The following is a 55,432-nucleotide window of genomic DNA, read 5'->3' as shown; positions in this document are numbered from 1 at the left end:
TTCCACACACGGACTTTGGTGTCTGCCCGGGAGAAATCCGGCTGAAACCTCCGGTGGCGTTCGAGGACAAAGTCCAAAAATGCCTGTGTCCGTGGAGGCTAACCGGAAAGGAACTAAGAATGGCTCTGCCTGATTTCAGCATGCGCCAGCTTTTGGAAGCTGGCATTCACTTCGGCCACCAGACCCACCGCTGGAACCCGAAAATGGCGCCCTACATCTATGGCGCCCGTAACAACATCCACATCATCGACCTCTCGCAGACTGTGCCTTTGCTGCACCAGGCGCTGAAGCAGGTTTCCGACACTGTCGCCAAGGGCGGCCGCGTGCTGTTCGTCGGCACCAAGCGCCAGGCGTCCGACATCGTCGCCGATGCGGCACAGCGTTCGGCCCAGTATTACGTCAATTCACGTTGGCTCGGCGGCATGCTGACCAACTGGAAGACGATCTCGAACTCGATCCAGCGCCTGCGCAAGCTCGACGAGATGCTGGCCGGCGAGGCCCAGGGCCTCACCAAGAAGGAGCGCCTCAACCTCGACCGCGAGCGCGAGAAGCTCGACAAGGCGCTGGGCGGCATCAAGGACATGGGCTCGACGCCCGACCTGATGTTCGTCATCGACACCAACAAGGAAGCGATCGCAATCCTCGAGGCCAAGCGCCTCGGCATCCCGGTCGTCGCCATCATCGATTCGAACTGCGACCCGGACAAGATCGACTTCCCGATCCCCGGCAATGACGACGCTGCCCGCGCCATCCAGCTCTATTGCGACCTGATCGCCAAGGCTGCGATCGACGGCATCGCCCGCCAGCAGGGTGCACTCGGCGTCGACATCGGCGCTTCGGTCGAAGCTCCGGTCGAACCGGCTCTCGATCCGGCTCCGGCATCGGAAGCCCCCGAAGCTTAACAATCGAAGGCCGGTTGCGGCCTTCATCTTTCTCATATTTTGGCACGCTAAACAGACGCATCATCGAGGTTCGATGGTGCGTCGGTGCATTTAAAACAAAGAGGCGACAATGAGCATTTCGGCTGCACAGGTCAAAGAACTCCGCGACTTGACCGGCGCGGGCATGATGGATTGCAAGGCGGCGTTGAACGAAACCAACGGCAACATGGAAGAGGCCATCGACTGGCTGCGCAAGAAGGGCATTTCCAAGGCTGACAAGAAGGCCGGCCGCACCGCGGCTGAGGGCCTGATCGGCGTCGATTCCGGCCCGCGCGAAGCTGCCGTCGTCGAAGTCAATTCCGAGACCGACTTCGTTGCTCGCAATGCTGCATTCCAGGAGATCGTTGCCAATGTGGCCAAGGTCGCGCTCGCCTATGGCGGCAAGACCGACGCGGTTGCAGCGGCCAAGTATCCGGGTTCGGACAAGTCGGTCACCGACACCATCAAGGACGCCGTCGGCACCATCGGCGAGAACCTGGGCTTCCGCCGTTCGGCCAAGCTCACCGTTCCGCATGGCGCCGTCGCCACCTACGTCCACAACGCGGTTGCCGATGGCCTTGGCAAGCTCGGCGTGCTGGTCGCGATCGAGACCACGGGCAACGAGCATGCGGCCAATGCGTTTGCGCGTCAGGTCGCGATGCATGTCGCCGCCACCAGCCCGATGGCGCTGACCACCGAAGAACTCGATCCGGCGGCAATCGAGCGCGAGAAGGCGATCTTCTCCGATCAGGCACGCCAGTCCGGCAAGCCGGAAGCGATCATCGAGAAGATGGTCGAAGGCCGTCTGCGCAAGTTCTACGAGGAAGTCGTCCTCCTGAAGCAGGCCTTCGTGCTCAATCCCGACATCACCGTCGAGAAGGCGCTGAAGGATGCCGAGAAGGACATCGGCGCCCCTGCCAAGATCACCGCCTATCTGCGCTTTGCGCTGGGCGAAGGCATCGAGAAGGAAGAGACCGATTTCGCGGCGGAAGTCGCGGCGGCGGTCAAGAAGTAAGCTGCCGCGGCGGCTGTCCTTCTGACGAATTTTATCGGCCGGGTGTCCGCAGGGATGCCCGGCCGATTTCTTGTGCGGTGTCGATGAAAGCCCTGAGCTTCGGCGCCATCGACGCCCGGCGGGGAAAATAGAGGAACAGCCCAGGCTCGTCGATCGCGGCTTCGCGCAGCACCTCGACCAGCCGGCCGGCCTGGATGTCGGCTCGCACCAGCGGCTCGAACAGGTAGGCCAGCCCGATGCCGGCCAGCGCCATGTCGCGCGCCGACAGCGGATCGGTGACGACGACGCTGCCACGCGTTTCGACGCCGATATCATTGCCCTGGTCGGACAGATCCCAGCGATAGAGCGCGCGCGATCGCAACAGACGATAGCCGATGCAGTTGTGGCTGGAGAGATCAGCCGGCGTTCGCGGCTTTCCGTGGCGGCCAACATAGGCGGGGGAGGCGACGATGATCGTTCGGAACGGCTCGGTCAGCCGTACCGTCACCATATCCTCGGCAATCATCTCGCCCAGCCTTATGCCGGCGTCGAAGCCTTCGCCGACAATGTCGCTCAGGCGCTCGTCGGTGAACACCTCCACCGTCACTTCGGGATAGCGCTCGGCCATTGCCGACAGGATGGGCATCAAGGCGAGCGGCAACGCCAGGCGCGGCACATTGATCTTGAGCAGGCCGCTCGCCCTGCCTTTCACCGAGCGAATCCGCTCGATCCGATCCGCGATATCCTCCAGGGCAGGCTCCGCTGCCGCCACAAGCGCCTCACCGGCCTCGGTCAAGGCAACGCTGCGCGTGGTGCGGGCAAACAGCGGCTGGCCGATCCGCTCTTCGACAAGGCGCACCGCGTGGCTGACCGCCGAAGGGCTCATGCCAAGTTCCGCGGCGGCGGACGCAAAGCCGCCGCGTCGCGCCACGGCGACGATGACGGGAAGATGGCTGAGCAGGTCGCGATCCATTCATGCATGATATCGCATAGTCTGTGCAGATAATGCAATCTTCTCGACGCCGGCGGGCTGGCCCACATTGTCGCCAACAGATCGGCGGCGGCCGATGCGTAAAGGAAAAGAGACATGAATGCATTGAAGTACGCTACCTTCGCGGCGGGTATTGCGCTGGCGCCGGTCGACGCCGGCGGAGCCGAGCCATCGCGCGAAATGACGCTCGCCGATGAGCGCGCGGTTATCCGTATCGCCGATGCCATCGATCGTGCCGTCGATGCACAGGATTGGCGGCTGGCCCGCAGCTATTTCGCCGACCGTGTCACCGTCGACTTCAGCAGCCTGAGCGGACAGCCCTCGGCCACCGTCGCCTCGGACGATCTGATCGGGACCTGGGCAGCGAATCTCAGGGGCAGCAAGACCAGCCTGCATCTTCGTACCAACCACCAGGTCGCCATCGACGGCGACGCCGCGACCGTGTCCTCCAATGGCTATGCCTGGAACCGGATGGAAGGCAATGGCGACCCGCTCTGGGAAGTCTGGGGCACTTACGAACACCACCTGACCCGTTCGGGCGCGGGTTGGATGGTGGACGGCTTCACATTCCGCATGACGCATGAGCGCGGCAATCCGTGGGTCAAGGCGACCCCCGGACAGGATCGGCATTGAACAGGATCGGAACGACATCATGACCATGTCCTACTACACCCTTGGCAACAGCGGGCTACGAGTCACCCGCCTGGCACTCGGGACCATGACCTTCGGCACCGAATGGGGCTGGGGTGCCGACAAGGAGACGGCGCGCGCTCTGGTCGATGCCTATGTCGAGGCAGGCGGGAATTTCTTCGACACCGCCGACGCCTATACCGGCGGCACCTCCGAGACCTGGCTTGGCGAGTTCATCGCCGAGCGCGGCCTGCGCGACAAGGCGGTGATCAGCACCAAGTTCAGCATGAATCTGGAGCAGGGCAATCCGAATGCCGGCGGCAATGGCCGCAAGAACATCATCCGCGCCGTCGAAAGCTCGCTGAAGCGGCTCGGTACCGACTATATCGATCTCTATATCCTGCATGCCTGGGACAGGCTGACGTCGCCGGAAGAGGTGATGCGGACGCTTGACGATCTGGTGCGCGCCGGAAAGATCCGCCATGTCGGCCTCTCCGACGTCCCCGCCTGGTACGCGAGCAGGGCGCAATCCGTCGCCGAGCAACGCGGCTATGAACCGGTTTCGGCGCTGCAGCTCGAATATTCGCTGGCCGAGCGCAACATCGAGCATGAATTCGTGCCGTTCGGCACGCGCTACGGCGCCGGCATCATGGCCTGGAGCCCGCTGGCAAGCGGCCTTCTGAGTGGCAAATATCGTTCAGATACAATCAATAAGGCCGGCGGCAGGCTGGAGACGATGCGCGGCTCGAGCAATCCGGGCTTTCAGAAATTCAACGACCGCAACTGGGCAATCGTTGCCGAACTGGAAAAGGTTGCCGGCGAGCTTGGCCGCGGCATGGCCCAGATCGCCTTGAACTGGGCGGCGACAAGGCCAGGTGTCGCCTCGGTGATCATCGGTGCGACCAGGCTGGATCAGCTCAAGGACAATCTCGGCGCGCTCGATTTCGAGATTCCGCGAGAGCTTCTGGTACGGCTCGACGCAGTCAGCCGGCCAGTCACGCCGTTTCCATATTCGTTCTTCGGACCGGAAATCCAGGGCGGCCTCACCGGGGGTCAGGCGGTCGGCGGCAAGCCGATGGGCTACTTCCCGGACCTGCTGATAGAGGGCGCTTTCGCCGGCGTCAGCTAATGATTGGCTGAGCGTCTCGATCTCGAATTTCCGGCTCGGGCGCCGCGTGACATCGCGGCGCCCTTCGTGTATCGGAACACGGCATCGCGCCATGTTTCGGGGCGGCGCCTGCGCGAGGGTAGCCACCCGGAACGCGTCACACGCAAAATGACGAGGACCAGATGACGGTGAAGCCCCTCTACCGACGTGTCTTGTTGAAAGCGTCGGGCGAAGCGTTGATGGGCGAACAGCATTTCGGCATCGACGTTTCGGTGGTGGATCGCATCGCCGCCGATATCGCCGAAGCCCGCGCACTGGGCATCGAGGTTGGCGTCGTCATCGGCGGCGGCAACATCTTTCGCGGCGTGGCCGTCGCCTCCAAGGGCGGTGACCGCGTCACCGGCGACCACATGGGCATGCTTGCCACGGTCATCAATTCACTGGCGCTGCGCACGTCATTGAACAAGATCGGCGTCGACGCCGTGGTGCTTTCTGCGATTGCCATGCCCGAACTCTGCGAGAGTTTCTCACAGCGCCAGGCAACCGCCTACATGAACCAGGGCAAGGTGGTGATCTTTGCCGGCGGCACCGGCAATCCGTTCTTCACCACTGATTCGGCGGCTGCACTTCGTGCGGCCGAAATCGGCGCCGACGCGCTGTTCAAGGGCACTCAGGTCGACGGTGTCTACTCGGCCGACCCGAAGAAGGACCCGGATGCGACGCGTTTCGAGCGCATCAGCCATGGTGAAGTCATAAAACGCGGCCTCTCCATCATGGATACGGCTGCGATTGCACTTGCGCGCGAAAACAACATTCCGATAATCGTCTATTCGATCCACGAAAAAGGTGGGTTTGGCGATATTCTAAGGGGCGGCGGCCGCTGCACGGTCGTCGCGGACGATTGATCCTGGGGCCTGGTCCCGAAAAAGGGATGACGGTTTTCGAAAATCAGGCTCGAACACGGGGCCTTGCCCCAAAGCAGTGAACCCGCGCTAGACGGGTCGAGGAGATTAAGATGAGTGGTGTGTACGACGATCTCAAGCGGCGCATGGACGGGGCAATCGCCGCGTTCAAACATGATCTGGCTTCGCTGCGGACCGGTCGCGCCTCCAGCAATCTGCTCGACGCGATCCAGGTGCAGGCCTATGGCACCACCATGCCAATCAACCAGGTCGCCAACGTCTCGGTGCCGGAACCGCGCATGATTTCGGTGTCGGTCTGGGACAAGTCGATGGTCGGCGCGGTCGACCGCGCCATCCGCGAATCCAATCTGGGCTTCAACCCGATCGTCGACGGCACCAATCTCAGGATTCCGCTGCCCGAGCTCAACGAACAGCGCCGCAAGGAACTGGTCAAGATCTCGCATGGCTACGCCGAGAACGCCCGCGTCGCCGCTCGCCACGTGCGCCGCGATGGCATGGACTTCCTGAAGAAGGCGGAAAAGGACGGCGACATCAGCGAGGACGATCAGCGCAAGCGTTCCGAACAGGTCCAGAAACTTACCGACGAAACGATCAGCACCATCGACCACCTGCTTTCCGATAAGGAAGCTGAAATCATGCAGGTTTAGGGTTTTGGCCATCGGCTGACCCGAAAGCGAGAACATGGCAACGCCCGCGCATGTCGCGATCATCATGGACGGAAACGGACGCTGGGCCAAAGCGCGCGGCATGCCTCGTCTTGCTGGCCATCGGGCCGGTGTCGAAGCGCTGCGCAAGACGGTGCGCGCCGCACCCGGGCTCGGCATCTCCTTCCTGACTGTCTATGCCTTCTCGTCGGAGAACTGGTCGCGGCCGAAGTCCGAGGTCAGCGACCTGATGGGCCTGCTGAAACTGTTCATCCGCCGTGATCTCGCCGATTTGCACCAGAGCGGTGTGCGGGTCAGAATCATCGGTGACAGGGCAGGGCTGCAATCCGACATCAGGGGGCTGCTCGACGAGGCCGAATCGCTGACCGCCGCAAATGAAGCGCTGACCCTGGTGATCGCCTTCAACTATGGCGGACGCGACGAGATCGTGCGGACGGCGCGCAAGCTTGCCGCAGCCGTGGCCCGTGGCGAACTCGACAGCGAGGCGATATCCGCCGAAAGCTTTGCCGGCGCACTCGACACGCAAGGCATCCCCGACCCGGAACTGGTCATCCGCACCAGTGGTGAGCTGCGGCTGTCGAACTTCCTCCTGTGGCAGGCTGCCTATAGCGAGCTCGTCTTCCTGCCTTGCTACTGGCCCGACTTCAGCCGCGAGCATCTTGCCGAGGCCCTGCGCGAATTTGCCAGCCGCGAACGCCGATTCGGCGGACTTGGCTCGCAGGACGTTGCCTCGCGACCGGCCGCAGGATGAGCAATCTCCAGCTTCGCGTCATTTCGGCAGTCGTGCTTGCCATCATTACCCTTAGCTTGACCTGGTTTGGGGGGCTGCCGTTCCGGTTGCTGTGTGCCGTGATGGCGGCGGTGATTTTCTATGAATGGACACGCATGTCGCGCCCGGCCGAGGCCACGGGCCTGGGTTTCCTGCCGGAAGCGCTGCTGGTTGTTTTCATTGGGGCCTTGATTGCCGGCCTTGCCGCATCGTGGCTGCTGCCGCTTGTCGTGGTGGCGGTTGCCGCAGTGGCGATTGCCGCCTCGGTTCGCAAGACCGGACGATGGGACGCGGCCGGTCTTGCCTATGCCAGTGTTTCCGGCCTGTCGCTTGCCCTGTTGCGCGACGGGGATCGTTCAGGCCTCGTCGCCATCCTGTTCCTGTTCGCGGTCGTCTGGGCCACCGATATCTTTGCCTATTTCGTTGGCCGTACGGTCGGCGGCCCAAAACTGGCGCCGTCGATCTCTCCCGGCAAGACACGCAGCGGCGCGCTCGGCGGCGCTGTCGGCGGAGTTGTGGCCGGGCTCATCCTGGCCGCGGTTGCCGGCGTCGGCAATCTGGCGTTGCTCGGCCTTGTGGCGCTCGTGCTGTCGATTGTCGCCCAGGCTGGCGACCTGTTTGAATCCTGGATCAAGCGCCGCCACGGTCGCAAGGATTCGGGTGCGCTCATCCCCGGCCACGGCGGCGTCATGGACCGTGTCGACGGGCTTGTCGCGGCGGCTTTCGCCCTATACGTCATCGGCTGGATTTCGGCGACCGCCGATCATCCGGCGCAGGGGCTGTTTCCGGTTTGAGAGGCGTCATTTCTGGGCTCGATGCGCGCCGCGCCTTGGATTCGCCTGGATTGATGCCACAGTCACGGCGCTATCCGCGCCGCGGAAGAATTTGAGGGTTTATCTTGAACGAGATTCTTCACGCGCTTTTCAGCACACAAGGCTTCGTCCTTGGCACGCTCGTGCCGTTCCTCTTTGTGCTGACCGTGGTCGTGTTCGTCCATGAAATGGGCCACTACCTCATCGGGCGCTGGTGTGGCATCGGGGTCAAGGCCTTCTCGATCGGCTTCGGCCCGGAGCTTTTCGGCTTCAGCGACAGCCACGGCACGCGCTGGAAACTGTGCGCGATACCGCTTGGCGGCTATGTCAAATTCGTCGGCGACATGAACGCCACATCGAGTCAGCCGACTTCGGAAGAGATCGAGACGCTGACCGAGGAGGAACGCAAGGTCGCTTTTCACACGCAGCCGATCTGGAAGCGCGCGGCGACGGTCGTCGCCGGGCCGCTGTTCAATTTCCTGCTGACGATCGTCGTCTTCACCGTGTTGTTTTCCGCCTATGGCCGCTATGTCGCCGAGCCGATGGTCGCCGAGGTGACGGCTGACAGCCCGGCGGCGAAAGCCGGCATCCTGCCCGGTGACCGATTCGTCAGCGTCGACGGCAGCAAGGTCGAAACCTTTGGTGACGTCCAGCGTCTGGTTTCCGGCCGTGCCGGCGACGCCATCACCTTCGTCATGCTGCGCGACGGCAAGGAGGTCACGGTGACCGCGGCGCCGCGGCTGATGGAACAGGAAGACGCGCTCGGCAACAAGGTCAAGGTTGCCGTGATCGGCGTCGTCAACAACAAGGAACTCGGCCAGCCCCGCCTCGTCACCTACACGCCCGTCGGGGCGGTTGCCGCGGCAGTCGAGGAGACTGGGCATGTCATTCAGCGCACTGGTCAGTTCCTGCAGCGTTTCGTTGTCGGGCGTGAGGATAAATGTCAGCTGGGCGGCCCGGTGAAGATCGCCGACATGGCCGGCAAGGCAGCGAAACTTGGGTTCGAATGGCTCGTGCAACTGATTGCACTGCTGTCTGTCGGCATCGGGTTTCTGAACCTTTTGCCGATTCCCCCCCTCGACGGCGGCCATCTCTTGTTCTACGGGGTGGAGGCCGTCATTCGCCGTCCGGTGTCGGATCGGATGATGGAAATGGCCTATCGGGCCGGGTTGCTTCTGGTGCTGTGCTTCATGGGTTTCGTTTTCTGGAACGATCTGTTTGGATGCTGAAATCATGAAGAAATTTGGCTTTGGCATGGACGTTGTTGAGACGCCGTTTACCATGCCCCGGAATATGAGTGACGCGAAAGCCACGCCGCAAGGTTAAGTAAATTCAAATTAACCAGAAGCCTTGCGTGTAGGGAAAATCCGGTTAATACGGTAGGAGAAATTACCGCACGTCCGGTTTTCTCGCCGTGGGGACTACGAGAAAAGGTTATTAAGCCCGATGAAGGCAGCATCCAAGTTTCTGAGCGCCGCGTCCGCGGTGACCCTGTCTGCGGCCCTTGTGGTGCCAGGCGCGCTCGCAGTGCAGTTCGTTGCCACATCGGCGGCCGAAGCCGCTGTCGTCAGCAGAGTAGAAGTGAGCGGCAACCAGCGTATCGACGCTGAAACCATCCGCAATTACATCACCATCAAGCCGGGCAAAGCTTTCTCCAGCTCCGATATCGACAGCGCGGTCAAGGCGCTGTTCGGCACCGGCCTGTTCTCGGATGTGCAGATCAATCAGGTCGGCTCGACACTGGTGGTCAAGGTTGCCGAATACCAGGTCGTGAACCAGGTGCTGTTCCAGAACAACAAGAAGCTCAAGGACAACGCGCTTGAGATGGCGGTGCAGTTGAAGCCGCGCGGAACGTTTTCGCAGGCGACGCTCGACTCCGACGTCGAAGCGGTCAAGGCTGCCTACAGGCGCATCGGTCGCGACGATGTGACCGTGACCACGCAGGTCATGCAGCTTGGCGATAACCGCGTGAACGTCGTCTTCAACATCAGTGAAGGCGATCGCACTCAGATCGCGGCGATCAATTTCGTCGGCAACAGCGCCTATTCCAGCCGCCGCCTGTCGGATGTGATCAACACCAAGCGTTCGTCCTGGGTTTCGTTCATTCTGCGCGACGACGTCTATGACGACGACAAGCTGCGCGCCGACCAGGAGCTGCTGCGCCGCTTCTATTACAATCACGGCTATGCCGATTTCCAGGTCGTGTCCGCCGTCGGCGAACTCGACAGTGCGACGAACAAGTACACGGTCACCATCACCGTCCAAGAAGGCGACCGCTACACGTTCGGCGATGTCAGCGTCGAAAGCACCATCCCGGAAGTCGACTCGAAGTCTCTGGAATCGGTGGTCGAGACCCGCAAGGGCGACGTCTACAATGCCAAGGACGTCGAGGACACCATCATCGCGCTGACCGAGAAGGTGGCCGGTTCCGGCTATGCCTTCGCGCAGGTGACGCCGCGCGGCGACCGCAATTTCGAGAACCACACCATTTCGGTGGTCTACACCATCGACCAGGGCACCAAAGCCTATATCGAACGCATCGAGATCCGCGGCAACGACCGCACGCGTGATTATGTCATTCGCCGCGAGTTCGACGTCAGCGAAGGTGACGCCTTCAATCAAGTTCTCATCCAGCGCGCGAAGAAGCGCCTGGAAAACCTGAATTACTTTGAAAAAGTCGATATCTCGACCGTTCCAGGCTCGCAGCCTGACCAAGTCGTGCTGGTGGTCGACGTTGTCGAAAAATCGACCGGCGAATTCTCGGTCGGCGCCGGCTACTCGACCGGTGGAGACACGGCGGGTCCGTCCATCGAAGGATCGATCACCGAGCGCAACTTCCTAGGCCGCGGCCAATTTATCAAGCTGTCGGCAGGCGGCGGCAAGAATTCGCGCGACTACAGCCTGTCCTTCACCGAACCCTATTTCCTCGGACGGCGCATCGCCGCCGGCTTCGATATCTTCCAACAGACCCGGAATTACGATCACTACGATAGCGAGACCACGGGTGCGACGGTGCGCTTCGGCCTGCCGATCACCAACAGCATCTCGACGCAGTTGGCGTACAACATCGCCCGGGAAAAGTACGAGTACGACGACGGTTGCGATGACAATGGAGACGGCGTGCTGGGCGACTGCGATGTTTCGCAGGCGATCGTTCAAGGTATCGAGGAAAGCCCCTGGATCAAGTCGTCGGTCAGCCTGGGGCTGGTCTACAACACCATCGACGACATGAAGAACCCGCACGAAGGCATCTATGCCACAACGACGGCCGAATTTGCCGGCCTCGGTGGCGACGCCAAGTATGTGAAGCTGACTGGGCGCGGCAGCATCTATCAGACGCTTTCAGAGCAGTTCGATCTGGTTGGCCTCCTCTCGGCTGGCGCGGGTCATGTCGAGGGTTACGGCGGCGACGGCGGTTTGCGTATCTTCGATCAGTTCCAGAGCACCGACCGCATGATCCGTGGTTTCGAATATGGCGGCATTGGCCCTGTGGACAGTGTTACGGGTGACCATCTCGGCGGCACGACTTATTTTAATGCCTCGGCCGAAGCCCAGTTCCCGCTGCCAGTCATTCCGGAGAGCTTCGGGCTGCGCGGCGCGGTGTTCGCGGACGCAGCAACGCTCTATGGCACCAAGATCGAGAATGCGGCTGTCACCCAGACGTCGACTGACCTGAAGCTGCGCGCCTCGGTCGGCCTCGGCTTGATGTGGGCATCGCCGTTCGGTCCGATCCGTATCGACTATGCGATCCCGGTCAAGAAGGAAGCGACCGACAACGTGCAGGAGTTCAATTTCGGCATATCGACCCGCTTCTGATCGACGGCCAACGATGCTCCCGGATTTTTCAGGTCCGGGAGAGATGTTCCGACCTAGCTGGATATAGCTTCTGGAATGACCGATCCGGTGTTCTTCGCGCCATCACGCCGGTATACGGCGGGCGAAGTCGCGAATCTGACCGGCTCGGTGCTTGTCGATTCCGGCCAATCCCATATCTCGATCGAAGCGCTCGCGCCGGCCAATGAGGGCGGCGAGAATGCGCTCGTTTTCGTCGATGGCAAACGCAATTCCGCGCTGATGCTGTCGCTGCGGGCGGCCGCGGTCCTGTGTCCGGCGGAATTCGCCAGCAAGGCGCCGGCCGGCATCGCGGTACTCATTCATCCGCGTCCGCAACAGGCCTTCGCGCTGGTCGGCCGTCTGCTGTTCCCGACGGCCGCGACACCGGGACCAATGACCAGTGAAACCGGTGTCTCGCCGCATGCTCATATCGATCCGACCGCGCATGTCGAGGCAGGTGCTGTCATCGAGGCAGGTGCCGTCATCGGGCCGGGTGCTTCGATCGGCGGCGGTACGGTCATCGCGCCCAACGCTGTCATCGGACAATCCTGCCAGATCGGCCGCGACGGCTATGTCGGTCCAGGCGCCAGCATCCAGTATGCCTTGATCGGCAACCGCGTCATCATCCATGGAGGCGCCAGGATCGGCCAGGATGGTTTTGGCTTCGTCGGCGGCGCCAAGGGACCCGAACGCGTGCCGCAGGTCGGCCGTGTCGTTATCCAGGACGATGTCGAGATCGGCTCCAACACCACCGTCGATCGCGGCGCCATGTCCGATACGATCATAGGCCAGGGCACCAAGATCGACAATCTCGTACAGATCGCCCATAACGTCCGCATCGGCCGCAATTGCATAATAGCCGGGCTTTCGGGTATCTCGGGTTCCGTGATCGTGGGTGACAATGTCACCATGGGCGGCGGCGTCGGGCTTGCGGATCACCTGACCATCGGGTCTGGGGCCAAGCTCGCCGCCAGAAGTGGGTTTATGAGCAATGTCCCTGCAGGCGAGATCTGGGGTGGTTATCCGGCACAGCCGATGGCGGAAGCCATGCGGGAGATAGCCATGCTGCGCAAGCTCGCCAGGACCCGCAAACAGGGCGAGGGAGGCAATGGCTGACATGATCGCTTCGACTACGCTGGAAGCGGTCGACATTATGGGGCTCATGAAGCTCCTGCCGCACCGCTATCCGTTCCTGATGATCGATCGCATCGTCGACATCGATGGCGACGAGTCCGCCGTCGGCATCAAGAACGTGACCATAAACGAGCCGCATTTTCAGGGCCATTTCCCCGAGCAGCCGGTGATGCCGGGAGTGCTCATCGTCGAGGCGATGGCGCAGACGGCCGGCGCCATCTGCATCCGCAGCCTGCGCACTGAAAAGCCGTCATTGGTCTATTTCCTGACCATCGACAATGCCAAATTCCGCAAACCGGTCGTTCCCGGCGACCAGTTGAGGATCCATGTCAAGAAAATCAAGAAACGCGGCAACCTGCTGAAGTTCGCTTGTGAAGCCATGGTCGACGGCGCCAAGGCGGCCGAGGCCGAGATTTCAGCCATGATGGTCACCAGCGACTGACGATCGAATGCTTATGAAAATCAAGACATCCATTCATGCTTCCGCTGTCGTGGAGGAGGGCGCCCAAATCGGTCAAGGCGTGCGCATTGGGCCGTTTTGTCATGTCGGCGCCGATGCGGTGATCGGCGACGGCGTCGAACTGGTCAGCCATGTCTCGGTGATGGGCGCGACCACCATCGGTGCCTCGACCAAGGTCTACCCGATGGCAATACTGGGCGGGCCGCCGCAGAACACCAAGCACAAGGGCGGCCGCACCACTTTGGTCATCGGCACGAACTGCACGATCCGCGAAGGCGTGACCATGCATCTCGGCACCGATTCCAGCCGCGGGGAGACGACGATCGGCGACAATGGCAATTTCCTTGCCTACGCCCACATCGCCCATGATTGCGTCGTCGGCGACAATGCGACGTTCGCCAACGGAGCGACGCTGGGCGGCCACTGCGAGGTCGGCAACAACGTCTATATTGGCGGACTGACGGCGGTTCATCAGTTTGTCCGTGTCGGCGACAATGCCTTTCTGGGCGGCTGCTCAGCGATCGTGGGCGATGTCATTCCCTATGCCATCGCGGTTGGCAATCGCGCCAGTCTGCGCGGCCTCAACATCATTGGCCTGAAGCGTTCTGGCCTGCCGAGGTCCGAAATCCATGTGCTGCGCAAGGCTTACAAGATGATCTTCGATCGCTCTCGCACCGTTGGCGAGAACATCGAATTCGCCAAGGCCGAATTCGCGTCGTCGCCGACCGCCATGAAGATCGTCGATTTCATCACCAGTCGCGGCAAGCGGCATTATGCGGTGCCGTCGCTCAAGGGCGGCGATGGCGACGATGTCGATGACGAAGGCTGAGACCGCGGCAGCCGGTCTTGATCTCCCATCGGGCGCCAGGGTCGGCATCATCGCCGGCGGCGGCAGCCTGCCGGTCGAAGTCGCGGCCGGTGCGGCGCAACGAGGCCATCCTCCCTTTGTCATCCTGATGGAAGGCGAGGTGGACCGCATGGCGGAGCTCTCCCGGTATGAGCATGAAAGCCTCGCTCTGGAAGGTATCGGCTCGCTGATACCCTTGTTGAGGCGGCACCGGATTACCCACCTGGTGCTTGCGGGCGAGATCAAGCGCAGGCCACGATTGCTTGCGCTGCGGCCCAGTCTCAGCCTGCTCGCGGTGATTCCCCTGGTGGTCATGGCGCTGGCGCGTGGCGACGATGGCTTGCTGAAGGTGGTGGCACGAGGTCTCGAAGCACGAGGCATAAAGATCGTCGGCGCCCACGAGATCGTGCCAGACCTCGTCGCCGCCGAGGGTGTCCTGACCAAGGCCTCGCCACGCAAATCGGACTGGCTCGACATCGAGGCAGGCCTTGCAGCGGCAAAGGCGATTGGGGCGCTGGATATTGGCCAGGCGGCGATCGCAGTCGGTGGCCGCACTATTGCACTCGAAGGCATCGAGGGAACAGCCGGACTGCTTGATCGCGCGAAGCTGTTGCGTGGCCACGGCCGTATCGCGGGCAAGACCCGCGGCGTGCTGGTCAAATGCGCCAAGCCTGGCCAGGAACTGCGTGCGGATCTTCCTTCCATCGGTCCGCAGACGATCGAGGCGGTACATGCGGCCGGGCTTGCCGGCATTGCCGTCGAGGCGGGACGTTCGCTGGTTCTCGAAGGCCCTGAAACCGTCGCGCGCGCCAACGCCCTCGGCCTGTTCGTCATCGGTCTGCCTGCCGCTACGGAGCCGCATCATGCCTGACAGGGCATTGAAGATTGCGATTGTTGCCGGCGAAGAGTCGGGCGATCTGCTTGGCGCCGACATCGTGCGTTCGCTCAAGCAGGCTACCAGGCGCGAGGTGGAGCTCGTCGGCCTCGGCGGCCGCCATTTGCAGGCGCTGGGACTGACGTCGCCATTCGATGCCGGCGAGATCGCCCTGATGGGTTTCAGCGCCATTCTACGCGACCTGCCACGCCTGATGCGGCGGATCAACCAGCTGGCCAAAACTGTTGCGGACGAGAAGCCCGATTGCCTCGTCACCATCGACAGTCCTGACTTCTCGTTGCGCGTCGCCAGGAAGGTGCGTGGGGCCAATCCGTCGATCCCGATCATCCACTATGTCTGCCCAAGCGTGTGGGCATGGCGGCCGGGCAGGGCGGTGGCCATGAAGCCCTATGTCGACCATGTACTCTGCATCCTGCCGTTCGAGGTGAAGGAACTCGAACGACTGGGCGGCCCGCCCGGAACCTATGTCGGGCATCGCCTCACCCATGATGCAGGCGTGCTCGGTGCTGCCAAGGCGCAGGATCTGCCGCGCGATCTTGCGTCTCCGGATCGCGTCAAGACACTGCTCGTCCTGCCTGGTTCGAGGCGCGGCGAGGTGCGACGGCTGCTCGAGCCGTTCGGCGAGACGGTGTCGATGCTGCATGCGCGCGGGCATCGCCTGCGGCTGCTGCTGCCGACCGTCCCGCATGTCGCCGACCTCGTCAGGGCCTCGGTCACACGGTGGGATGAGAAACCCGAGATTATCCTTGATACCCAACGCAAATGGCAGGCCTTCGGCAAGGCCGATGCGGCGCTGATCGCGTCGGGGACGGTATCGCTGGAGCTGGCGCTGGCCGGTGTGCCGATGGTCTCCTGCTACAGACTCGATCCCGTCGCGCGCGTCGTGGCGCCTTACCTGTTGTCCGTCTGGTCGGCGCTGTTGCCCAACCTGATCGCGGATCGGGCGCTGGTCCCGGAATTCTATAATGAGTACGTCAAGCCGAACAATCTGACCCGGCAACTGGAAGCGCTGTTTGCCGACAGCGGGATGCGCGCCTGGCAGAAGCAAGGTTTTGCCGAGATTACCCGGCGCATGGCGACCGACAAGCCGTCCGGCGAGATCGCGGCGGGTGTCGTGCTTCGTCACATAAAAAAAGCGCCCTGACGGGCGCCTTTCTCAATCCGGAAAGCCTCGATCACCGCTTGGCGATCGGCACGTAGTCACGCTCCGGCGCACCGGTATAGAGCTGGCGCGGGCGGCCGATCTTCTGGCGCGGGTCCTCGATCATCTCCTTCCACTGCGCGATCCAGCCGACGGTGCGGGCGACCGCGAACAAGACGGTGAACATCGTGGTGGGGAAGCCCAGCGCCTTAAGCGTGATGCCGGAATAGAAGTCGACATTCGGGTAGAGTTTCTTCTCAATGAAATAGGGATCGGTCAGCGCGATCTTTTCCAGCTCCATGGCGATATCGAGCAGCGGATCGTCCTTGATGCCGAGCTCGCCCAGCACCTCATGCGCCGTCTTCTGCATGATCTTGGCGCGCGGATCGTAGTTCTTGTAGACGCGGTGGCCAAAGCCCATCAGCCGGAACGGGTCGTTCTTGTCCTTGGCGCGAGCGATGAATTCCGGGATGTGGTCGACATGGCCGATTTCGCCCAGCATGTTGAGCGCCGCTTCATTGGCGCCGCCATGGGCCGGGCCCCACAGGCAAGCGATGCCGGCGGCGATGCAGGCGAACGGGTTGGCACCCGATGAGCCGGCAAGACGCACGGTCGAGGTCGAGGCGTTCTGCTCGTGATCGGCATGCAGGATGAAGATGCGCTCCATGGCGCGCGCCAGCACCGGATTGATCTTGTACTCCTCGCACGGCACGGCGAAGCACATATGCAGGAAGTTGGCGGCGAAGTTCAGCTCGTTCTTCGGGTAAATGAAGGGCTGGCCGATATGGTATTTGTAGGCCATCGCCGCGATCGTCGGCATCTTGGCGATCAGCCGCATGGAGGCAACCATGCGCTGGTAGGGGTCGGAGATGTCGGTGGAGTCGTGGTAGAAGGCCGACAGCGCGCCAACGACGCCGCACATCACCGCCATCGGGTGCGCGTCTCGGCGGAAGCCGGTGAAGAAGCGCGACATCTGCTCGTGCACCATGGTGTGGCGCGTCACGCGGTAATCGAAATCGTCCTTCTGCGCCTTGGTCGGCAATTCGCCATAGAGCAGGAGATAGCAGACCTCGAGGAAGTCGCCGTGTTCGGCCAACTGGTCGATCGGATAGCCGCGGTGCAAGAGGATGCCGGCGTCGCCGTCGATGAAGGTGATTTCGGACTCGCAGCTTGCGGTCGAGGTGAAGCCGGGATCGTAGGTGAAGGCGCCGGTGGTGCTGTAGAGCGAGGCGATGTCGATGACATCAGGCCCGACCGAGCCGCTTCGCACCTTGAACTCGTGCGTCTTGCCGGCGAATTCAAGCGTTGCCGTGGCCTCGTGGGTGTTGCCGCCCAAATCCAGTTTTTTCGCAGCTTCGGTCATTGCAAACTCCTTCTTGTTTCCTCATGCCGGCAAAGGCAAAATTCCGCAGAGCGACACGTCGAAATCACCGCAATGCGCGTATTCGCCACCGCATTCTAGGAGGTGCGTGCCAGATTGGGCCAGGGCCTAATGTTGCACTGCGAAACGCGCCTTTCAATGCCAATCTTCTTGGGCCAGTTCGCTCCTAATCGATTTGATCCGCTATGCGCGCCAGGCTTTCCTCGCGGCCGAGCACGGCAAGCACGTCGAACACACCCGGCGAGGTGCTTTTGCCAGTCAGGGCGGCGCGCAAAGGCTGGGCCACGGCGCCAAGCTTGTGGCCGCCGGCCTGCGCATAGTCGCGCACGGCGGCTTCAGCCGCAGTGGCCGTCCAGTCACCTGACAGGGTCGTCAAAGCTTCGTGAGCGCCGCGCAGGATCTTGCGCGCGTCTTCATTGAGCAGCAGTGCCGCCTTGTCGTCGATCGGCAGCGGCCGGGTGGCAAACAGGAAGGCGGCGCCGTCGACAAGTTCGACCAGTGTCTTGGCGCGCTCCTTCAGGCCGGGCAGCGCTGCCAGCAGTTGCGCCTTGTTCCTGTCGTCGAGGCGCGCGGCCATCGCCGGCCCCCCCTCGAGATAGGGCAGGGTGGCGATGAAGATGTCGAACAGCTCAGCATCGCTCATGCGGCGCATATGGACGCCGTTCAGCGCCTCGAGCTTGGCGAAGTCGAAGCGGGCGGCGCCCTTGTTCACATCGCCGATGTCGAACCAGGAGATCATGTCCTTGATCGACATGATCTCGTCGTCGCCATGGCTCCAGCCGAGGCGCGCCAGGTAGTTCAGCAACGCCTCCGGCAGGTAGCCCATGGCGCGATAGGCCTCGACGCCGAGCGCACCGTGCCGCTTCGACAGCTTGGCGCCATCGGCGCCGTGGATCAGCGGGATATGCGACATGGACGGCACGTCCCAGCCCATGGCGTCGTAGATCACCGTCTGGCGGGCGGCATTGGTCAAATGGTCGTCGCCTCGGATGATGTGGGTGACGCCCATGTCGTGGTCGTCGACGACGACGGCATGCATATAGGTCGGGTTGCCGTCCGAACGCAGGATGATGAAGTCGTCGAGATCCTTGTTGGGGAAGCGCACCTCGCCCTGGACACGGTCGTGCACCACCGTCTCGCCCGTCGTCGGCGCCTTGATGCGGATGGCGCCCTTGGCGCCTGCGGGCGCCTCGGAGGGGTCCCGGTCACGCCACCGGCCGTCATAGCGGGGCGGCAGGCCCTTGGCGCGTGCTGCCTCGCGCATTGCCTCGAGCTCGGCAGGCGTCTCGTAGCTGTAATAGGCCTTGCCCATGCGCACGAGCTCCTCGGCCACCTCGCGATGACGCGGCGCGCGCTCGAACTGCGAGACGGCCTCGCCATCCCAGGAGAGGCCGAGCCAGGAAAGCCCGTCGAGAATGGCTGCGGTCGCGGCATCGTTGGAGCGCTCGCGATCGGTGTCTTCGATGCGCAGCAGCATGGTGCCGTCAGTGTGCTTTGCGTACAGCCAGTTGAACAGCGCCGTGCGCGCGCCGCCTATGTGCAGGTAACCGGTGGGCGAGGGGGCAAAACGGGTGACGACCTTGTCGGACATGAAACTCTCGGAAACCATCTGAAGCGGGGTGTGGTTGCGCGGACTTTCGCGCGTTGCGCGTTCATGTAGCATAGGGTGTCGAGGGCGCAAGGGGCAGACCCGATGGCTGGACGGGGCCGGGGCTCGGATCAGGGCGAGGACGCCGCTATTGGCGTCAGCGAACGGTCCCTGTTTGCGACGCCGCTGCCGGCTGCGTTACCGCTGCCATCACCTCTCGTGCCGGCCCCCGGCAACCCGCCGTTGCAAGCGGATGTCTCCGCCCCCGCTCCTGTTGCCGAAGTTGGCAGGATCGTGCGCGTGCGCCGGCAAATCGGCCGGATATCGCTGCCTCGGCTGCGCCACAGCGTGGCCACGGCAGCGGGCCTGGAGCTTGATCGAGGCGTAGCCTTCCTGCTGGTGCCGGTCTGTCTGGCGATCGGAGCGATCGGCTATTTTTCGCTGACGGTGGAACCTGATTTTGCGAAGCCTGTCGCGGTCGTCGTTCTGACGGGGCTCTGCGCGTTCGTCTCGCGTTCCAGGCCGAAAGCCCATCTTTGTTTCATGGCTGCGGTGCTGTGCACGCTCGGCCTGCTCGCCGGCAAGGTCGAGACATGGCGGGCGGGAACGCAGTTGCTCGGTTCGGAAATCTCGACTCAAGTGACCGGCCGCGTCGTCTCGCTTGACCGAATGGAGTCCGGCCGCATCCGGCTGACCATCGACGTGACGTCGACAGCCAGGCCGAAATTGCGCTATGCGCCGGAGCGGGTTCGGCTTTCGGCACGAAAGATCCCGGCAGAGATAACCCCAGGCTCGCTGGTCACCGGCTACGCCAAGCTATTGCCGCCCACCGGCCCGGTGCGGCCGGACAGCTACGACTTCTCCTTCGACAGCTATTTCGCCGGCATTGGCGGCAGCGGGTTTTTCCTCGGCAATCCAAAGCTTGTCGCCGGCAATGACGACGACACTCCGCTGTCAGCCCGCCTTGCCTCGGGGATAGAAAATGCCCGTGAAGCCATCGCCGACCATATCAGGGGCAGTATCGGTGGCGCCGAAGGCGAGATCGCCGCGGCGCTGATCGTCGGCGTGCGCGCCGGCATTCCCGATGAGATCAACGAAGCGATGCGGCGCACCGGCATCTACCACGTCATCTCCATTTCAGGGCTGCACATGGCGCTGGTGGCCGGCACAATCATGATGCTGATGCGCAGCGCCTTCGCCCTGTTTCCGGACTTTTCCGCGCGCCGGCCAGTCAAGAAATACGCCGCGGCCGCCGCGCTTTTCTCGATCGCCGCCTATCTTGTCATCTCAGGCGTCGTCGTTGCCGCAGAGCGCAGCTTCATCATGCTGGCGGTGATGCTGATTGCCGTGCTGTTCGATCGGGCGGCGCTGACCATGCGCAACCTGGCGATCTCGGCGATCGCGGTCATTGCGGTGTCGCCGCATGAAGTGGTCGGCCCAAGTTTCCAGATGTCGTTCGCGGCGACCGCGGCGCTGGTCGGTGCCTATGCCGGCTGGTCTGATCATCGTGCGGCGAAAACGAGTCCGCCGCCGCCACGGCGATCTCTGCCTGGCTTTCTCACGCGAAAATTCTTGTTGGCGATGGGGGGCCTTGCCATGACCTCCATCATCGCCGGCAGCGCTACGGCGCTGTTTGCCATCTGGCATTTTCAGCGGGTGTCGCCGCTCAGCCTGTTCGCCAATCTCGCCATCATGCCAATCGTCTCGCTGGTTGTGATGCCTTTCGCCGTCCTCAGTGCGCTGGCGATGCCCTTTGGCGCTGATGGCCCCTTTCTTTACGTGATGGGCAAAGGCCTGACGGTGATGATCGCCATGTCCGGATGGATTTCCGAGCGCTCGCCGGTCGACGCGGTCGGGTTGATTTCGCAGCAGTCCGTCCTGCTGGTGGCGATTGCCTTGGTCATTGCGACGGTGGCGACGACATGGCTGCGGCTCGCAGCCCTTCCGTTCGCGCTTGCCGGCCTGTTGACCGTCTCGGACACGCGCGCACCGGACGTGCTGATCTCCGAGGACGCCAGGCTGGTTGCGCTGCCGATCGGGGCTGGCGAACTCGCCGTCAGCCGGGCACGCCCGAACGAATTCACGGTCGACAACTGGAAACGCGCGCTGACATCCGAAACCATCGTCATGCCGGAAGTGTTCAGCAAAGGAGACGGGCAATTCGAGATAGCCGATGCCGCCGAGCTGCCGTCGGGCGCGCCTTTCTATTGCACATCGGGCGTTTGCCTCGCCAAGCATCCGTCCGGTGCGATCATCGCGCATGTCGAAGACCGAAAGGACGCCTGGATGGCCTGCGGCTTCGCCGACCTGATCGTCATCAATGACGCCACGGCCTATGACCCCTGTCACAATCCACTTGTGCTCGTCATCACCAAGCGACAACTGGCTCGCAAGGGTAGCGCGGCCGTCTTCTTCGATCGCCAATCGGCGACCACGCCTGCGACGATCAGCTTCGCGGTGGACGGGTCATACCGGCCCTGGCACACGCAGCGCAAGTTTTCGCGCGAGGCGAGGGGCCTGCCACCCTACCGCAAACCCGAAAAGCCGGTCGCAAGCCCTGCTCAGTAGCGCCTGATCAGCCCGACGAGCTTGCCTTGCACCTTGACCCTGTCCGGTCCGAAAATGCGGGTTTCATAGGCCGGGTTGGCGGCTTCGAGAGCAATCGAGGCACCCTTGCGGCGGAACCGCTTCAGCGTCGCTTCCTCTTCATCCACCAGCGCCACGATGATCTCACCCGGGCTGGCTGTATCGGCATTGCGGATGATGACAGTATCGCCGTCGAAGATGCCGGCCTCGATCATCGAGTCGCCCTTGACCTCCAGGGCATAGTGTTCGCCGCCCATGATCATGTCCGGCGGCACCGAGATCGAATGCGTCTGGTGCTGGATGGCGTCGATCGGCACACCGGCCGCGATGCGTCCCATGACCGGGATCGACACGGCGGAAACCACGTCGTCGTCATTGCCGGCCGAAGGCATCCGCGAAGACGCAGGCTTGAGTTGCCGGCCAAGGCCGCCTTGACCGAGGCTGCCCTGGATGACGCTTGGCGAGAACTTCTTTGCCGCGTTGAGGCCTGGCGCGATCGAATCCGGTAGCCGCAGCACTTCCAACGCGCGCGCCCGATTGGGCAGGCGGCGAATGAAGCCGCGCTCCTCCAGCGCCGTGATCAGCCGGTGTATGCCGGATTTGGAGGCAAGGTCGAGCGCTTCCTTCATCTCGTCGAAGGATGGCGGAATGCCGCTTTCCTTGAGCCGTTCATGGATGAACATCAGCAGTTCATGTTGTTTGCGCGTCAGCATGGCAGCCCCCAGGTTACCCAAAACCAGAATCGGAAAAACAAACCCAGAACAAACACTATCTGTTCCAGTTGTGTTCCGCAACCGTTTAAAGTTTAATGAACTTGTTAAGGCGGCTGAAATTATTCGGCGCCCCGGCAGTGGGTCGCTATCGACGCTTGCCTGCCACCGCCGGGCGCTTGGTTGGATTGAAATTGCTATGGTTAATGGCCTGCTGCCCACCCTGTGTCGGGCTTGGCCTCGGCTAATGCTGGAGCTCGACAAGGGGGCTCGGTTCACTTCACCGGTCGTGGCTCCCGTGAACGAAAGGGAGCCAAAATGCCAACTTTGGCGGAGGAATTGCCCATATCGTTCCTCGCCGCATTACCGCTTGTTTGTGCTGCCGTCGCCGGCATGGACATAGACATGCAGCGTGTAGCCGATGTGGGCAACCATCAGGGCTTTCGCGCGCTCGATGTCGCGATCCAGCGCCGCTTCCATGAGCGCGGTATGATGTTCGATCGCGACGGCCTGGCGCAACGCCTCCATGGCCTCTTCGTGGCCGTACAGGAGACCGGCAGCCGCCCGCAAGGTTGGCGCCAGGCCAAGAAAGCGGTGATGGCGACGCAACTGATCCGCGATCGTGGAGTGGAAGGTCAGCAGCCAGGGGGACGCCGCCGCGCTGAGCAGTGCCGCATGGAAAGCCTCGTGCTTTTCATCCCATTCGTCGACCACGTCGTCGGACGGGTCGTCGACCGCGGTCCTGCTGCGCGACAGCCGGTAATGGGCGGCGACGACGGCGTCCTCCCATTCACGGCCGCCTTTCTCGATCGATTCCTGGAGCAGTGGCAGTTCAACCACCAACCTGGCGCGTGACAGATCTTCCAACTCGTTGCGCGAGACCGGAGCGACGGCAAAGCCGCGATTGCTGATGGCGGTCACCAGGCGCTCGGCCTCCAACCGCGAGAGCGCCTCGCGCAGCGGTGTCCAGCCGATGCCGTAATTGTTGCGCAACGCGCTGAGCTTGAGCGGCGCGCCGGGCTTCAGACGGGTGGTGAGGATATCGCGACGCAGCAGCCTGTATGCTGCTTCTGTCTTCGAGAAGTGCTCGTCGTCCAGCATAGCCGACCATCCGTATCGATTGCTCGGGGGATTATATATGAAATCCTTTCATTGCGTAAATTATATATAACGTTTGACAACACCCAAGGGACTGCCCATGATCGCCGACGGTTTCACCTGATATGTTCATCTGAGCACGCTCATGCGCGGGGATGGTCGACCATGAATGCAACTCCCGATCTCGCTGCAATCGAGGCGATGGACGCCGCGGACCCGCTACGCGCCATGCGCGATCGTTTCGTCTTGCCGCAAGGGGTGATCTACCTCGATGGCAATTCGCTTGGTGCGGCTTCACCCGCCGTCTTCGACGAACTGAACAAGGCCGCGACACAGGAATGGGCGCAGGACCTCATCCGTGCCTGGAACGCCGCCGGCTGGTTCGACATGCCGGTCGAGCTCGGCGACCAGCTCGGACGCCTGATCGGCGCCGCGGCTGGCCAGACTGTGGTCTGCGATACGACGTCGATCAACATCTACAAGGTGCTGCATGCGGCGCTCGCAATGCGGCCGGATCGGTCGGTCATCGTCGCCGAAGGCGACAGCTTCCCGACCGATCTCTACATGGCCGAGGGCGTAGCTTCGACGCGGCCCGGTACGGTGCTGCGGCTCGAGGGCGTCGATGCGCCTGACATCGAGGAGCTGATCGATGAGCGCGTCGCCGTTATCCTGGTCAACCACGTCAACTACAAATCCGGCCAGTTGCGCGACATGGCGGCGCTGACGCGCAAGGCCCATCAGGCCGGTGCGCTGATCGTCTGGGATCTCTGTCACACCGCCGGTGCACTGCCGGTCGAACTCGACGGCGCCAATGCCGATTTCGCCATCGGCTGCACCTACAAGTACCTCAATGGCGGCCCGGGTTCGCCAGCCTTCATCTATGCCGCACAGCGGCACCATGGTGATGTCTATCAGCCGCTCAGCGGCTGGTGGGGGCATGCGCGGCCGTTCGCCTTCGAACAAGGCTATGCCGCAGGCACCGGCATTCGCCGGTTCCTGTGCGGCACGCAGCCGGTGTTGTCGATGCGGGCGCTCAAGGGCGCCCTGGACCTCTGGAACGACGTCGACATGGCGGCCGTGCGCCAAAAGAGCATCGGGCTGACCGATCTGTTCATCCAGCTGGTCGAAGCAAGATGCGGGGCGTACGGGCTCGAGCTTGAAAGCCCGCGCAACGGCAACGAGCGCGGCAGCCAGGTGTCATTCATCCACCCCAGCGGCTACCAGGTGATGCGGGCCTTGATCGAGCGCGGGGTGATCGGCGATTTCCGCGCGCCTTCGACCATCCGCTTCGGCTTCACGCCGCTCTATGTCGGCTACAAGGATGTCTGGCAGGCGGTCGAGGTGCTGGAAGACATCCTGCGCACGGGTGCCTGGCAGGATGCGCGTTTCGCGGTCAAAACCGCGGTGACCTGAGAAGCTAGAGCCGGGTGCGAACTGTCCAGAGTTCCGGAAACAGGACGACCTCGAGCATCTTCTTCAGATAGGACGCACCGGACGTGCCGCCGGTGCCGCGCTTCAGGCCGATGATGCGTTCGACCGTGGTCACGTGGTTGAAGCGCCAGCGGCGGAAATAATCCTCGAAGTCGACCAGTTTTTCAGCCAGCTCGTAGAACATCCAGTAGCGCTGCGGGTCGCGGTAGACTGTCTGCCAGGCGACCAGGACCGCTTCATTCTCGGTGCGCGTCTCACGCCAGTCGGTACGGTTGGCGTCAGCACCGATGTCGAATCCGTTGCGGGCGAGGAGCAGCAGCGCTTCGTCGTAGAGCGACGGTTCGGCTAGGATCGCCTCAAGCTTCCCGCTGAGGTCCGGCCGATGCTTGTGCGGGCCGAGCATGGCGAGGTTGCGGTTGCCGGCCATGAACTCGATGGCGCGATACTGCCAGGACTGGAAACCCGAGGACTGGCCGAGCGCGTCGCGGAACTCGGTGTATTCGCTGGGTGTCATCGTCCGCAGCACGTCCCAGGCGTTGTTCAACTGCTCGAAGATGCGGGCGACGCGCGACAGCATCTTGAAGCTCGGCTCGAGGCGGTCGGCGCGGATCGAGCGGATCGCGGCACCGATCTCGTGCAGGGCAAGCTTCATCCAGAGCTCGGAGGTCTGATGCTGGATGATGAACAGCATCTCGTCATGCGCCGACGACAGCGGCGTCTGCGCCTCAAGGACTTTCTCCAGGTGCAGATAGTCGCTGTAGGACATGCGCTCCTTGAACGACATCTGTGCGCCTTCGGAGGCCGGATCGTATGGCTCGCTCAACTGATTTTCTCCGTGCGCAGCCGGAAGCGCTGGATTTTGCCGGTCTGCGTCTTGGGCAACGCAGCAATGAACTTCACAGATCGCGGATATTTGTAGGGCGCGATCGTCGCTTTGACATGGTCCTGCAGGCGCTTGATGGTTAACGCGTCAGGTGCCACACCTTGCACCAACACAACATGCGCCTCGACGATCTGGCCGCGTTCGGCATCCTCAGCGCCGATGACAGCGCATTCGGCGACGTCCGGGTGCGCCAGCAGCGCTGCCTCGACCTCGGGGCCGGCGATATTATAGCCGGCGCTGACGATCATGTCGTCGGAGCGCGCGGCGAAATGGAAGAAACCGTTTTCGTCCTGGGTGAAGGTGTCACCGGTGAGGTTCCAGCCGTCGCGGACGTATTCCTTCTGCCTGTCGTCAGCCATGTAGCGGCAGCCGGTCGGGCCGCGCACCGCCAGCCTGCCGGTTGCGCCGCGCGGCACCTCGTGCATCTCGTCATCGACAAWGCGAGCCTCGTAGCCTCCCACCGGCTTGCCGGTAGACGCAGGCTTCATATCGTCGAAGCGGTTGGAGATGAAGATGTGCAGCATTTCAGTGGCGCCGATGCCGTCGAGGATCGGCTTGCCGGTCTTTTGCGTCCACTCCTCGAAGACCGGGGCGGGCAAGGTTTCGCCAGCCGAAACGGCGACGCGCAGCGATGACAGGTCGGCACCCTCGTCCATGGCCTTCAGCATGGCGCGATAGGCGGTCGGCGCGGTGAAGGAGATGGTCGCTTTGTAGGTCTCGATGATGTTGATCATGTTGGGGGGCGTCGCCTGTTCGAGCAGCGTCGCCGCCGCCCCGAAGCGCAGCGGAAAGATGGCGAGGCCGCCAAGGCCAAAGGTGAAAGCCAGCGGCGGCGAGCCGACAAAAATATCGTCCGGCGTCACCTGGAGGATTTCGCGGGCATAGGCGTCGGCGATGATCAGGAGGTCGCGGTGGAAATGCATCGTAGCCTTCGGCACGCCTGTCGTGCCCGAGGTGAAGCCAAGCAGCGCAACGTCGTCGCGGCCAGTGTTGACGGCGCTGAAAACGACCGACTTGTCGAGGGCGGCGCGATCAAGTTCGGCATCATGGTTGGCGGTGCCGTCGAAGCCGATGACCTGCTTGAGGAACGCGCTGTCCTTAGCGCAAGCGGTCATCTCGTCCATCAGCCTGGTGTCGCAAAGCGCGATCGTGATTTCCGCCTTGTCGACGATCTTGGCGAGCTCGCCGGCGCGCAGCATCGGCATGGTGTTGACGACCACGGCGCCGACCTTGGTGGCGGCCAGCCAGCAGGCGACCATGGCGGGGTTGTTGGCCGAGCGGATCAGCACCCGGTTGCCCGGCTTGACGCCGTAGTTCTCGACCAGCGCGTGGGCCAGCCTGTTCGTCCAGTCGGACAGTTCCTTGTAGGTGCGGCGGCGGCCATTGCCGATCAGCGCGGTGTGGTCACCCAGGCCCTTCTCGACCAGTCTGTCGGTGAGTTCGACGCCGGCGTTGAGATGTTCGGGATAGTCGAAACCGTCTAGCAGGAAGTCCGGACATTGCTCCGGCGGCGGCAGGTGATCGCGCGTGAACGTGTCGATATGCGCTGAAGGCCCAAGCATGTCGCCGCTATCCTGTCTGCTGCCTGGCCAGTGCGCGAGGCGCCTGGCTTATTGGGGTGGATCTCAAGGTCCTGCTTTTGAGGAGGTCTTTGTGTTGCCAGTCGCACCTTGCTTGACACGACCCAAAAGGGCCGACATCGCCAAGTTTGGGCAGCACAGCGGACCTCCCATTGTCGGCTGTTCGTGACGGCAGGATCGCACCAGTCGAAATTTGTTTCAAGCCTAAAATGTTTTTGCCATGGAGCATTGACGCATGGCCTGGCGGTGGCCATTGCTAGCGCAGAAACGATGCCGTTTTGGGGGAGGATGCCGATGCCTGGACATCGCATTGCCGATTGGGACAATGCCTATGCCAACAGCGCGAACATCGCCGGCAGCGACCGCTGGCCGACCGCGTGGGTGGAGCCGGCGCAAGCGTTTCGTGACGCGCTTTCGTCAGAGGGCCGGGCACGGCTCGACATCACCTATGGCGGCGGACGGCGCAATCGGCTTGATCTTTTCCTACCCAGTGCGACGCCCAAGGGATTGGTGGTGTTCATCCATGGCGGTTACTGGATGGCGTTCGACAAGAGTTTCTGGTCGCATCTCGCCAACGGTGCCGTCAGCAGCGGCTTTGCCGTGGCGATGCCCTCCTACACGCTCTGCCCCGAAATCCGCATCGCCGGCATCGTCCAGGAGATCGGCGAGGCGATCGGCAAGGCGGCAGGACTGGTCGACGGGCCGCTGATGTTGACCGGCCATTCGGCCGGCGGACATCTCGCCAGCCGCATGGTGACGGCGACAACGCCGCTGGCGGCCGATGTGGCGCGGCGCATACGCCACGTCGTTTCGATTTCAGGCCTCCACGACCTGCGCCCAATCATGCGCACCGAGATGAACGCGACACTGGCAATCGACGAGCAGGAGGCGCTGGCCGAAAGCCCGGCGCTGTTGCGTCCCATGGATGGTGCCCGCATCACCTGTTGGGCCGGTGGTGGTGAACGCGCGGAGTTCCTTCGCCAGAACGCCTTGCTTGCCAATATCTGGACCGGCCTCGATGCCACGACCTCTTCCGTAGTCGAGCCCGACCGGCACCATTACAGCATCGTCGACGGCCTTGCCGATCCGGCCCATCCACTGACCCGGACCTTGATCTCGGAATAGCGCCGAGTCCATTTTCGACTTGTCGTCAATGGCTTGTTTGGCGAATCTTCAGCGTAACATCAGCACGCGGCAGGCTTCGCCAGCGTCCGCTGCGGGGGCAAACGGTGCCCGCACGATCAGCCCGTTGGCATCAGCCAGCATTCTTAGCATCGAAGAATCCTGTATGCCGAAGGGCGTCGCCACCGGCCCGCCGTCATCGTCCCGGACCACCGCCCGCACATAGTCCTGGCGCAAATCATTGGCCGGCATTGCGGCGCCCAGTCGCGCCGGACGAATGTCCTGGCGGTGTTCGCGGCCGCCAAGTCGCGCCAGCAGTGGCTTCAGGAACAGCTGCGAGCAGACCAGGCTTGCCACCGGATTGCCGGGCAGGCCGATGCATCTGATGTCGCCGAGGCGGCCGAACATCAGCGGCTTGCCCGGGCGCATGGCGATCTTCCAGAAGCCGAGCGTCATGCCTTCGCCGGTCAGCACGTCGTGGATCAGATCATGGTCGCCGACCGAGGCCCCGCCCAGGGTGACGATGACGTCCGCGCCGGCCGCGACCGCTTTCCGCACCAGCGCGGCGATGGCCTCCTTGCGGTCGGCGGCAATCCCGAGATCGAGCGCACGAGCGCCGACCGACTGCGCCGCCGCGGCGACACCATAGGCATTGGACGAGATGATCTGGTCCTGCCCGAGTTCGCTGCCGGGCGGCAACAATTCGTCGCCGGTGGCGATGATGGCGACCAGCGGCCGTTTCACCACGTTGACCCGTGGATGGTTGGCCGACGCCGCCAGCGACAATGCCGCCGGATCGAGCACGCGGCCTTTTTCCAGCAGGACGTCGCCTTTCGAGAAGTCGAGGCCGACGCGGCGGATGTTGCGCCACTCCGCCGTCCGTTCGATGACTTCGACGTCACCACCACCGAGGTCGCGGACATTCTCCTGGATAACGATGGTGTCGGCGCCTTCGGGCAGCGGCGCACCGGTGAAGATACGCACAGCCTGTGCCTTGCCGACCGTGCCGTCAAAGCCGCGCCCGGCAGGTGCCATGCCGATCACGGAAAGTCTCGACGGCACCGATGCCACGTCAACGGCACGCGCCGCGTAGCCGTCCATGGCGGAAGCGTTGAATGGCGGCTGGGTGCGCAGCGCTGCGACCGGTTCGGCCAGCACGCGATCAACAGCCTCGAACAACGGAACGCTTTCGCCCGCCAAAGGTGCTGCACCCTCAAGCAAGCGTTCGAGCGCCTCGGCGACCGGAACCAGCGCCATCAGGCGTCCACTTTGTAGTCGCCCGACTTGCCGCCGGTCTTTTCGACCAATCGGATGCCGGAGATGACCATGGCGCGGTCCACCGCCTTGGCCATGTCGTAGATGGTGAGGCAGGCAACCGAAGCGGCGGTCAACGCTTCCATCTCGACGCCCGTCTTGCCGGTGACACGCGCCAGCGCGGTGACCTTCAGGCCGGGCAAAGCATGGTCGGGCTCGATGTCGACGGAAACCTTCGTCAGGAGCAGCGGGTGGCAGAGCGGGATCAATTCATGCGCTTTCTTCGCCGCCATGATGCCGGCGATGCGCGCAGTGCCAAGCACATCGCCCTTCTTGGCGTTGCCTTCGAGAATCATGGTCAGCGTCTCGGGCTGCATCGCGACAAAACCCTCGGCGATTGCGGTACGCGTCGTCTCTGCCTTGTCGCCGACATCGACCATGTTGGCCTCGCCCTGCGCGCCGAGATGGGTGAGGGCGGCCGCCATCGTCAGACGGCCTCGGCCGGCGCCTTGCCCGTCAGAAGCAGGCGCGTCGCCGTGGTGACGTCCTGTTGCCGCATCAGGCTTTCGCCGACAAGGAAGGTGCCTATGCCGCTCTTTTGCATTCTGAGGCAATCGTCATGCGAGAAAATGCCGCTTTCGCTGACCAGCAGGCGGTCGGCCGGTACCATCGACGCCAGCCGCTCGGAGGTTTCGAGACTGGTCTCGAATGTCCTGAGATTGCGGTTGTTGATGCCGATCAGCCGCGACGACAGTTTTAGCGCGCGCTGCGTCTCGGCTTCGTCGTGCACTTCGATCAGCGCATCCATGCCGAGTTCTAACGCCGTCGACTCGAGGTCGCGGGCCAAAGCATCGTCGACGCTGGCCATGATGATCAGGATGGCGTCCGCGCCCCAGGCGCGGGCTTCGTAGACCTGGTATGGGTCGAACAGAAAATCCTTGCGCAAAGCGGGCAGGGCGACGGCGGCTCGCGCCCTGGTGAGAAATTCAGGCGCGCCCTGGAATGACGGCGCGTCGGTCAGCACCGAAAGACAGGCGGCGCCGCCTTTCGCATAGGCCTGCGCCAATGCCGGCGGGTCAAAATCGGCGCGGATCAGGCCCTTGGAGGGGCTTGCCTTCTTGATCTCGGCGATCAGCGCGAAGGCGCCGGATTTGCGCTTGGTCTCGAGCGCAGCAAGAAAGCCGCGTGGCGCCTCGGCATCTTTGGCCCGCGCCTTGATCTCAGCCAGCGGCACGCGTGCCTTTGCCGCCGCGATCTCGTCGCGCTTGTAGGCCTCGATCTTGCGAAGAATGTCAGACACGCTCTACCCGTTCGAAATCTCGATCAGCCGGTCAAGCACCTGCAGCGCGCGGCCACTGTCGATGGCTTGCGCGGCGAGCGCGATGCCGTCGCCAAGTGTCGTCGCCTTGCCGGCAACCACAAGCCCGGCGCCGGCATTCATCAGCACGGTGTCGCGATAGGCGCCGGCAGCGCCGCTCAGCATATTGCGCAGTGCGTCGGCGTTGTAGGCTGCGTCGCCGCCACGCAATTCGTCCTTGTTGTGGCGCGCCAGTCCAACCGCTTCCGGGGTCAGCGTAAAGCTGCGGATCTCGCCGCCGATCAGCTCGGCAACATGGGTCTCGCCGGTGGTGGTGATCTCGTCATAGCCATCGCCATGGGCAACCCAGGCATGCTCGGCACCCAGCGCTTTCAGCGTCTCGGCCACCGGCAGAATCCATTCCGGCAGGAACACACCGACCATCTGCCGCTTGACGCCAGCCGGGTTGGAGAGGGGCCCAAGCAGGTTGAAGATGGTGCGGGTTCCGAGTTCGACGCGGGTCGGGCCGACATGCTTCATCGCCGGATGGTGTGCGGGCGCAAACATGAAGCCGACGCCCGCCTCGTGGATGCAGCGGCCGATGAATTCGGGCGAGATATCGATCTTGACCCCGAGCGCGACCAGCACGTCGGCGGCCCCTGTCAGCGACGACAGCCCGCGATTGCCGTGCTTGGCAACCGGCACGCCGCTCCCGGCGATAACAAACGCCGATCCCGTCGAGATGTTCACGCTGTGGGAATTGTCACCGCCGGTGCCGACGATATCGATGGCGCCGGCGGGCGCCTCGACGCGCAGCATCTTGGCGCGCATGGTGGCGACGGCGCCGGAAATCTCGCTCACTGTCTCGCCGCGCACGCGCAGCGCCATCAGGAAGCCACCGATCTGGCCGGGCGTTGCGTCGCCTGACATGATGATGTCGAAGGCCTCGCGCGCTTCCTCGAAGGAAAGCGCGCTTCCGGTCGCGACCTTGGCGATATGGGTTTTCAGCGCGCTCATCTTGTCGAGGCTTGAGCGACGGCGGCCTGGTCGATGCGAACGTCGAATTGCGTCTGCAACTGCGCCACCAACTGGTCGAGCAGATCGTCAGACATGCCGGAGGTGAAGGATTTCTGTGCGTCTTCCGGCACGGAGCTGGCGTCAGCTCCGGCGGGCTCGAACACTTCGGCGACCTTGTACAGGATCTGTCCGTCGCCGGTGGGCGAGGGGATCAGCCCGGTGCCGCCTTCGCCAACGCCGAACATCGCCGCCGCGCCCTCCTTGCCGAAGTCGACATCATCGGCTTCGCGCTTGACACCGCGTTTGGTCTGCTTTTCCAGCTTCAGTTCGCCGGCGATGACGTCGAGCGTAGCGCCGGCTTTGAGCCGTTTTTCGAGCTCGTCTGCCTTGGCGGTGAGCCGCTTGGTTGTTTCGGCGGCGGTCCAGTCGGCGACGACTTTCTGGCGAGCCTCGTCCAATGTGCGGTCGCGAGCCGGTGTGATGGAAGCGACTTCGTAGAAAACGAAACCGTTGTCCGCCGTGGTCAAAGCGTCGTTTTCCGTGTTGGGTTCAGCGTCGAAAACAGCCTTGATCAATTCCGGCGATTGCGGCAGGTCCTTGACGATGCTTGCGTCAGGTCTCAGGCCACTGCGATCGATGGCATCGATGGTGACGATCTTCAGCTTCAACTTGGTGGCGGCGTCGGCCAGCGAGCCGCCAGCGGCCCGGGTGTCTTCGTAATTGTCACGCACGTCCAGGAGGATGCGACTTGCCTCGCCAAGCGCCAGATCCTTGCGGATCTGGTCGGACACTTCGGCCAGTGGCTTCACCACCTGGGGCTTGATTTCGGTGACGCGCAGCAGCACCGGACCGAAGGCGCCCTGCACGACCTGGCTGACTTCATTCGCATTGAGTGCGAAGGCCGCGTCGGCGACCGCCTTGTCGGCGATCTTGTCCTTGGCCAGCGTGCCGAGCAACGTATCGGCCGGGGTCTTGCCTTCCGCCGTGACAAGCTTGTCGAAGGTGGCGCCGGCCTTGAGCGAATCGAGCGCGGCCTTGGCCGCGTCAGGCGTCTTGAACACAAGCTGCTCGATGGTGCGCAGCTCCGGCGTCGTGTAGCGCGCCTTGTTCTTGTTGTAGTCGTCGCTGACCTGTTGGTCGGTGACGGCGGTCGTATCCATGATGTCGACCGGTTCGAGGCGGACATAGGAGAATTTGCGGTATTCCGGTGCCGCGTACGTCTTCTTGTTGGCGTCGAAATAGGCCGAGAGCACGCTGTCGGACGGCGCCCCGATCGGCTCGACCAGCGCCTTGGGCAGCGTCAAATAGTCGATGGTGCGGTCTTCGCCGCGATAGAGCGCGACCGCCTTGAAGAAAGTATCCGGCGCCTTGAGGCCATCCGAGACCGCCTCGACGATCTGCTGGCGCACCGCCACCTGGGCACGGTTCTTCAGATAATCCGCAGGCCGCATGCCGATCTGCTGCAACATGTATTCGAAGGTTCGCCTGTCGAACTGGCCGCCAGGACCCTTGAAGGCCGGATCTTCGCGTGTCAGCTCGGCCAGCCGGTCCTTGGAGAGGCCGAGGCCCAGCTTGCGGGCCTGTTCGTCGAGAACGGCTCCCGAGACGAGCTGCGCCAGCACCTGGTTGTCGATGCCGAGCGCCTTTGCCTGTTCGTGGGTGAGGCGCTGGCCGAATTGCTGCGACATGACGGCGAGCTGGCGGTCATAGGCGAGACGGTATTCGTTGATCGACACCTTGGTGCCGCCGGCGAAAATAACCGAATCGTGGCCGGCGAAACCGCCCATCAGCCGTCCGGAAATGCCCCAGACCAAAAAGCTGAGCACCAGCAACACTAGTAGACCCTTCGCGACCCAGGTACCCGCCGCGCTTCTCAATACACCAAGCATCGTTACTTCCGATTTATGCGCATTTTCGCATGCGCCGAGTCTGAAACAAGCGCAATAGCGCCCTTCCGGTCCACTGTCGATTGCTTTGTGGCCTGATTTTGGTAGTGAGAGCCAGAGCCTGATATCGCCCGGAGAAGCAACCCATGACGCCAGGAATTCGCCCGCTCGTCGCCGGCAACTGGAAAATGAACGGCACCAGTGCCTCGCTCAACGAGCTCAGGATGATCGGCAACGGTTTCATGAGTGGGCTCGATGCGGAGACTGAAGCGCTGGTTTGCGTTCCCGCAACCCTGCTTGCCCACGCAGCCGAGATTCTGTCACGCACGCCGGTCCACGCCGGCGGCGAGGATTGCCACACCAAGGAAAGCGGCGCCTACACCGGCTGCATCTCGGCGGAAATGCTGAAGGATGCCGGCGCGAGCCATGTTATTGTCGGCCATTCCGAGTGCCGCGAGCAACGCGGTGAGGATGACGCGACGGTCCAGGCCAAGGCTTCAGCCGCCTGGCGTGCCGGGCTTGTGGCCATCATTTGCATTGGCGAGACGCAGCAGCAGCGTGAAGCGGGCGCCACGCTCGATGTGCTGTCGCGGCAGGTCGCCGGCTCGGTGCCGCCAAGCGCCACCCCGTCCAACACCATCATTGCCTATGAGCCGGTGTGGGCGATCGGCACCGGCCTGACGCCGACCGCGACCGATGTGGCCGAAGCACATGCACATATCCGCGAAAAGCTGTCGGAAAAACTCGACGGCGTTGCAGCCAAGATGCGCATTCTTTATGGCGGCTCGGTCAAGCCCTCCAACGCGATCGAACTGCTCGGCGTCAGGAATGTCGACGGCGCGCTGGTCGGTGGCGCCAGCCTGAAAGCGGCGGACTTCCTTGCCATCGCCGAGGCTTATCGCAGCATCGCCTAGGGTTGACGGCGCCGGAAATCGTTGCAAAGGGAGCGTTGCTTCCCATATTCCGGCCACGGGCTTGGAAATGCCATCAAAGCATTGTATTGAGCCGCCTCCAATTCACCGGTCGGTCCGCGACCGGGCAAGGCCTTGCCAGGATAAACTATGGAAACCGTACTGATCGTCATCCATCTCATGGTCGTGCTCGCCCTTGTCGGCGTGGTGCTGCTGCAGCGCTCCGAAGGCGGCGGCCTTGGCATCGGCGGCGGATCCGGCTTCATGACCGCGCGCGGTGCGGCCAACGCGCTAACGCGTGCGACGGCGATCCTGGCGGCCGCTTTTTTCGCCACGTCGCTGACACTGTCGATCGTAGCCCGCTACGGCGAGAAGCCGATCGACATCCTCGACCGCGTGCCCGCGACATCTGACGGCGCCGGCAAGGGTGTGCTCAACCAATTGCCCGGCACGACCACTCCGACGCCCGCCGGCAACACCGCACCGAAGCCGCCGTCCGGCAACGATGCCGCGGCAACGCCTCCTGCAACTGCCCCGGCCACGGCGCCTGCCGCCGGCTCGACTCAGCCGGCGACCAACGGCACCACGCCCGCTGCACCAGCGACCCCGCAGGTCCCGAACCAGTAGTCTCCAGCGCCTGAAGCCGCGATCTGTTGTCGTTTGAACACAGTCGCGGCAAATGCAGCACCATCACGAAGAATCGAGTGCCTGCAATGTGGCGTTACCCTTGAGGCGTCCGCGCTTATTCGACTATAGATTGCGCGCGGCATTTCCGGCGCCCTTGGGGGGCGCTGAGCGACGCCGTGGGCAACAAGCATAGAACGATCGGATCTTCGCCATGCAGCTTCGCAGCTTCATTTTCATGGGACTCTGCGCCGTACTCGGCATGAGTTCCCCGGCTTTCGCCGGCATGCCGGCCAATATGGCCGCAAATCAATCGGCTGAAACAACCAGTGCCATCAACGTCGCCGTCAAGAGTGATGCGGCGCAATTGAAGCTTCTCAAGAAGAAGAAAAGCCCGACACCGGACGATCTCGCCCAGATCAAGAAGATCGAGGCCAAGATCGTTGCCGACAAGGAAGCAGCCAAGGCCAAGGCACTCGAAGCCAGGAAGCTGGCAATGCGCGAAGCGGCCAAGGCCAAGGCCGAGGCGGAACGGCAGGCGTTCCTCGCCAAAAGGGGCAAGACCGCTTCGACAACCGAAGTGGCCGACGCCAAGCCTTCCAAGAAGACCGTCAATATCATCGAGCCGATTGCGCCGATCGAACCGATCCAGTCGGCTGAGCCACTCCCTGCCGAAGCGATGAATGTCGCTTTGACCGGAAACAATGGCGAGCTGCGCAGCGAAGTCATCGGCAAGAAGCAGTCGAGCGGTGGCCTGTTCGCCGGCCTCTTCGGCGGCAGCTCCTCGTCTTCGATCTCATATCTCCCCGAGACACGTGCGCTGGACCAGGCTCTCGCCAAGAAGGACGCCAAGAAGCAGTTCAAGGTGAAGCCGGAGTTTGTGCCGCAGGACGTGGAATTCACCGGCTACGATGCCGGCACCATCGTCATCGACACCAGCGCCCGCCGCCTTTACCTCGTCGAATCGTCTTCCACCGCTCGCCGCTACGCCATTGCGGTCGGCCGCGAAGGCCTGCAGTTCAAGGGCACGGTGGCGGTCGGCGACAAGCAGGAATGGCCGCGCTGGATCCCGACGCTTGACATGCAGAAGCGCGAGCCGAAGCACTATGGTCAGTACAAGGACGGCATGCCCGGCGGTGGCCAGAACCCGCTCGGCGCCCGCGCCATCTATCTCTATGACGGCAAGAAGGACACGCATCTGCGCATCCACGGCACCATCGCGCCGCAGTCGATCGGAACCAGCGCCTCCAACGGCTGCTTCCGCATGATCAACGAGCACGTCATGGACCTTTACAGCCGCGTCAGGGTAGGCACCAAGGTCGTCATCATCTGACGCCTGCATCCATCATGCCGAAGGGCCGGCCTTTGCCGGCCCTTTTGTTTTGACTTACCCCTAAGCGCGTTGCGTTGAAACGGATTCAATCGACGCGTTTTAGTTCTTTGTTTTGTGCATGTCGTTGTCCCAAAAACTGCTTCGCGCTTTGGGCGACATGCATAGGGTATCGCGCCTTCTTGGGAAAAAGCCTTCGCGGCGGTTTTTTCTCTGGCGGAATCAATCCGGCCGCGTTAAGCGATGACTCCCATGGCGCGATATGTATTCATCACAGGCGGCGTGGTTTCCTCACTTGGAAAAGGCATTGCCGCAGCGGCCCTTGGGGCTCTCTTGCAGGCGCGAGGCTATCGCGCACGCATCAAAAAACTCGACCCCTACCTCAATGTCGATCCAGGCACGATGTCGCCGTACCAGCATGGCGAGGTTTTCGTCACCGATGACGGTGCGGAGACCGATCTCGATCTTGGCCACTATGAGCGGTTCACCGGCCGCTCGGCCAACCAGCAGGACAACATCACAACCGGCCGCATCTACAAGAACATCATCGAGCGCGAGCGGCGTGGCGACTATCTCGGTGCCACCGTGCAGGTCATTCCGCACGTTACCGACGAGATCAAGAATTTCGTCCTCAACGGCAACGATGACTATGATTTCGTGCTGTGCGAGATCGGCGGCACGGTCGGCGATATCGAGGCGATGCCGTTCCTCGAGGCGATCCGTCAGCTTGGCAACGACCTGCCGCGCAACAACGCCGTCTATGTGCATCTGACGCTGATGCCCTACATTCCGACGGCGGGTGAGCTGAAAACCAAACCGACCCAGCATTCGGTCAAGGAACTGCGCGGCATCGGCATCGCGCCCGACATTCTGCTGGTTCGCGCCGACCGCGCCATTCCGAAGGAAGAGCGCAGAAAACTATCGCTGTTCTGCAATGTGCGCGAAAGTGCTGTGATCCAGGCGCTCGACGTGCCGCATATCTACGACGTGCCGATGGCCTATCACAAGGAAGGGCTTGATTCGGAAGTGCTCGCCGCGTTCGGTATCGATCCGGCGCCGAAGCCGCGGATGGAACCCTGGCAGGCGGTGTCGAACCGCATCCACAATCCGGAAGGCGAGGTTACCATCGCCGTGGTCGGCAAATACACCGGCCTCAAGGATGCCTACAAATCGTTGATCGAGGCGCTTTCGCATGGCGGCCTGGCAAACCACGTCAAGGTCAAGCTCGACTGGATCGAATCGGAGATCTTCGAAAAGGAAGATCCGACGCCCTGGCTGGAAAAGGTGCATGGCATCCTGGTTCCCGGCGGCTTCGGCGAGCGTGGCTCCGAAGGCAAGATCCTGGCGGCGAAGTTCGCGCGTGAACGCAAGGTGCCGTATTTCGGCATCTGCTTCGGCATGCAGATGGCCTGTATCGAGGCCGCGCGGTCGCTGGCCGGCGTCGAGCATGCCTCATCGACCGAATTCGGCCCAACTGACGAACCGGTGGTCGGCCTGATGACCGAATGGCTGAAAGGCAACATGCTGGAGAAGCGCCGGGAAACCGGTGATCTCGGCGGCACGATGCGGCTCGGCGCCTATCAGGCCGATCTCGCAAAGGGTTCCAAGATCGCCGAGATCTATGGCGATACGCAGATTTCCGAGCGCCATCGCCACCGCTACGAGGTCAATGTCGATTACAAGGAGCGGCTCGAGGATTGCGGCCTGGTGTTTGCCGGCATGTCACCCGATGGCGTGTTGCCGGAGACGGTCGAATACCCCGACCATCCCTGGTTCATCGGCGTTCAGTATCATCCGGAACTGAAAAGCCGGCCGCTCGACCCGCATCCGCTGTTCGCCAGCTTCATCGAGGCGGCAGTGGAACAGAGCCGGCTGGTGTAACGATTACTGGCTGGCTAGAGCATGGTGCCGGAAAGTGTGAAGCGGTTTTCGGACGACATCATGCACTACCTCCTTGATTTAGATGCGGATTCAAATTTCAGGTCGATTCGACCTGAAATCATCCGGCTCTAGCGATGCAGACTTACGTCGCGCTCCTCTACAGCATCATCCTGGGCGAGGGACGGCGGCTCGTCATGGCCGACCTGAAGGCGATGGCGGAAGAGCTCTGCCTGAAGAATGCTCGCACCTTGGTTGCGACCGGCAACCTGGTCTTCGAGACGCCGGCAACGGCCGTCGCTGATCTGGAGCAACGGCTGGAAGCAGCCTTCGAAAAAACCTTCGGCCGGCATGTCGATATCATCGTGCGCAGTGCCGAGGACTGGCGGACGCTTGCCGCCGGCAATCCGTTCCCTGGCGAGTCGGCCGAAGCCGGCGACCAGGTGGCGGTGCGCGTGATGCGCAAACCAGCGCCAGTCGATGCTGTAGCGGCCCTCCAGGCCTATGCCGCCGCGGACGAGAAGGTGCTGTCGGTCGGCGGCGATATCTGGGTTGTCTTTTCGCGTGAGAGGCCCAGTTCGCGGCTTCTGGCGGCAACGAGCCACAAACGTCTGGGTATCGGCACGTCGCGCAACTGGAACACGGTGCGCAAACTGGCCGGGATGGTCGGCGCATAGGATCCGGGGCGGCTTTGCACCGCCCCGGACGATGCCTGTCAGGCCTTCGCGGTCTTGGCGCCAGCGCCCAAAGCCGCCGTGCGCAGTACGTAGTAGATGGTGCCGGCGATGCCAACGCCGAAGAACCAGCCATAGACACCCCACCAGGACGGCAGCCAGTTGGTGAAGTTGGGCAGGATCGACGAGAAGATGGCGCCGATGCCGGCGGCGATGAAGGCATTGACGTGCCAGCCGCCCTGGAAGCGGAACTCGCCGTCCTCGCGATAGAGTGCTTCGACGTCGACCTCACCTTTGCGGATCAGATAGTAGTCGACCATCATCACCCCGAAGATCGGTCCCATCGTCGCGCCGATGATGTTGACGAAGGAGGCGGCACTGCCTTCCCACGGCGCGAAGGGGTAGAGCACCAGCGCGATCAACGCCGCGATATAGCCGCCCTTCTTGAAGTCGATCTGCCTGGGAAAGACGTTTGAGAAGTCGAAGGCCGGCGACACGAAGTTGGCGACGACGTTGATGCCAAGCGTCGCCACGGCGAAGGTCAGGGCCGCAAGGGCTGCCAGGTACCAGCTGTCGAATTTCGCCGAGATCTGGTCGGGGTGCAGCAGCACTTCGTGATAGACGTCGTAGGCGGCAATAGTGGTGACGCCGGCGACCAGTGAGAACAGGATGAGGTTGACCGGCAGGCCCCAGATGTTGCCCTTGCGCAGCGACGCCTGATCGGGCGCATAGCGGGCGAAATCGCAGAAGTTGAGATAGAGCGCCGAAAAATAGGTCACCCAGATCGCGGCCACCGCAAACAGCGCGGTCCACGAGCCCGGCGTGCCTGGCACGCCCGCATCCTTGGTCTTCTCCAACAGCACGTCCATCGGGATGTCGCTGGTGAAGGCGAAGGTTCCGGATTTGACGCATAGGTAAATCGCCAGGATCAGCATCATCACCCAGACCGCCGGACCCGCCCAATCCTGGAAGCGGCGCACCGTCTCCATGCCGCGCTGGATGATCAGAAGCTGCAGCGCCCAGATAACGACGAAGCAGATCACTTGCAGGCCGGAATGACCGAGGAAATGCGAGTTGGCGTTGAGATCGGCGAACCATTGCGAGCGGATCAAGAGTGCCACGATGGCGCCGGAGGCTGCCGACGTCTGCGCGCCGTACCAGAAGCAGGCGACGATGGCGCGCACCAGCGCCGGTATGTTGGCGCCCCAGATGCCGAATGAGGCGCGGGCGAGCACTGGATAGGGCACGCCAGTCTTCACGCCGGCATAACCGACCATGTTCATCAGCGCGTAGATGATCAGCGAACCGATGCCGATGGCGATTATGAAGTTGACGAAGCCGCCACAGAACAGGAACAGGCTGGCAGCCAGGTAGTAGCCCCAGAGGCTGTGAACGTCCGACGTCCAGACGTTGAAGATCGAGAATGGTCCCCAGTTTCGAATTTTGGCCGGAGCCAGATCCTCGTTGTACAGGTCAGGTGAAGCACCCTGTATTGTCATTGCAATGTTCCCCTTTTGCAGCACGCGCCCTCACGCGTTGGCCGCTCGCAGGGTAAGCCTGACGTCGGGGAACGGACAAGCAACCTATTTGCCGGCTTTGGCCTTAAAGATATTCAATGAGAACTGCGATTATCGACGGGGCGCAATGGTGGGCCGTTTCGCGTTTGCCGGTCGAATGATTCGAAATTCGGCATATGGCGATTTTTTTATGATTCCGCTTCTTTACACGGAACCAAATCGTGGATGGTACGTTTCGTAGGGTTCGATCGCGTGCATCGCGGTCAACCGGGAGGAAATAATGGATTATCTGCACTTCTTTTCGCCTGTGCGGATTTCGCGCGGGCAGGGGTATCCTGCTGAAGAAATCGATAGTGTTGCCGAGGCCATGGTGTTCTTGAGGAAATGGCCGACAGGACGGCGCGGTCCAGTCTATCAGTGCGCGCTCAATTGCTGCTCGGCCGCAATGTCGGGCCAGATGTCGCCCGAGGAAGCAAGGAAAGCGTTCACAGGCTTTGCCCGCATCACGCGCCTTCTCGACGATGACATGGCGTTACCGGCAGCCAGCGAAAGCATGGCAAAGGTGTACGCGCTGCGGCGGTAAGGGCCTGTTGTTTTGACGGTCATGCGAGGGTCTCGCGCCGTGACGGCGCGGGTCTTGGTTTGAGATGTGCCCCGACATCAGCGGTCGAAAGATCCTCCGGATCAGGCGCTTGCCTCAGGTGGCTCAGGTGACGGAATAACGGTCGATCACCCATAACCAGGTGCCGTCGCGTTGCCGACGGGCAACCTCGCTGGTCACGTCGCCATCGGGAAGTCGGGTCGATGTGAGGGCAAGGTCGCCGCAAACGAGCGCCGGCCGCTGCTCGCCCACGGCAAACTTCCGTCCTGACGCGACGATTTCGGCATAGTAGTTGTGGATGGCCTCCTTGCCGCGCAGCAAATTTCCGCCGCCACGGTCGATCACCGCATCGGGTTCGAACAGAGCCGTCATGCCGTCGACGTCGCCCGCGTGCTGCCGCGAAACCAGCAACGGCTCCAGTTGCTGGGGATCGTAGACAGGTTCTCTGTCGGCTGTGTCGTCCATGCTGACCTCCGCACGTCATCTAGTCGGAATCATATCGCAAAAGCTCTAGGCGTGTCGGACCGGGACTAGCGTAAGCAGGATGCACCCGTAGCTCAGCTGGACAAAGCGCTACCCTCGCAAGGTGGAGGCCACACGTTCGAATCGTGTCGGGTGCGCCACTTCGGTATGAAACTGCGAACCTCGACGCGTTGCGCGAGCGCATGCAATGGTCTCGCCAGTACATTCCATCGTCGTTCTGCAACTGGGCTACAGGGCCGAAATAAACGCATATCCATGCCCCTCTTTGACTATTCTGCCGATGCCTGGTCGTCCTAGGTGAGCGCCGGCTAGCCAAATTTGTGCCCCCGCTGCGTCTTGGAGCAGCTTGATCCGGCTAGCCCTCGCCATGGACTCGTCAGTGTCATAAGCCCAAGTAAGCTCGGGACGGGCAAACTGTGCAGCAGGAACGTGGATCAGGTCGCCGCAGAATAAGATATCGTCCTCGCCAGTGCTGAGGAGATAGCCCATATGGCCCGGAGCATGCCCGGGTATCGCCACCGCCAGCAAATGTTCGTCCAGCCGGTCTCCTCCACTGATTGGGGCCAGGAGTGGCCGAAAATCCGCTAGTCGTGGCTCGGCGAGGAAATCCTCAACGGCGTCCTCCGCAATCACGATCTTGCTCAAGTTTCTGAATGCTCGCCGCCCGTCAGGCGCAAGAAGACCGTTGATGTGGTCGCCATGGGCATGGGTGAGGGCGACCATCGTGAGGGATGACGTGTCGATGCCTGCCTCGAACATGGCCTTCTCGAGGTGGCCCATGGACGGGTCCCAGCTTCCTCCCGCTCCACAATCTATCAAAACGCGGTCGATGCCGAAGCGATCGAGCAAGAAGCAGTTGACCGAAAGTCGAACGAGCGCCTCTTCCCGTTGAGGCGATGCTGTCTGCATATATATCTTGTCGTTCGGATCTCTGAGCAATTGGGCCGGCAGGTCGACATATCCGTCGGAGAGCGACCAAACCTTCGATGATCCCGAAGCACAGGCCATGGTGTTGGGGCTTTGAGACAGCAATTTCACGGGTAACCTGCCAAGCGCGGTGATCCAATTTTCTATTGCGGGACTGAAGCCGTCACGTTTTCGAAGTCACCACCTTCTGAACGATCTTCCAGGTTCCGTTGACCTTCAAGCATGACAAGAGGTCCGTGAAGTGGCGTGGCGGCACCCGCAATCTTACCTTCAGAAGCGCGAGGTCTCTTTCGACGTCAATCGATAGGATCTCGTCGTCACGCTTCACGCCCTGTTGTTTTGGAGCTTTCGTGTTGCGGACGACTGCAAGCCACATCGCAACCGGCGTTACGCCCACGTCGCCGTCGTCGGCGACCTTCGTCACTGAACTCGAGGGATGAAATATGGATGCAAATTTCTCAGCATCCATCTCATAGGCGGCGTCAAAATAGGTCTGTGCCAGGGTGCGCAAAGCGCGAACATCGGTATCCATGGGTCACCTCGTTGTTACGTCCAACCATTCCGTACACGTGGCAATCACGCGACGAGCACCAGGCAAGCCGGTGACGAGTCGACTTTCTGTCGGTCAAACCTAGGACAAGGGCACTTATGAGACTAGATATGTTGCACAGGATGGTGTCATGAGTGAGATTCATAAATCATGGGAAATGAGCTGAATGAACTCGCTGCGTTTGCAGTCGTCGCCAGCGAGCGAAGCTTTACACATGCAGCCGCGAAGCTGGGCGTCTCCCAGTCCGCCCTGAGCCACACGATCCGGCGACTTGAGCAGCGTCTCGAGCTCCAGCTTCTTGCTCGGACGACCAAGAGTGTGGCGCCAACCGCAGCGGGCGCAGCTCTTTTGAAGGAGCTGTCTCCGGCGCTTGAGCAAATTACTCGTGCGCTGGACAAAGCCCAAAGCGTTCGCCACCGACCTGCGGGACGCCTTAGAATTGTAATGTCACGGTCGGCTGCGACGATGGTATTATTGCCGAGGCTCACTGCATTCGCCGAGGCTTACCCTGACGTCGTTCTTGACGTTGTCACTGTCACTGGTCCCGTAGACATTGTCGCAGGCGAGTTCGATGCCGGTATTCAACTCGGCGAGTATATTCAAAAGGACATGATCGCGGTGCGCGTCTCGCAGGAGTTGCGTTTGGCGGTAGTGGGATCGCCCGGCTATTTTGCGTCACGAAGCATTCCTCGGAAGCCCAAGGATCTAAATGATCATCGATGTCTAAACCTGCGTCTTCCGAACGGTCCGTATCGGTGGCAGTTCGAGCAGGGACGCAAGGCGATCACAATCGGTGTGAACGGCCCGCTCGTAATCGACGATACCAACCTGGTGATTCAGGCGGCGCTCACCGGAGCCGGCCTTGGGCTCGCTTATGAAGAGCAGGTTGCGGGGCATGTTACTGAGCACCGCCTCATTCGAGTGCTTGAGAACTGGACGCCCCCTATTCCCGGCTTCTTCATGTATTACCCCAGTCGCCAGCATCAGCCTGCTGCACTAACTGCGCTGGTAAACACGCTGCGATGTTCTAAATAGCCGTCGCGCGGAGGCATCAAGCAGTCAGAATTCGGCTGGGAAGGTTCGAAATATGGCATCGATGATTACCTGGAGCTGAAATCCTCGTGTATTGGTGGCCCCCCTCGACGGAAGGCGGTGCCGACTGCCTATGATTGAATGGGAAAATTCGATAATTTCGTGTGCACTTGGCAAGGTCTAGCGATTTAGTGTTAAAGGAAAAATGCTGAAAAATCAGGAATTTAGAATAGCCATTGCACCTATGATGGATTGGACGGATCGGCATTGCCGGTTCTTCCATCGCCAGCTGACCAGCCGTGCGCTGCTTTACACCGAGATGGTGGTGGCCGACGCGGTTATCCATGGCGCGCGCGAGCGGCTGCTTGGCTTCGATGCGGCGGAGCATCCCGTCGCCTTGCAGGTCGGTGGCTCAGATCCCGGAAAACTCGCCGAGGCGGCGCGCATCGGCGAAGCCTTTGGCTATGACGAGATAAACCTCAATGTCGGCTGCCCGTCCGACCGCGTCCAGTCGGGCGCTTTCGGCGCCTGCCTTATGAAAGTGCCTGACCTCGTCGCCGACTGCGTCGCGGCGATGAAAGCGGCGGTGGCGATTCCCGTCACCGTCAAATGCCGCATCGGCGTCGACGAGCAGGATCCCGAGCCGGCGCTCGATACGCTGGCGGACGGTGTTTTCGAGGCTGGCGCCGACGCGCTGTGGGTGCATGCGCGCAAGGCGTGGCTGGAAGGGCTGAGCCCCAAGGAAAACCGCGACATCCCGCCGCTGGACTATGGCCGCGTCTATCGGCTGAAGGCCAGAAAACGAAACGAATTCATTGGCATCAACGGCGGCATCCAGTCGATCGAAGAGGCGCGGGCGCATCTCGACCATGTCGACGGCGCCATGCTTGGCCGCGTCGCCTACCACACGCCTGGCATCCTGGCCGGCGTCGACGCCGCCTTCTACGGCGTCGAGTCCGACGCGTTCGATTTCGCCGCGCTGATCGATGCCATGGCAGAGTACGCGGCCCACCATATCGAACAGGGCGGGCGGCTTGGCCATGTCACCCGCCATATGGTCGGACTGTTCCATGGCTTGCCCGGCGCGCGCCGCTACCGCCAGATCCTGTCCACCGATGCGACCCGGCCCGGTGCCGGACCGGACGTACTGAAAACGGCCTTCGCAGCCGTAGAGTTCGGTGGAGCGGCGGCCGAAGCCGCCTGACGCGTTAGGTCGGGGTCAATCCCTGAGGATCATGCGGTCGCCGCGCACATCGAAGCCCGACAGCGAGCCGATGAAGTTCATGCCAAGCAGGCTCTGGCTGAGCATACCGGGTGCCGCGATCATCACCGGCATGTCCTTGCGCACGATGCCGCCGATCGCCAGTTGATCGGTCTTGACGGCCGCGGCGCGCGCCATGCCGTTGGCGGTTGAGACCGGTATGGTGTAGTTGAGCGCCGCTGGATTGAATCCGGATGCCTGGGCGTCCTCGGACGTCAACACGGTGCTGGTCGCGCCGGTATCGACAACAGCCCGCACTGGATTGCCGTTGACCAGGATGCGGGCTTCGAAATGGCCATTGTCCGCCTTGTCGAGTGTCACCGTCGCGTGGCCGTCCTCGACGCCCAGAGCCAGCGGGCTGCCGGGAACAAGGCCCGCGGTGACCCGACTGGCGACATCCTGCAGTTCGTAACGATACTGGTAGCCGGCGATCAGCGCGAGCGCGATGGCCGGCCAGGCGCCAAGGTTCCGGGCCATGGCACCCAGGGGCCTGCCCGAGCGAAGCAGGCCGGCGCCGACCAGCGCGCCAAAGGCGCCAAGCCAGATCAGCCGGCCAAAATCGTAATTCTCGACGCCGAGCGTGCTGCCGGCGGAATCGGTGAGCATGAGCAGGACTGCTCCCATCCCAATTGCGGCAATCAGTATCCAGAACAGGCGGTTCATCTGTGTGGTCGCCTCACGAAAGCGCGTCGCGTTCGCGCGTCATACGAGCGCGGCGCGTTTCCCGTCGCGGCCGACGCTCGACCGTTTCCAGACGGGCAGGCAATTCAGCCATGACGGAGCGACGCGTTTCGGGCGTCATGCCGATCCAGGCGCCGATTTCCTCGCGCGTGCGTCCGCAACCGAAACAGAAGCCGGTTTTCATGTCGATCGAACAGACGAGGATGCACGGGGATTCGATGACCGTCATGTCTTTCTCTTGAGGGTTCCATTAGGAATCCCTTGTTGCACCTCCACATGGTGCAACCGCAAAGCCAATGCAAGCCCTCGCAATTACGCCTTTCGCGGCGACCTTTGCGGCAAATGCGTGAGCATGATCCAGGAGGTTGTGCCAACCGCGCAAGGCGGCTATGCCGCTCACCAACTCCAGGGAATGAATGCCGACGACATGACCAGCGCGCTGCCTTTCGATGATTTTCGCAACCTGCTGGCCAATTTGCCGGCGGCCGACACGATTGCCGAGGTCCGTGTTCGAACGCTGTTTGCCAAGGCCGACAAGCCCGTCAATTCGCTTGGTCGCATCGAGGACATTGCCGCCTGGCTCGCGGCCTGGAGCGGGCGGGCTCCGCCCGCCGTGACAAGGCCGTTGATGGCGGTCTTTGCCGGCAACCATGGCGCCACCCGGCATGGCATTTCGCCACGGCCGGTGGCGGCGACGGCCAACGCGGTCGAGCTTTGTGCCGCCGGAGGTGCTGCCATCAACCAGATCTGCATTGCCAATGATCTCGGGCTGAAGGTTTTCGATCTCGCCCTGCACATCCCGACCGCCGACTTCACCGAGGATGCAGCATTGGACGAGCGCGGTTGCGCCGCCACCATGGCCTTTGGCATGGAAGCGATCGCGGGAGGCACCGACCTGCTTTGCCTCGGCGATCTCGGCGTCGGCAACTCCACTGTTGCTGCGGCCCTGTTTGCGGCGCTGTTCGGAGGCAAGGGCGCCGACTGGGTCGGCCCGGGATCCGGCGCCGGTGCGGCGATGCAGGTACGCAAGGCTGAAGTGGTCGATGCGGCACTTGCCTTTCACGGCGGCCATCTCGGTGACCCGTTGGAGGCGCTGCGCCGGGTCGGTGGCCGGGAATTCGCAGCGATCGCCGGCGCCATCCTCGCCGCGCGGATGCAGAAGATACCGGTTCTGCTCGACGGATTTGCGGCAACGGCGGCTGCAGCAGTGCTGCATGCCGCCAACCCCACGGCACTCGACCACTGCCTTCTTGCCAGCGTGTCGTCGGAGCCCGCGCATGCTCGGGCCGCCGAACGCCTCCGTCTTCGCCCGTTGCTCGACCTGGGCATCGGCCATGGTGAGGGAGCAGGGGCCGCTCTTGCCGCAGGCCTGGTCAAGGCAGCGGCGCTGACCAGTTCAGGCATGGCGGCGGCCGTTCGGGGTTAGACGCCAGACACACGAGCGAAGTCTGCTATCGCCGCCGCGCCGCCACCGCCGCGGTCGGCAGCGCCGGCAGTTCTTCCATCACCCGGCTCAGCGGGAAGATGGCGATCGCTTCGGTGCCTTCGCGCAGCTTGGAATGAAGTTCGAACTCGCCGCCATGCATGGCGAGCAGGCCTTGCACGATCGGCAGGCCGAGCCCGGTACCTTGCTCGGCGCTCTTGATGGCAATCGAGCCCTGACCGAAGGCCGAGAGCACCACCGGGATTTCGTCTTCGGGGATGCCGGGACCGTTGTCCTTGACTGAAATGTACTGTCCGCCACCCGCCGTCCAGCCGACGCGAACGCGGATTTCGCCGCCGGTAGCCGTGAACTTGATGGCATTCGACAGAAGGTTGAGCGTGATCTGCCGCACCGCCCGCTCGTCGGCAAACAGGCGCAGCAACTCATGCTCGAAATCCTGGACAATGCGGATATCCTTGTTGCGGGCCCTCAATTCCATCATGTGACAGCAATCCTCGACGATGTTGAGCAGCATCACCGGCTCCTCGTTGAGCTGGTAGCGGCCGGCCTCGATGCGCGACAGGTCGAGGATCTCGTTGATCAGGTCGAGCAGGTGCTGGCCGGATTCATGCACGTCATGGGCGTAGTCGCGATAGGTCGGGTTGCTCATCGGTCCGAGCACCTCGTTCGACATCACCTCGGAAAAGCCGAGAATGGCGTTGAGCGGCGTGCGCAATTCGTGGCTCATCGAAGCGAGGAACCGCGATTTCGCCAGATTGGCGTCTTCCGCCCGCCGCCGTGCCTCGTCCGACATCGACTTCGCCGTCTCCAGTTCGGCGACCAGCGCATCCTTTTCGGAGCGGAACGACAACAGCATCAGGGACGCGCGGTTGAGGTGACGGGCGACATAGGCGAAGAAGGGCAACGACACGACCAGCAGCCCCGCCATGATCGCCCCGACCGGCATCCACAGCTTGACGCCGGCATAGGCGTAGAGCGCCACCGGAACGGCAAAGGTCGCCAGCAAGGCGCCGCCCAGGGAGGAGGTCATGACAGCGGTGGCCGCCATGGCGACCAGCAGCACCACCGCTTTGACAACCTGGAACTGGTCGGGCAGGCAAGTGCTGCAGCCAAGCCAGACGAACCACCCCCAGCCGAGACCGCAAAGGAAGTGGCCGATCAGCAATTCTCTTTGTGTTTGCAGGGGGTTGAGCTCGGAAGCTTCAGTACGCTCAATGCGCCGCGCCAGGAAGGTGACGATGATGTAGCAGGCGAGCGTGAAAAGGGCCCAAAGGCCGATCTCATTGCCGACGCCGGCAAACCGGCCGGCTGCCGCGATCGCCAGAACGAGCAGCGGGATGGCGATGGCGCCGCTTGTCATCGCGCGGGCGTGGAGCTTCAGGAGTTCGCGATCAAAGTCGGGATTGCCGGCCTGCTGCGAAAGACGGTCGCGCGTCTTGCGCACCGCGCGCGCGACATCGCTGTTGCGATGAGGTTTCCTGCGGTCCACAATGAACTTGTCCGCTGTGTTCGAGCGTTGCAAGGGCATGAAACTTCAATTTATGCGAGCAGCGGTTTCCAAGTGTTAAGCTACGTTCGAATGATTAACCAACCGTTTGCCATATGAGCCGTTCGTGGGGCACGAGGCCGCGCCGCAGATACGCTGCGCCACCCCGAAGCCTGTGGCGCCGTCTGATGGATTACGCGCTTACCGTCATCATTCTCGGGTTGCTGATCCTGCTGGCGGCTCGTCTCGACCGGGTGGAAACACGCAAGACGGAGGGTGTGGCAATCGTCAACGATGGCGATTCGATCACGCTTGGCGCCGAGCGTGTCCGTATGCGCGGTATAGACGCTCCGGAATATACGCAGACCTGCCGCAGGAATGGCGCCGACTATCCCTGCGGCACGCTTGCGCGCCAGGCGCTGGTGCGACTGATCGCCGGCAAGCCCGTCTCCTGTACCGGCTGGCAGCGGGACCGCTACGGCCGGTTGCTTGGCAACTGCACCGCCGGCGGCAAGGATCTCAACCGCGCGCAGGTGGAGGCGGGCTGGGCGGTTGCGTTTGGCGGCTTCGAGCGCGAGGAGGCCACGGCCCGTGCGGCAAGGGTCGGCATGTGGGCGGGTACATTCGACCGGCCGCAGGACTGGCGGGACAGCCATCACGGCGAAGTTGTCGAGAGAAAGCACGGCACGCTGGCGTCGATCGGCGATGCCGTGCGTGAGATTTTTCGGTTCTGGTAAAGCCCGTAAGGGGCTGAACTCTATGGTTGTTGGGAAACCGGGAGGATGGGAATGAAGTTGTTCGACGGTGGCCGCGCACCCAATCCGAGGCGGGTCCGCGTTTTCCTGGCCGAGAAGGGCATTACTGTTCCGCTGGTGCCCATCGACATGGGCGCGCTGGAGCACAGGAAGCAGTCGGTCAGTTCGCGTAACCCTTTGCAGCGTCTGCCGGTGCTTGAACTCGACGACGGCACCATCCTCACCGAATCCGTCGCCATCTGCCGTTATTTCGAGGAGTTGCAGCCCGAACCGGCCCTGTTCGGGCGTGGCGCGCTCGGCAAGGCGCAAGTCGAGATGTGGCAGAGACGGATGGAATTCAACCTGCTCAGTTGCGTCGCACAGGCCTTCCGTCACATCCACCCGGCGATGAAGGAATGGGAAATTCCGCAGATTACCGAATGGGGCGAGGCCAACAAGCCCAAGGCCGTGGAATTCCTCAGGCTGCTCGACGGTGAACTGGGCAACCGGGAGTTCATCGCCGGTGACAGCTATTCGATTGCCGACATCACCGGCCTGATCGCCGTCGACTTCATGAAACCGGCACGCATCAAGGTGCCGGACGAATGCGCCAATGTGTTGCGCTGGCACCAAGCCGTTTCCAGCCGGCCGAGCGCCGCCGCCTGACCATGATCCTGAAAAGTGGAAGCCAGTTTTCGGACGAGATCATGATCGACGAGGATGCGCTCGAAAGCTTCGCCGAGACGGTTCGCGCTTGCCGCATCTGCGTCGAAAATCCGATCGGCAAGCCACTGCCGCACGAACCGCGACCGGTGTTGCGACCATCGTCCAGCGCCCGCATCCTGATCGCCAGCCAGGCGCCGGGAACCAAGGTGCATATCACAGGCATGCCGTTCACCGACGCCTCCGGCGACCGCCTGCGCAGCTGGCTCGGGGTGACGAGCGAGGAATTCTACGACATCGATAAGTTCGCCATCATGCCGATGGGCTTTTGCTTTCCCGGCCAGGATGCCAAGGGTGGCGACTTGCCGCCGAGGCGCGAATGCGCGCCGGCGTGGCGCGCGCCGTTGATGGCGTTGATGCCGCGGATCGATCTGGTGCTTACCATCGGCATCTATGCGCAGGCCTGGCACATGCGTGCCGTGCGCCGACCTTCGCTGACCGAAACGGTGATGGACTGGCGTGCCATCTGGGATCAGCCCGGCAGCCGGAAAGTGCTGCCGCTGCCGCATCCGTCGTGGCGCAACACCGGCTGGCTGAAGAAGAATCCATGGTTTGAAATGGATTTGCTGCCATTCCTGAGATCGGAAATCCGCTATCGTCTCGATTGAACTTTCAGCAAGAAATCACTCGCTTTTTGGCCGATCGGCAGAATTTCTTTCTTGTGAAAGGCTCCAATAAGGCGGAATATAGCCAATCTATTCCCCCGGAGAGAAAAAGATGGACCGCCTCGATAGAAAAATTCTCCGCCTCTTGCAGGAGGACGCGACACTCGCGGTCGCCGACGTTGCCAAGAAAGTCGGGCTGTCGACGACACCTTGCTGGCGGCGCATCCAGAAGCTCGAGGAAGAGGGCGTCATCAAGCGGCGCGTCGCAATCCTCGACCATGAAAAGGTCAATGTGCGGGTCACCGTCTTCGTGTCGATCCGCACCAATTCGCACAGCCATGAATGGCTGCGGCGGTTTTCCGAGGTCATCCAGGAATTTCCCGAAGTGGTCGAGTTCTACCGCATGAGCGGCGATGTCGACTATCTCTTGCGCGTCGTGGTGCCCGACATCGCCGCCTACGATGCCTTCTACAAACGGCTGATCGCCAAGATCGAGATCCGCGACGTGTCGTCGTCGTTCGCCATGGAGCAGATCAAATACACGACCGAGATCCCACTGGATTACATGGTGCTGGACAAGGAATCTGGCGCCAACGCCGCTTGAGCTGACCGGGCTTCTCAGTTCTTTTTCTTGTTGAGGAAGCTCCAGGGGGAGTTCACCGGCAGCGTGATCGTGTCTGGCACGCTGTCGACGCTCACCACGTCGGCCTTGCGCACGGTGTAACCGGACTGGATGACGCTGACGCCATCGAGAATGAACAGCTGGCTTTTCTCCATATCCGACTTCAGCGCGCCGGTGACGGCAACCGGCTGATAGGCCTCCGACATCTTATAGGGGTGGGATGGCGTGACCAGCACGATCTGGTTGGGCGGCGGCGTCGGCATGTGGCTGCAGGCGCCCGTCCAAGGCACCAGCAGGAACTGATAGACAAGGTCGCCGTCGCGATCGACGGGCAATGCATAGCCTGCTAACTGGATAGTCTTGTCCTGCAGATTCAGGGACAGCGTCTCGCCATGGTCGGGCAATTTTGCCGCGATCATTGGCAGCCCGACGTTTTCGGCTGCGGTCTGCGTCGCCGGGCGCAGATCCCTCCAGAATATGTGTGCGGTCTCGGCCGAGGCATCGGCGGTAAGGGCCACAAACAGCGCGGCTGCGAGCGCTATGGATGATCTGATATCGTTGCTCATTGGCCGCTTCCTTTGGACCCGAGTAGAGACGCCGTTGCCAATGGCGTCAACGCTCGAGCCGCATCACATGTCTGCGAGAACCGGCCATGCCGATCTCGTGGAACCCGCGCGCCGCAAACATGTCGCGAAAGCCCATGAAGCTGTAACTCGGCGATGCCTGATCGACCGGATAAGCCTCGATCGTTCCGGCCCCCTTGGCGAAGGCGTGATCGATGGCGCCGTCGAGCAGCGCGGATGCCAGGCCACTTCCGCGCAAAGCCCTTGGCACGTAGAAACAAACGATCGACCAAATATCGGTCTCGCTGTCGTCCTGTTCGCGTGAAAGCTTACGATAGGTCTGGCGTGGTGCGACCGAGCACCAACCAACGGTCTTGCCATCAAGATGGGCGAGGATTCCGACCGGCGTGCCGGCATCGACAAGCGCCATCATGGCCCGCCTTTTCTCGTCGCTCTCGACATGCTCGCGGCTGGGCAGATGGCGCCACGCCATGCACCAGCAATATTTCGGTGCGCCCGGCTGTTCGAACAGGGTTTCGAAATCCGCGCGTGTCGAGCGCGTCACTTCCGTAAAGCGGATTTCAGGTCCGTCAGCCTTTCCTGGCGGCGAGGCGCTCGAGCGTCCTGGCATCCGATAGTTCCTTCACAGCATCCTTGCCGATCCAGCGCGCCGTCTTGTCGGTCGATTGCGCGAGCCTTTCGGCGACGGCAAGCGCAGCACCGTGAATATCAATCGATCGCTTTCCGATCGAACGAAGGGCCCAGTTGACGCCCTTCTTCACAAAGTTGCGGCCGTCGGTGGCATGCGCTTCGATGATGGGCAGGAAGGCGAGAAAGGTCGCTTCCGGTTCTTTCTTCCGGTGGACGACGGACCAGGCCATCATGGCAAACGCCGTGCGTCGAACGAATTCCCGTTCATCGGCCGCGAACTCAGCGATCAGGTCTTTCCAGGCGTCCGTGTCGACGAAGAGATCGGAGACGCCGTCGACGATATCCCAGGAGTCGAAACTCGACGCCCATTGCCTTGCATCCGCTGCAGAAAACCGCTTCGGATCGGCCGTGACGGAAGCGATGAACTGCGCCTCCATGATGCCCGTCTGCCACAGCGCGAAAGCGCGCTCATGGTTGCGCTTGATTTTCCTGGCAATCTGCCGCTGCACGCCATGCGAGATGCCGAGCGCACGTTCGATCTTGATGCCGTAGCGCAGCATGCCACGGCGATTTTCCTCCGAGCCTATCGAGCGCAGATGCGCGACGATTTCGTCGGCACTGGATTGGGGCGAAAGCTCGGTCATCGCGAATCTTATTTTTCCAGGCGCGCCAGCAGCGAGGACGTATCCCAACGCTTGCCGCCCATCGCCTGCACATCCTTGTAGAACTGGTCGACAAGTGCTGTCACCGGCAGTTTGGCTCCGTTGCGGTCGGCCTCGGTCAGGCAGATGCCAAGATCCTTGCGCATCCAGTCGACGGCGAAGCCGAAATCATATTTGCCGGCATTCATCGTCTTGTGCCGGTTCTCCATCTGCCAGGAACCGGCCGCACCCTTGGAAATCACCTCGATCACCTTCTCGATGTCGAGCCCAGCCTTCTTGCCGAAATGGATGCCTTCGGCCAGACCCTGCACGAGGCCGGCGATGGTGATCTGGTTGATCATCTTGGTGAGCTGGCCAGCACCAGCCGATCCCATCAAGCCGACCATGCGGGCATAGGCATCGATGACGGGCCTGGCCCTGTCGAAAGCTTCCTGCTCGCCGCCGACCATGACCGTCAGTACGCCATTCTCGGCGCCTGCCTGGCCGCCGGAGACCGGCGCATCGAGAAACGAAAAGCCACCGGCCTGCGCGGCCGCCGCCAGTTCGCGCGCGACCTCGGCCGAGGCCGTTGTGTTGTCGATGAAGACCGAGCCTTTCTTCATCGATTTGAAGGCGCCTTCCAGACCTGTCGTCACCGAACGCAGATCGTCATCATTGCCGACGCAGGAGAAGACGAAATCCTTGCCCTCGGCCGCCTCTGCCGGCGTCAGGGCGAGGCTGCCGCCATACTGGCCAACCCATTGCTCGGCTTTGGCCTTGGTGCGGTTGTAGACGGTGACGTCATGGCCACCCTTGTTCCTGAGGTGCCCGGCCATTGGATAACCCATCACGCCAAGACCGAGAAATGCCACAGATGCCATGATTTTATCCTTCAGGCGGAAACGAAATTTGCTGCGAAAGCTCTAGGCTTTGCGCTCAATTCGTCAAGTCGGCTGTGGGCTGATCGACTGGTGCAGGGAATTGGTCAACGCTTTAGGTGAATTGTGATCCGGCGTTCGATCCATTCAATGCCATGACGCAATATCTCGACCATGACGAGGTAGACGACGGCGACCCAGATATAGGCCTGAATGTCGAAGGAGTTGGCGAAGGCGAGCTTTGCGTTGCCCATCAGGTCGTAGACGGTGATGATGGCAACGATGGCCGAAGCCTTGATCATCAGGATCAGCTCATTGCCATAAGGCCGCAAGGCAACGATCAACGCCTGCGGCAGGATGATCTTGCGCAAGGTCTGCAGTTTGTGCAGGCCTAGGGAAGCAGCGCCTTCCCACTGGCCCCTGGGCACGCTCTCGATGGCGCCACGCAGGATTTCGGCCTGGTACGCGGCGGTGTTGAGCGCAAAGGCAAAGACGCCGCAGTTGAATGCATCCTTGAAAAAATCCCAAAGCGTGAATCGGGCGACGGTCAGCCCGTCGCTAAACACGGGAAGGTAGATGCCGAATTCGCTGAGTTGCGGCCGGAAAGAGCCGACGCCGTAATAGACCAGAAACGTCTGGACCAGCAGCGGCGTGCCACGG

General features: G+C 62.3%; 55 protein-coding genes and 1 tRNA gene (1 of these 56 running past the window's edge). 32 read left to right on the top strand and 24 right to left on the bottom strand.

The features are described 5' to 3' along the window. Nucleotides 1-119 precede the first annotated feature (119 nt). Complete coding sequence (gene rpsB, locus AC1DYW_RS19015) at nucleotides 120-902, top strand: 30S ribosomal protein S2 (protein ID WP_023777441.1); 783 nt, start codon at nucleotides 120-122, stop codon at nucleotides 900-902. Nucleotides 903-1,011: 109 nt separating this feature from the next. Continuing rightward, complete coding sequence (tsf, locus tag AC1DYW_RS19010) at nucleotides 1,012-1,935, top strand: translation elongation factor Ts (RefSeq protein WP_457152196.1); 924 nt, start codon at nucleotides 1,012-1,014, stop codon at nucleotides 1,933-1,935. A gap of 31 nt (nucleotides 1,936-1,966) precedes the next feature. Here tsf and AC1DYW_RS19005 read toward each other — a convergent pair whose 3' ends face one another. Next, nucleotides 1,967-2,887, bottom strand: a complete 921-nt coding sequence (locus AC1DYW_RS19005) for a LysR family transcriptional regulator (protein ID WP_477227267.1) — start codon at nucleotides 2,885-2,887, stop codon at nucleotides 1,967-1,969. A gap of 114 nt (nucleotides 2,888-3,001) precedes the next feature. On the opposite strand from AC1DYW_RS19005, the gene AC1DYW_RS19000 reads away from it, so the two are divergent. The 13 genes from AC1DYW_RS19000 (at nucleotide 3,002) to lpxB (ending at nucleotide 16,126) form a co-directional block, all read left to right on the top strand. After that, entirely contained in the window at nucleotides 3,002-3,538 is a 537-nt protein-coding gene (locus AC1DYW_RS19000) for a nuclear transport factor 2 family protein (RefSeq protein WP_477227266.1), read from the top strand. 19 nt (nucleotides 3,539-3,557) lie between these two features. Next, entirely contained in the window at nucleotides 3,558-4,664 is a 1,107-nt protein-coding gene (locus AC1DYW_RS18995; protein WP_477227265.1) for an aldo/keto reductase, read from the top strand. A 161-nt stretch (nucleotides 4,665-4,825) separates the two neighbouring features. Continuing rightward, nucleotides 4,826-5,548, top strand: coding sequence for a UMP kinase (gene pyrH / locus AC1DYW_RS18990; protein ID WP_013895365.1), 723 nt, complete (start codon nucleotides 4,826-4,828; stop codon nucleotides 5,546-5,548). A 110-nt stretch (nucleotides 5,549-5,658) separates the two neighbouring features. Beyond that, nucleotides 5,659-6,213, top strand: a complete 555-nt coding sequence (gene frr / locus AC1DYW_RS18985) for a ribosome recycling factor (protein WP_457154608.1) — start codon at nucleotides 5,659-5,661, stop codon at nucleotides 6,211-6,213. Between the two features lie 34 nt (nucleotides 6,214-6,247). Further along, nucleotides 6,248-6,982: an isoprenyl transferase gene (locus AC1DYW_RS18980; RefSeq protein ID WP_095081447.1), complete on the top strand. Its 735-nt coding sequence runs from the start codon at nucleotides 6,248-6,250 to the stop codon at nucleotides 6,980-6,982. Then, entirely contained in the window at nucleotides 6,979-7,794 is an 816-nt protein-coding gene (locus tag AC1DYW_RS18975) for a phosphatidate cytidylyltransferase (RefSeq protein ID WP_457154609.1), read from the top strand. Before AC1DYW_RS18980 ends, AC1DYW_RS18975 begins: the two co-directional genes overlap by 4 nt. 104 nt (nucleotides 7,795-7,898) lie before the next feature. After that, nucleotides 7,899-9,041 carry an RIP metalloprotease RseP gene (rseP, locus tag AC1DYW_RS18970; protein ID WP_477227264.1) on the top strand — a complete coding sequence of 381 codons (1,143 nt, stop codon included), beginning with the start codon at nucleotides 7,899-7,901 and terminating at the stop codon, nucleotides 9,039-9,041. A 217-nt stretch (nucleotides 9,042-9,258) separates the two neighbouring features. Next, nucleotides 9,259-11,628, top strand: a complete 2,370-nt coding sequence (gene bamA / locus AC1DYW_RS18965; RefSeq protein ID WP_477227263.1) for an outer membrane protein assembly factor BamA — start codon at nucleotides 9,259-9,261, stop codon at nucleotides 11,626-11,628. A 75-nt stretch (nucleotides 11,629-11,703) separates the two neighbouring features. Then, entirely contained in the window at nucleotides 11,704-12,762 is a 1,059-nt protein-coding gene (gene lpxD / locus AC1DYW_RS18960) for a UDP-3-O-(3-hydroxymyristoyl)glucosamine N-acyltransferase (protein ID WP_477227262.1), read from the top strand. Then, nucleotides 12,755-13,222: a 3-hydroxyacyl-ACP dehydratase FabZ gene (gene fabZ, locus AC1DYW_RS18955; RefSeq protein ID WP_095081436.1), complete on the top strand. Its 468-nt coding sequence runs from the start codon at nucleotides 12,755-12,757 to the stop codon at nucleotides 13,220-13,222. Before lpxD ends, fabZ begins: the two co-directional genes overlap by 8 nt. 13 nt (nucleotides 13,223-13,235) lie before the next feature. Continuing rightward, nucleotides 13,236-14,069, top strand: a complete 834-nt coding sequence (lpxA, locus tag AC1DYW_RS18950) for an acyl-ACP--UDP-N-acetylglucosamine O-acyltransferase (RefSeq protein WP_457152564.1) — start codon at nucleotides 13,236-13,238, stop codon at nucleotides 14,067-14,069. Next, nucleotides 14,056-14,958 (top strand): LpxI family protein, encoded by a 903-nt coding sequence (locus AC1DYW_RS18945; protein ID WP_457152565.1) that lies wholly within the window; start codon nucleotides 14,056-14,058, stop codon nucleotides 14,956-14,958. The genes lpxA and AC1DYW_RS18945 overlap by 14 nt, the downstream gene beginning before the upstream one ends. Beyond that, entirely contained in the window at nucleotides 14,951-16,126 is a 1,176-nt protein-coding gene (lpxB, locus tag AC1DYW_RS18940) for a lipid-A-disaccharide synthase (protein WP_457152566.1), read from the top strand. The genes AC1DYW_RS18945 and lpxB overlap by 8 nt, the downstream gene beginning before the upstream one ends. Before the next feature lie 31 nt (nucleotides 16,127-16,157). On the opposite strand, the gene gltA is transcribed toward lpxB, so the two are convergent. Next, nucleotides 16,158-17,486 carry a citrate synthase gene (gene gltA, locus AC1DYW_RS18935; protein ID WP_095081430.1) on the bottom strand — a complete coding sequence of 443 codons (1,329 nt, stop codon included), beginning with the start codon at nucleotides 17,484-17,486 and terminating at the stop codon, nucleotides 16,158-16,160. A gap of 184 nt (nucleotides 17,487-17,670) precedes the next feature. Beyond that, entirely contained in the window at nucleotides 17,671-19,095 is a 1,425-nt protein-coding gene (gene gltX, locus AC1DYW_RS18930; RefSeq protein ID WP_457152568.1) for a glutamate--tRNA ligase, read from the bottom strand. A 102-nt stretch (nucleotides 19,096-19,197) separates the two neighbouring features. Between gltX and AC1DYW_RS18925 the strand changes: the two genes are divergently transcribed. Next, nucleotides 19,198-21,660 carry a ComEC/Rec2 family competence protein gene (locus tag AC1DYW_RS18925; RefSeq protein WP_477227261.1) on the top strand — a complete coding sequence of 821 codons (2,463 nt, stop codon included), beginning with the start codon at nucleotides 19,198-19,200 and terminating at the stop codon, nucleotides 21,658-21,660. On the opposite strand, the gene lexA is transcribed toward AC1DYW_RS18925, so the two are convergent. Together lexA and AC1DYW_RS18915 are read right to left on the bottom strand one after the other, a co-directional pair. After that, entirely contained in the window at nucleotides 21,654-22,391 is a 738-nt protein-coding gene (gene lexA / locus AC1DYW_RS18920) for a transcriptional repressor LexA (RefSeq protein WP_095081425.1), read from the bottom strand. The two genes, AC1DYW_RS18925 and lexA, sit on opposite strands and share 7 nt — an antisense overlap. A gap of 360 nt (nucleotides 22,392-22,751) precedes the next feature. Next, a complete protein-coding gene (locus tag AC1DYW_RS18915; RefSeq protein WP_477227260.1) occupies nucleotides 22,752-23,489 on the bottom strand; it encodes a GntR family transcriptional regulator in 738 nt (245 codons plus the stop codon). A gap of 162 nt (nucleotides 23,490-23,651) precedes the next feature. On the opposite strand from AC1DYW_RS18915, the gene kynU reads away from it, so the two are divergent. Further along, entirely contained in the window at nucleotides 23,652-24,899 is a 1,248-nt protein-coding gene (kynU, locus tag AC1DYW_RS18910) for a kynureninase (RefSeq protein WP_477227259.1), read from the top strand. Between the two features lie 4 nt (nucleotides 24,900-24,903). Here the strand turns inward: kynU and kynA are convergent, their stop codons facing one another. Beyond that, complete coding sequence (kynA, locus tag AC1DYW_RS18905) at nucleotides 24,904-25,740, bottom strand: tryptophan 2,3-dioxygenase (protein ID WP_095081418.1); 837 nt, start codon at nucleotides 25,738-25,740, stop codon at nucleotides 24,904-24,906. Then, nucleotides 25,737-27,362, bottom strand: coding sequence for an AMP-binding protein (locus AC1DYW_RS18900; protein WP_477227258.1), 1,626 nt, complete (start codon nucleotides 27,360-27,362; stop codon nucleotides 25,737-25,739). The genes kynA and AC1DYW_RS18900 overlap by 4 nt, the downstream gene beginning before the upstream one ends. A gap of 312 nt (nucleotides 27,363-27,674) precedes the next feature. Between AC1DYW_RS18900 and AC1DYW_RS18895 the strand changes: the two genes are divergently transcribed. Beyond that, nucleotides 27,675-28,505 (top strand): alpha/beta hydrolase, encoded by an 831-nt coding sequence (locus AC1DYW_RS18895; RefSeq protein WP_477227257.1) that lies wholly within the window; start codon nucleotides 27,675-27,677, stop codon nucleotides 28,503-28,505. 48 nt (nucleotides 28,506-28,553) lie between these two features. Here the strand turns inward: AC1DYW_RS18895 and AC1DYW_RS18890 are convergent, their stop codons facing one another. Genes AC1DYW_RS18890 through AC1DYW_RS18870 form a run of 5 tightly spaced genes read right to left on the bottom strand, consistent with a single transcriptional unit; the run spans nucleotide 28,554 to nucleotide 33,959 of the window. Then, nucleotides 28,554-29,759 (bottom strand): molybdopterin molybdotransferase MoeA, encoded by a 1,206-nt coding sequence (locus AC1DYW_RS18890; protein WP_477227256.1) that lies wholly within the window; start codon nucleotides 29,757-29,759, stop codon nucleotides 28,554-28,556. After that, nucleotides 29,759-30,241 (bottom strand): cyclic pyranopterin monophosphate synthase MoaC, encoded by a 483-nt coding sequence (gene moaC / locus AC1DYW_RS18885; RefSeq protein ID WP_477227255.1) that lies wholly within the window; start codon nucleotides 30,239-30,241, stop codon nucleotides 29,759-29,761. The genes AC1DYW_RS18890 and moaC overlap by 1 nt, the downstream gene beginning before the upstream one ends. A gap of 2 nt (nucleotides 30,242-30,243) precedes the next feature. Further along, nucleotides 30,244-31,056 carry an indole-3-glycerol phosphate synthase TrpC gene (gene trpC / locus AC1DYW_RS18880; protein WP_477227254.1) on the bottom strand — a complete coding sequence of 271 codons (813 nt, stop codon included), beginning with the start codon at nucleotides 31,054-31,056 and terminating at the stop codon, nucleotides 30,244-30,246. 3 nt (nucleotides 31,057-31,059) lie between these two features. Beyond that, on the bottom strand, nucleotides 31,060-32,070 hold the full coding sequence (gene trpD / locus AC1DYW_RS18875; RefSeq protein WP_477227253.1) for an anthranilate phosphoribosyltransferase: 1,011 nt from the start codon (nucleotides 32,068-32,070) through the stop codon (nucleotides 31,060-31,062). Next, the gene (locus tag AC1DYW_RS18870; RefSeq protein WP_477227252.1) at nucleotides 32,067-33,959 is read right to left on the bottom strand and encodes a SurA N-terminal domain-containing protein; all 1,893 of its coding nucleotides are present in this window, start codon (nucleotides 33,957-33,959) and stop codon (nucleotides 32,067-32,069) included. Before AC1DYW_RS18870 ends, trpD begins: the two co-directional genes overlap by 4 nt. A 143-nt stretch (nucleotides 33,960-34,102) precedes the next feature. Here AC1DYW_RS18870 and tpiA point away from each other — a divergent pair, with 143 nt between their 5' ends. The 5 genes from tpiA (at nucleotide 34,103) to AC1DYW_RS18845 (ending at nucleotide 39,376) form a co-directional block, all read left to right on the top strand. Then, nucleotides 34,103-34,870 carry a triose-phosphate isomerase gene (gene tpiA / locus AC1DYW_RS18865; protein ID WP_477227251.1) on the top strand — a complete coding sequence of 256 codons (768 nt, stop codon included), beginning with the start codon at nucleotides 34,103-34,105 and terminating at the stop codon, nucleotides 34,868-34,870. Nucleotides 34,871-35,017: 147 nt separating this feature from the next. After that, nucleotides 35,018-35,494 (top strand): preprotein translocase subunit SecG, encoded by a 477-nt coding sequence (gene secG / locus AC1DYW_RS18860; protein ID WP_477227250.1) that lies wholly within the window; start codon nucleotides 35,018-35,020, stop codon nucleotides 35,492-35,494. Nucleotides 35,495-35,705: 211 nt separating this feature from the next. Then, nucleotides 35,706-36,824, top strand: coding sequence for a L,D-transpeptidase (locus AC1DYW_RS18855; protein WP_477227249.1), 1,119 nt, complete (start codon nucleotides 35,706-35,708; stop codon nucleotides 36,822-36,824). Nucleotides 36,825-37,064: 240 nt separating this feature from the next. Next, nucleotides 37,065-38,702: a CTP synthase gene (locus AC1DYW_RS18850; protein WP_111546553.1), complete on the top strand. Its 1,638-nt coding sequence runs from the start codon at nucleotides 37,065-37,067 to the stop codon at nucleotides 38,700-38,702. A gap of 134 nt (nucleotides 38,703-38,836) precedes the next feature. After that, a complete protein-coding gene (locus tag AC1DYW_RS18845; RefSeq protein WP_477227248.1) occupies nucleotides 38,837-39,376 on the top strand; it encodes a DUF1697 domain-containing protein in 540 nt (179 codons plus the stop codon). Between the two features lie 38 nt (nucleotides 39,377-39,414). On the opposite strand, the gene AC1DYW_RS18840 is transcribed toward AC1DYW_RS18845, so the two are convergent. Then, a complete protein-coding gene (locus AC1DYW_RS18840; protein ID WP_477227247.1) occupies nucleotides 39,415-40,872 on the bottom strand; it encodes an NCS1 family nucleobase:cation symporter-1 in 1,458 nt (485 codons plus the stop codon). A gap of 298 nt (nucleotides 40,873-41,170) precedes the next feature. Between AC1DYW_RS18840 and AC1DYW_RS18835 the strand changes: the two genes are divergently transcribed. After that, entirely contained in the window at nucleotides 41,171-41,473 is a 303-nt protein-coding gene (locus tag AC1DYW_RS18835) for a DUF982 domain-containing protein (RefSeq protein ID WP_457154190.1), read from the top strand. A gap of 123 nt (nucleotides 41,474-41,596) precedes the next feature. Here AC1DYW_RS18835 and AC1DYW_RS18830 read toward each other — a convergent pair whose 3' ends face one another. After that, nucleotides 41,597-41,956, bottom strand: coding sequence for a YybH family protein (locus AC1DYW_RS18830; RefSeq protein WP_457154191.1), 360 nt, complete (start codon nucleotides 41,954-41,956; stop codon nucleotides 41,597-41,599). Nucleotides 41,957-42,037: 81 nt separating this feature from the next. Between AC1DYW_RS18830 and AC1DYW_RS18825 the strand changes: the two genes are divergently transcribed. Then, nucleotides 42,038-42,114 (top strand) — tRNA-Ala (locus tag AC1DYW_RS18825). Between the two features lie 88 nt (nucleotides 42,115-42,202). On the opposite strand, the gene AC1DYW_RS18820 is transcribed toward AC1DYW_RS18825, so the two are convergent. Both AC1DYW_RS18820 and AC1DYW_RS18815 read right to left on the bottom strand, forming a co-directional pair. Beyond that, the gene (locus AC1DYW_RS18820) at nucleotides 42,203-43,012 is read right to left on the bottom strand and encodes an MBL fold metallo-hydrolase (RefSeq protein WP_457154192.1); all 810 of its coding nucleotides are present in this window, start codon (nucleotides 43,010-43,012) and stop codon (nucleotides 42,203-42,205) included. Nucleotides 43,013-43,064: 52 nt separating this feature from the next. Next, on the bottom strand, nucleotides 43,065-43,433 hold the full coding sequence (locus tag AC1DYW_RS18815; RefSeq protein ID WP_457154193.1) for a nuclear transport factor 2 family protein: 369 nt from the start codon (nucleotides 43,431-43,433) through the stop codon (nucleotides 43,065-43,067). Nucleotides 43,434-43,601: 168 nt separating this feature from the next. On the opposite strand from AC1DYW_RS18815, the gene AC1DYW_RS18810 reads away from it, so the two are divergent. Beyond that, entirely contained in the window at nucleotides 43,602-44,486 is an 885-nt protein-coding gene (locus AC1DYW_RS18810) for a LysR substrate-binding domain-containing protein (RefSeq protein WP_457154194.1), read from the top strand. A 202-nt stretch (nucleotides 44,487-44,688) separates the two neighbouring features. After that, nucleotides 44,689-45,687 carry a tRNA dihydrouridine(20/20a) synthase DusA gene (gene dusA / locus AC1DYW_RS18805; RefSeq protein WP_477227246.1) on the top strand — a complete coding sequence of 333 codons (999 nt, stop codon included), beginning with the start codon at nucleotides 44,689-44,691 and terminating at the stop codon, nucleotides 45,685-45,687. 15 nt (nucleotides 45,688-45,702) lie between these two features. Here dusA and AC1DYW_RS18800 read toward each other — a convergent pair whose 3' ends face one another. Continuing rightward, nucleotides 45,703-46,407, bottom strand: coding sequence for a TIGR02281 family clan AA aspartic protease (locus AC1DYW_RS18800; protein ID WP_477227245.1), 705 nt, complete (start codon nucleotides 46,405-46,407; stop codon nucleotides 45,703-45,705). Nucleotides 46,408-46,420: 13 nt separating this feature from the next. Further along, nucleotides 46,421-46,654, bottom strand: coding sequence for a DUF1289 domain-containing protein (locus AC1DYW_RS18795; protein ID WP_095091520.1), 234 nt, complete (start codon nucleotides 46,652-46,654; stop codon nucleotides 46,421-46,423). A 198-nt stretch (nucleotides 46,655-46,852) separates the two neighbouring features. Between AC1DYW_RS18795 and AC1DYW_RS18790 the strand changes: the two genes are divergently transcribed. Next, complete coding sequence (locus AC1DYW_RS18790; protein ID WP_457153122.1) at nucleotides 46,853-47,851, top strand: nicotinate-nucleotide--dimethylbenzimidazole phosphoribosyltransferase; 999 nt, start codon at nucleotides 46,853-46,855, stop codon at nucleotides 47,849-47,851. 25 nt (nucleotides 47,852-47,876) lie between these two features. Here AC1DYW_RS18790 and AC1DYW_RS18785 read toward each other — a convergent pair whose 3' ends face one another. Beyond that, nucleotides 47,877-49,397, bottom strand: a complete 1,521-nt coding sequence (locus tag AC1DYW_RS18785; RefSeq protein WP_477227244.1) for a sensor histidine kinase — start codon at nucleotides 49,395-49,397, stop codon at nucleotides 47,877-47,879. Nucleotides 49,398-49,471: 74 nt separating this feature from the next. On the opposite strand from AC1DYW_RS18785, the gene AC1DYW_RS18780 reads away from it, so the two are divergent. The 4 genes from AC1DYW_RS18780 (at nucleotide 49,472) to AC1DYW_RS18765 (ending at nucleotide 52,021) form a co-directional block, all read left to right on the top strand. Beyond that, nucleotides 49,472-50,092, top strand: coding sequence for a thermonuclease family protein (locus tag AC1DYW_RS18780; protein ID WP_477227243.1), 621 nt, complete (start codon nucleotides 49,472-49,474; stop codon nucleotides 50,090-50,092). 51 nt (nucleotides 50,093-50,143) lie between these two features. Continuing rightward, a complete protein-coding gene (locus tag AC1DYW_RS18775; RefSeq protein WP_477227242.1) occupies nucleotides 50,144-50,755 on the top strand; it encodes a glutathione S-transferase in 612 nt (203 codons plus the stop codon). Next, nucleotides 50,695-51,420, top strand: coding sequence for a uracil-DNA glycosylase family protein (locus AC1DYW_RS18770; protein WP_477227241.1), 726 nt, complete (start codon nucleotides 50,695-50,697; stop codon nucleotides 51,418-51,420). The genes AC1DYW_RS18775 and AC1DYW_RS18770 overlap by 61 nt, the downstream gene beginning before the upstream one ends. Nucleotides 51,421-51,529: 109 nt before the next feature. Beyond that, nucleotides 51,530-52,021, top strand: a complete 492-nt coding sequence (locus AC1DYW_RS18765; protein ID WP_006205209.1) for an Lrp/AsnC family transcriptional regulator — start codon at nucleotides 51,530-51,532, stop codon at nucleotides 52,019-52,021. 14 nt (nucleotides 52,022-52,035) lie between these two features. On the opposite strand, the gene AC1DYW_RS18760 is transcribed toward AC1DYW_RS18765, so the two are convergent. The 5 genes from AC1DYW_RS18760 to AC1DYW_RS18740 form a co-directional block, all read right to left on the bottom strand. Further along, the gene (locus tag AC1DYW_RS18760; RefSeq protein WP_477227240.1) at nucleotides 52,036-52,605 is read right to left on the bottom strand and encodes a DUF3299 domain-containing protein; all 570 of its coding nucleotides are present in this window, start codon (nucleotides 52,603-52,605) and stop codon (nucleotides 52,036-52,038) included. A 46-nt stretch (nucleotides 52,606-52,651) separates the two neighbouring features. Next, a complete protein-coding gene (locus AC1DYW_RS18755) occupies nucleotides 52,652-53,233 on the bottom strand; it encodes a GNAT family N-acetyltransferase (RefSeq protein ID WP_095091526.1) in 582 nt (193 codons plus the stop codon). Next, nucleotides 53,193-53,897 carry a DNA alkylation repair protein gene (locus AC1DYW_RS18750; protein WP_477227239.1) on the bottom strand — a complete coding sequence of 235 codons (705 nt, stop codon included), beginning with the start codon at nucleotides 53,895-53,897 and terminating at the stop codon, nucleotides 53,193-53,195. The genes AC1DYW_RS18755 and AC1DYW_RS18750 overlap by 41 nt, the downstream gene beginning before the upstream one ends. Before the next feature lie 8 nt (nucleotides 53,898-53,905). After that, on the bottom strand, nucleotides 53,906-54,775 hold the full coding sequence (locus AC1DYW_RS18745) for an NAD(P)-dependent oxidoreductase (RefSeq protein WP_477227238.1): 870 nt from the start codon (nucleotides 54,773-54,775) through the stop codon (nucleotides 53,906-53,908). A gap of 104 nt (nucleotides 54,776-54,879) precedes the next feature. Further along, nucleotides 54,880-55,432 carry the 3' portion of an ABC transporter permease gene (locus tag AC1DYW_RS18740; protein WP_477227237.1) on the bottom strand. The gene runs 317 nt beyond the window's last position, so 553 of the gene's 870 nt are visible here — the last part of the coding sequence; its start codon lies off the right edge, out of view; its stop codon occupies nucleotides 54,880-54,882.

This window comes from Mesorhizobium sp. P2_D5, assembly GCF_056404355.1.
The sequence above is the reverse complement of the archived record's forward strand: the minus strand, read 5'-3'. Positions and strand labels throughout refer to the sequence as shown.

Coding starts and splice junctions, on each gene's coding strand:
- rpsB (WP_023777441.1), top strand. CDS start 120: ATGGCTCTGCCTGATTTCAGCATGCGCCAGCTTTTGGAAGCTGGCATT.
- tsf (WP_457152196.1), top strand. CDS start 1,012: ATGAGCATTTCGGCTGCACAGGTCAAAGAACTCCGCGACTTGACCGGC.
- AC1DYW_RS19005 (WP_477227267.1), bottom strand. CDS start 2,887: ATGGATCGCGACCTGCTCAGCCATCTTCCCGTCATCGTCGCCGTGGCG.
- AC1DYW_RS19000 (WP_477227266.1), top strand. CDS start 3,002: ATGAATGCATTGAAGTACGCTACCTTCGCGGCGGGTATTGCGCTGGCG.
- AC1DYW_RS18995 (WP_477227265.1), top strand. CDS start 3,558: ATGACCATGTCCTACTACACCCTTGGCAACAGCGGGCTACGAGTCACC.
- pyrH (WP_013895365.1), top strand. CDS start 4,826: ATGACGGTGAAGCCCCTCTACCGACGTGTCTTGTTGAAAGCGTCGGGC.
- frr (WP_457154608.1), top strand. CDS start 5,659: ATGAGTGGTGTGTACGACGATCTCAAGCGGCGCATGGACGGGGCAATC.
- AC1DYW_RS18980 (WP_095081447.1), top strand. CDS start 6,248: ATGGCAACGCCCGCGCATGTCGCGATCATCATGGACGGAAACGGACGC.
- AC1DYW_RS18975 (WP_457154609.1), top strand. CDS start 6,979: ATGAGCAATCTCCAGCTTCGCGTCATTTCGGCAGTCGTGCTTGCCATC.
- bamA (WP_477227263.1), top strand. CDS start 9,259: ATGAAGGCAGCATCCAAGTTTCTGAGCGCCGCGTCCGCGGTGACCCTG.
- lpxD (WP_477227262.1), top strand. CDS start 11,704: ATGACCGATCCGGTGTTCTTCGCGCCATCACGCCGGTATACGGCGGGC.
- fabZ (WP_095081436.1), top strand. CDS start 12,755: ATGGCTGACATGATCGCTTCGACTACGCTGGAAGCGGTCGACATTATG.
- lpxA (WP_457152564.1), top strand. CDS start 13,236: ATGAAAATCAAGACATCCATTCATGCTTCCGCTGTCGTGGAGGAGGGC.
- AC1DYW_RS18945 (WP_457152565.1), top strand. CDS start 14,056: ATGACGAAGGCTGAGACCGCGGCAGCCGGTCTTGATCTCCCATCGGGC.
- lpxB (WP_457152566.1), top strand. CDS start 14,951: ATGCCTGACAGGGCATTGAAGATTGCGATTGTTGCCGGCGAAGAGTCG.
- gltA (WP_095081430.1), bottom strand. CDS start 17,486: ATGACCGAAGCTGCGAAAAAACTGGATTTGGGCGGCAACACCCACGAG.
- gltX (WP_457152568.1), bottom strand. CDS start 19,095: ATGTCCGACAAGGTCGTCACCCGTTTTGCCCCCTCGCCCACCGGTTAC.
- AC1DYW_RS18925 (WP_477227261.1), top strand. CDS start 19,198: ATGGCTGGACGGGGCCGGGGCTCGGATCAGGGCGAGGACGCCGCTATT.
- lexA (WP_095081425.1), bottom strand. CDS start 22,391: ATGCTGACGCGCAAACAACATGAACTGCTGATGTTCATCCATGAACGG.
- AC1DYW_RS18915 (WP_477227260.1), bottom strand. CDS start 23,489: ATGCTGGACGACGAGCACTTCTCGAAGACAGAAGCAGCATACAGGCTG.
- kynU (WP_477227259.1), top strand. CDS start 23,652: ATGAATGCAACTCCCGATCTCGCTGCAATCGAGGCGATGGACGCCGCG.
- AC1DYW_RS18895 (WP_477227257.1), top strand. CDS start 27,675: ATGCCTGGACATCGCATTGCCGATTGGGACAATGCCTATGCCAACAGC.
- AC1DYW_RS18890 (WP_477227256.1), bottom strand. CDS start 29,759: ATGGCGCTGGTTCCGGTCGCCGAGGCGCTCGAACGCTTGCTTGAGGGT.
- moaC (WP_477227255.1), bottom strand. CDS start 30,241: ATGGCGGCCGCCCTCACCCATCTCGGCGCGCAGGGCGAGGCCAACATG.
- trpD (WP_477227253.1), bottom strand. CDS start 32,070: ATGAGCGCGCTGAAAACCCATATCGCCAAGGTCGCGACCGGAAGCGCG.
- AC1DYW_RS18870 (WP_477227252.1), bottom strand. CDS start 33,959: ATGCTTGGTGTATTGAGAAGCGCGGCGGGTACCTGGGTCGCGAAGGGT.
- tpiA (WP_477227251.1), top strand. CDS start 34,103: ATGACGCCAGGAATTCGCCCGCTCGTCGCCGGCAACTGGAAAATGAAC.
- secG (WP_477227250.1), top strand. CDS start 35,018: ATGGAAACCGTACTGATCGTCATCCATCTCATGGTCGTGCTCGCCCTT.
- AC1DYW_RS18855 (WP_477227249.1), top strand. CDS start 35,706: ATGCAGCTTCGCAGCTTCATTTTCATGGGACTCTGCGCCGTACTCGGC.
- AC1DYW_RS18850 (WP_111546553.1), top strand. CDS start 37,065: ATGACTCCCATGGCGCGATATGTATTCATCACAGGCGGCGTGGTTTCC.
- AC1DYW_RS18845 (WP_477227248.1), top strand. CDS start 38,837: ATGCAGACTTACGTCGCGCTCCTCTACAGCATCATCCTGGGCGAGGGA.
- AC1DYW_RS18840 (WP_477227247.1), bottom strand. CDS start 40,872: ATGACAATACAGGGTGCTTCACCTGACCTGTACAACGAGGATCTGGCT.
- AC1DYW_RS18835 (WP_457154190.1), top strand. CDS start 41,171: ATGGATTATCTGCACTTCTTTTCGCCTGTGCGGATTTCGCGCGGGCAG.
- AC1DYW_RS18830 (WP_457154191.1), bottom strand. CDS start 41,956: ATGGACGACACAGCCGACAGAGAACCTGTCTACGATCCCCAGCAACTG.
- AC1DYW_RS18815 (WP_457154193.1), bottom strand. CDS start 43,433: ATGGATACCGATGTTCGCGCTTTGCGCACCCTGGCACAGACCTATTTT.
- AC1DYW_RS18810 (WP_457154194.1), top strand. CDS start 43,602: ATGGGAAATGAGCTGAATGAACTCGCTGCGTTTGCAGTCGTCGCCAGC.
- dusA (WP_477227246.1), top strand. CDS start 44,689: ATGCTGAAAAATCAGGAATTTAGAATAGCCATTGCACCTATGATGGAT.
- AC1DYW_RS18800 (WP_477227245.1), bottom strand. CDS start 46,407: ATGAACCGCCTGTTCTGGATACTGATTGCCGCAATTGGGATGGGAGCA.
- AC1DYW_RS18795 (WP_095091520.1), bottom strand. CDS start 46,654: ATGACGGTCATCGAATCCCCGTGCATCCTCGTCTGTTCGATCGACATG.
- AC1DYW_RS18790 (WP_457153122.1), top strand. CDS start 46,853: ATGACCAGCGCGCTGCCTTTCGATGATTTTCGCAACCTGCTGGCCAAT.
- AC1DYW_RS18785 (WP_477227244.1), bottom strand. CDS start 49,397: ATGCCCTTGCAACGCTCGAACACAGCGGACAAGTTCATTGTGGACCGC.
- AC1DYW_RS18780 (WP_477227243.1), top strand. CDS start 49,472: ATGAGCCGTTCGTGGGGCACGAGGCCGCGCCGCAGATACGCTGCGCCA.
- AC1DYW_RS18775 (WP_477227242.1), top strand. CDS start 50,144: ATGAAGTTGTTCGACGGTGGCCGCGCACCCAATCCGAGGCGGGTCCGC.
- AC1DYW_RS18770 (WP_477227241.1), top strand. CDS start 50,695: ATGCGCCAATGTGTTGCGCTGGCACCAAGCCGTTTCCAGCCGGCCGAG.
- AC1DYW_RS18765 (WP_006205209.1), top strand. CDS start 51,530: ATGGACCGCCTCGATAGAAAAATTCTCCGCCTCTTGCAGGAGGACGCG.
- AC1DYW_RS18760 (WP_477227240.1), bottom strand. CDS start 52,605: ATGAGCAACGATATCAGATCATCCATAGCGCTCGCAGCCGCGCTGTTT.
- AC1DYW_RS18755 (WP_095091526.1), bottom strand. CDS start 53,233: ATGCCAGGACGCTCGAGCGCCTCGCCGCCAGGAAAGGCTGACGGACCT.
- AC1DYW_RS18750 (WP_477227239.1), bottom strand. CDS start 53,897: ATGACCGAGCTTTCGCCCCAATCCAGTGCCGACGAAATCGTCGCGCAT.
- AC1DYW_RS18745 (WP_477227238.1), bottom strand. CDS start 54,775: ATGGCATCTGTGGCATTTCTCGGTCTTGGCGTGATGGGTTATCCAATG.